The sequence below is a fragment of the Microlunatus panaciterrae genome (genome assembly GCF_016907535.1).
GTDB lineage: Bacteria > Actinomycetota > Actinomycetes > Propionibacteriales > Propionibacteriaceae > Microlunatus > Microlunatus panaciterrae.
In genome coordinates this window covers 2,059,441-2,117,111 of the sequence record NZ_JAFBCF010000001.1, presented here as the reverse complement: position 1 = coordinate 2,117,111, position 57,671 = coordinate 2,059,441, and the positions used below count along the sequence as shown (strand labels likewise).

The window sequence follows — 57,671 nt, the reverse complement described above, 5'->3', positions numbered from 1 at the left end:
TCGACTGGGTCACTCGGCGTCCTTGATCGGGCCACCGTAGCCGTGGCCGTGGTAGAAGTCCTCGGTCTCGTAACGCAGCAGAGTGGGGATCGCGCGCTCCGGCAGGTCGGAGCGTACCCAGGCGACCCCGTTCGCGATCACCCGACGTACGTCCCGATGGTGGTAGACCGGGAAGTCCTGGTCGCCCGGGGAGAAGTAGAAGATCTTGCCGTGGCCGCGCCGGAAGGTGCAGCCGCTGCGGAAGACCTCGCCGCCGGTGAAGGAGCTGATGAAGATCAGCTCGTCGGGTGCGGGGATGTCGAACGTCTCGCCGTACATCTCCTGCTGGGCGATGATGATCGGGTTGGGCACCCCCTGCGCGATCGGGTGGGTCGGGTTCACCGTCCAGACCAGCTCCCGGTCCTGCTCGCTGCGCCAGCGCAGGGTGCAGGTGGTGCCCATCAACCGGGTGAAGATCTTCGACCAGTGGCCGGAGTGCAGCACGACCAGGCCCATCCCGGACAGCACGTGCTGGTGCACCCGCTCGACCACCTCGTCGCTGACCTCTCCGTGAGCCGCGTGCCCCCACCAGACGAGCACGTCGGTCCTGGCCAGTCGCTCCTCGGTCAGGCCGTGCTCGGGGTCGTCCAGGGTGACGGTCTCGGTCGTGACGGTGGAACCGAGGTTCTCCTCGATCCCCTGCTGGATGGTGGTGTGCATCCCGTCCGGGTAGATCGCGGCGACGTGCTCCTCGATCTGCTCGTGGCGGTTCTCGCCCCAGATCAGGACGCGGATCGGTTCAGGGCTGCTCATGACTCTCCTGTTGCGTGGGGCTGCTGGGAATGCAGATCGGCCGACCGGCGCGATCGGACGTCCCGGCCGCGGCAGATCCGTCGCTGTGCTCGATACGCAGCCTAGCGGCGTCGTTGGGCCCGCGTCTCAGCCGTCGTACGTGATAACGCACTGTGTGAGACAGCTGATGCCCCGGCGACCGCCCGGTCGTGCCCTTTGACAGGGTGAGGTGTGGCCCAGATCCGGATCGCCAGCACCGAACTGCGGGAGTGGCTGGCCGCCGACTTCGGCGTACGCGTCCAACGGATCGAGCGGGTGGCGGGGGGCGCCGACAGCTCGGCGTCGGTCTGGCGGGCGGCGACGGCCACCGGCGACGCGTTCGCCGTCAAGATCAGCGAGGCCGACCTGTCGGCCGGGCTCCGGGCAAGCGCGTTGCTCGCCCGGCACGGGGTGCCGGCCGTCCTCGACCCGGTCCGGACCGTCGACGGCCAACTGTGGTCCACGCACCATGACGCCCAGCTCTCCCTCACCCCCTGGAGAGCGGGCTGCCGTGGGATCGAGCGGGCCCTTTCCGCTGCCGAGTGGCGCGCCTTCGGTTCGGCTCTCGCCCGCGTGCACGCCGTGGAGCTGGACGTGCAGCGATCGGTCCCGGTCGAGGGATACGCGTCGACGGCGGTCGACGCTGTCCGCCGCGTCGACCAGACGCTGGCCGGTCGCGACGCGGACCACTGGTCCGCCCATGCCGACTCCTTCCGGCGACTGGCCGAGGCGACCGACGACCTCGGCCGTGTCCTCCATGATCGCCCGGTTCCGCGGGTGCTGACCCATGGCGACTGCCATCTCGGCAATCTGATCATCGGCGCCGAGGCGCAGCTGTGGATCCTCGACTGGGATGCGGCGGCGATGGCCGCACCCGAACGCGATCTGATGTTCGTGCTGGGTGGTGGCGTGCTGACCGATCATCCGGTGACCGAGGAGCAGCAGGCGTGGTTCTTCGAGGGCTACGGCTCCCCGACGGTCGAGCGGGACCGGCTGACCTACTTCACCTGCGCTAGGGCCGTGGAGGATGTCACCGGCTGGGCCATGACAATGTTTAACCCAGCGCGTCCGTCACAGGAGCGCCGCGACGCCTTGGCCATCTTCGGCGGCCTGACGGCACCGACCGGCATTGTGACCATCGCCCAGAAGCTGCTGAGAGAGCTCGGCTGACCTACCGACGGCGCCGGTCGGGTCGCCGCTGGGTCGAACACCGTGCCGGCGGCGTACCTGGAGGCGAGGCGAACGGGTGGAAGATGGTCTGCCGCCAAGCCGCTCTCCCGGGTTTGGTGAGGATCGGGGCGATGACGTTGACCAGCTGAGCCTGACAGGCCAGAGGCACCCAGTCGGTGTGCCGCATGAAAGTGATCAACAGGCTGCCGACCACGACCGCGTCCTGCACGTCGTAGACATCCTCGATCAGCGCACCCGCCTCGCGAATCTGCAGACTCTCCTGGCCGGCGAACCGGGTCTGGACCAGACGTTCCACTCGTCGAAGCTGATCATGATCTTCTTGTCGGACTTGTGCACGGCGGCAACATGATCAGCGGTGGCAACCACTGAGGAGATGTGCATAACCCTCGCTGCCCGCCGTCGGATGTCCCGGCTCATTGAGCTGAGTCCTGCGTTGATACGGCACCGGTGGACTGTGAGGTCATGGCGCCTCGACTCTCCACGCTTCGCAACGGATGACTCTGTGCGACCCGAGGACATTTTCACCAAGCTCAGCGGCCCTGTAAAGAGGGTAGTGTTCAAGCGTGGGAGGGACGAACGCCGTCGGGCCGCAGGCCTCGGGCCGGTGCCGCGCACCGAGTGCACCTGGTCACCATGGCTGCCCGACTTAGAGATGTCGCCGCACTGGCGGGCGTCTCGGTCAAGACCGCCTCCAACGTGCTGAACAACCATCCGCACATCAAGGCGAGCACCAGAGCCAAGGTCGAGGCCGCCATCGCCGAGCTGCACTATCGGCCCAACATCAGTGCGCGCAAGCTCAAGTATGGGAGAGCGGGCTTCCTCGCCCTGGCCGTGCCGCGGATGCAGTCGCCCTACTTCGCCGAGCTGGCCGCCGAGATCAGCGCCGAGGCGAGCGAGCTGGGCTACATCGTGTTGCTCGATGTGACCGGCGCCACCGCCGAGGCGGAGCGGATCGTTCTCGACGGCATGCGGTCCCATGTGATCGACGGCGTGATCTTCTCCCCGTTGGCTTTGTCCGCAGACGAGATCGCCCGACGAGCCGACCCGCTGCCGATGGTCCTGCTGGGTGAGCGCGCCATCCCGCCCGGGTTCGATCATGTCTCGGTGGACTCCGTCACGGCTGCCGCGGCGATGACTGAACATCTCCTCTCGCTCGGCCGTAGGCGGGTGGCCGCCATCGGCCGGGAGTCGGTGCAGGGCACCGCATCGGTACGCCTGCAGGGATATCGGCAGGCGCTGACGAAGGCCGGGGTCGCCTTTGATGCCGAGATCGTGGTCGGAGTCGCGCACTATGAGCGCCAGGACGGCTATCAGGCCATGCAACAGCTGCTGGCCCTCCCCGAGCGTCCGGACGCGGTCTTCTGCTTCAACGACCTGATGGCCATCGGGGCATTGCGGGCCTGCGCCGAGGCTGGCGTCCGGGTGCCGCAGGATGTGGCCGTCGCCGGCTTCGACGACATCGCTGAGGGCCGCTTCTCCAACCCCACCCTGACGACGGTCTCAGTCGACCTGCAGGAGCTCAGTCGCCAGGCACTCAGGTTGTTGATCTCGCGCATCGACGGCTCCACCACGCCGGCCGAGTCGATCATCATCCCCTACCGGCTGGAGCTCCGGGAGAGCACGGTGGGAGCCGCCTCCACAAGGGTCACCCCCTCCCAACCAACGTGCCCTGAGCCTGCCCACGTGCCCTGAGCCTGCCCACGTGCCCTGAGCCTGCTCACGTGCCCTGAGCCTGTCGAAGGGCTCTCCCTCAACCCGCTCTTCGACAAGCTCAGAGCGCGCACCGGGAAGGCTCAGAGCGCGTAACCGGGACTCGGGTCAGCCCTCGGCGGGGGCGAAGAGATCGGCCCGGCCGAACATCTCGGCCGCGGCTCGGGCGGTGGGCGTGCCCAGATCGGGGTCGGCGCCGGCGGCAACCAGGGTGGCGACCACAGCGTCCTCACCCTTGAAGACGGCACCGGCCAACGGGCTCTGGTAGCGGTCGTTCAGCCGGTTCACATCGGCACCGTGCCCGGCCAGCATTGCGACCGTTTCGGCGTGCCCGTGATAGGCGGCCAGCATCACCAGGGTGTTCCCGGACCAGTCGGTCAGGTCGACAGGCAAACCGCGCTCGATCGCCAGCCGCAGCTGCTCCTCTTTGCCGGCCCGGGCGAGGTCAAAGGCTAGGGCCGCCAGCTCGGCCAGCCGGTCCTGGAGCTCGTCGTTCTCGTCCGCCATGGCTGTCATTCTTCCAGCCGGTCGCAGGTGGCGCGGTCCACTCATCGTCTCGCTATGGACAATTCCGACCCGAACCACGCGGACACCCCTGCCGGCCCGTAGATTGGCCTGGTGCGGAGAGCGGCGTAGACGATGGACGTGCAACCTCGCGACTGGTTGTTGACGAAGTCCGAGCGCGACAACGGGCGCACCGTCCTCGACGCCCAGCATCCCGACGATGAGGCCTGGTCCTCGGGCAACCACGTACGGCCGCTGGTCCACGGTTCCACCTACTTCGCCGAGCTGAGGCAGCGGATCGAGGAGACCAGCGAGGGTGACCTGATCTACTTCACCGACTGGCGAGGCGACCCGGACGAGCGGCTCACCGGTGAACCCGGCTCGGAAGTGGAGGAGCTGCTCGGCGCGGCCGACCGCAGGGGTGTCGATGTGCGGGGCCTCATCTGGCGCTCGCATTGGGACAAGCTCTCCTTCTCGGCCGAGGAGAACCGCCAGCTGGGCGAGCAGCTGCAGGCGCAGGGGGCGGAGGTGCTGCTGGACATGCGCGTCCGTACCGGTGGATCGCACCACCAGAAGCTCGTGGTGATCCGCTACCGCGGCCGACCCGAGCGTGATGTCGCGTACGTCGGCGGTATCGACCTGTGCCACTCGCGTCGCGACGACGCCCGCCATCTCGGTGACCCGCAACCGCAGTCCATGGCCGCGGTCTACGGGGAGCATCCGGCCTGGCACGACGTCCAGGCCGCCATCTCCGGTCCCGCCGTGCACGATGTGGAGACGGTTTTCCGGGAACGGTGGCTCGACCCAACCCCGCTCAGCCAGAACCCCTTGTTCTGGCTGCATGACAAGCTGCAGCGGGTCGACCGTAGCCCGGATCCGCTGCCGGATCAGGCGCCGCCGCCTCCTCCGGTTCCGGGGGGCACCCACATCGTCCAGCTCTTGCGGACCTACCCCAATCTGCGGCATGGCCGGGACTACCCGTTCGCCCGTGGCGGCGAACGGAGCGTGGCGCGCGGCTACAGCAAGGCGCTGGCCCGAGCCGACCAGCTGGTCTACATCGAGGACCAGTACCTGTGGTCGACCGATATCGCCACCACCTTCGTCGAGTCACTGACGACCAATCGGGACCTCCGGGTCATCGCGGTGCTTCCGCACGTGCCGGACCAGTCCACTCCCCTCTCCCGCCTGCCGCAGGAGCTGGGACGGCTGGAGGCGCTGGCGATGCTGAGGAAGGCCGGCGGTGACCGGGTCGCGTTCTACGGCGTCGAGAACCACCAGGGGCGCCCGGTCTACGTCCACGCCAAGGTGTGCGTGATGGACGACGTCTGGGCCACGATCGGCTCGGACAACTTCAACCGGCGGTCGTGGACCCACGACTCCGAGCTGTCCGCCGTCGTCATCGACGAGGCGGGCGGGGACCACTCGGCCTATGCTCGCCGACTCCGGCTCACTTTGGCCGCCGAGCATCTCGACCGCAAGGTCGGCCCAGCCGAGTTCCCCGGCGACATCTCCAAGATCGAAACCGGCACCGGACCAGAGGATCTCAATGACAGCACTCTGCTGTCGGTGATGGCGGACTGCGTCAGCGCCGAGGGGATGTTCCACGCTTTCGCCGAATCCGCTGACCGGTTGCAGGCCTGGTACGACGGCGGGAAGCGCGGCGAACGGCCACCCGGTCGGCTGCGGCCGCTGGATCACCCCCGGCTGTCCCGGCTGACGAGGCTCTGGGCCGCCCCGCTCTACCGGGCCATGCTCGATCCCGATGGCCGCCCGCGGGCGCTCCGTCGCCGCTCGGCGTTCTGAGCCAGGCTGCGTCAAGTGTCACCGGGGGCCCCGTGAAGTTCAGGATCAACTCGTGAAGTTCGGGATCAACCTGTGCACCTTGGGTGAATATGCGGACCCTCGACGGGTGGTCGAGCTGGCGCTCGTCGCGGAGCACGCCGGCTGGGAGGGGCTGTTCGTGTGGGATCACCTGGGCTTCGTCTGGGGCGCTCCCGCAGCGGATCCGTGGGTGACGCTGGCCGCCGTCGCCCAGGCCACCTCGCGGCTGACGATCGGTACTGCGGTCACCCCGTTGGCCCGACGCCGACCGCAGGTCGTTGCCCAGTCGGTCTCGTCCCTGGACCTGCTGAGCGGCGGGCGGGTGGTGTTCGGGGCCGGGCTGGGTGGCGTTCCGGCCGAGTTCAGCGCATTCGGAGATGTGGACGATGCCCGCGTGCGAGCCGAGCGGCTCGACGAGTCACTGGAGGTGGTGGCCGCTCTCTGGTCGGGCGAACGCGTGGATCATCACGGTCGGCACCTGACCGTCGACGGGGTCACCTTGGCCCCGGTGCCGGTCCAACGACCACGGGTACCGATCTGGATCGGCGGCGAGAGCGCTCCGGCCCGGCGCCGGGCCCGCCGCTGGGACGGCTGGATCGTCGGTGGCGATGACACCGAGGGCCGGATGACGGTCACTCCCGAACAGATGGCGACCAGGATCCATGGGCTCCGGCCGCCGACGGAAGCCTATGACGTCGCGCTGACCGGTGTCTCGCAGGAAGGCGACACCGACCTGGCGAGACGATACGCCGACGCCGGTGTCACCTGGTGGCTGGAGTCCATCCATGGTCTGCGCGGGTCGCCAGCTCAGCTGCTGGAGCGCATCGGCGCCGGCCCACCCAAGGGTGCTTGACCAGGCTTCCCCGCCCGCCTCCGGTGGGATCTTTGGCAGCGAACTGCTCGGCCCAAGCCATCCCGACCCTAAAAGCTGGATCCCGTGAGGATCGCGGGTTTGTTGTCAGGCGTGGAGGCACGGGCCAGGGACAACGCGCACCAGGTTTTCAGAGTCGACAGTCCCCAATCCGCGTCAGGCGGCCGTGAGGGCCCGATAGATGACGAAGGCGGCCACAGCAAAGACCAAGTAGGCGAACCAGCGGCGCAGCTTGCTGGCGGGCAACCGACTGGCGAACCGTCCTGCGCCGAGGGAGCCGGCGATGGCGGCCAGGGTGAAGGGGATCGCCACCGCGGCTTCGAGGTGAGCGTCACCGAGGTGGGCGATGAAACCGGAGGCGGAGTTGACCACGATGATGATCAGTGAGGTGGCCACGGCTTGGGGCATGGCGAGGCCGAGCAGCAGGACCAGGGCGGGAATGATCAGGAATCCGCCTCCGACGCCGAACAGGCCGGTGAGGAAGCCCACGACCAGGCCGGCGCCGATCGCCTTGGGCAGACAACTCTGCCAGTGGACACCGCCAGTCGGCAGTGCGCAGGAACCGCCGCCCTCGCTCTGGTTGGTGAGCATCCGGACGCCGGCGGCGATCATCAGTACGGCGAAGCCGACGAGCACGACGGTGGGGTCGAGCAGCCGGTTGACGGCGGCGCCACCGAAGGCCGCTATCGCGCCGCTGCCCCCGAACACGGCAGCAAGGCGCCATTGGACCTGCCGCAGCCGGGGGATGACGGCGGTGGCCGACGAGATCCCGACCACGAGCAACGAGGTGGGGACGGCCGCAGAGAGCGGCAGCCCGGCCCCGTAGACGAGCGCAGGGACGGCCAGAATGGAGCCGCCCCCGCCCAGTAGGCCCAGCAGAACCCCGATGGCCAGCCCCAGCAGGACCGACACCAGCAGGGTGCCGGTCACGATGACGAGACGCTGATGGGCAGCTCGTCGACCAGCGTCTGCCCACTCTTGGCTCGCGGGCCCCGGTTGTATGGAAGGGCGGACAGGACCCGGCCCATGGTGCAGGTGTCGGTGAGAGCCGAGATGGTCAGGCCGGCGCCGATCCCGCCGGCGACGGCGACGAGCTTCGGAGCCCAGCGGCTGGCGACGACGCCGGCGACCACGAGGGAGCCCGCGACGAAGCGGACTTGACGTTCCAGCGCCCACCGCGCCCGCCCTCGGACCACAGGCCCGCCCGCGGCGGCGAAACCGGGGACGCCCTTGTCGAGGACGTGGAGGTTGTCCATGCCGACCGCGGCGAGGCGCTGGCGGGCCTGGCCAGCGCGGACGCCGGACTGGCAGACGAGGACCACCTTGTGGTCCAACCGGGTCGCCAGCTGGGGTGCGTGTTCGGCGAGGAGGTCGAGCGGCATGTTGTAGGAGCCGGTGATGTGGACGGTATCGAACTCCGCTGGGCTGCGTACGTCGATGACGGTGACCGCATCAGGGTCGGCCATCCAGCCGAGCACGGTTTCGGTGTCAACGGTGTCAGGCAGGTGCGTATTGGGTGAGGTCATGGTGGTCTCCTTGCGGGGCATAGACAGTCAGATGATCTGGCCGGGTTTGTTCCGTGCGGTGATGACGGGTAAGCCGGCGGCGGCCCAGGCATTCATGCCGCCGGTGAGGTTGGCAACCTCGTAGCCGCGCCGGATGAGCACATTCGCGGCCGCGGCCGAGCGTCGGCCGGACCGGCAGACTGTGACAATCGGCCGCCCGGTCGGGATCTCCTCTAGTCGGGTCTCGAGCGTGCTGAGGGTGATGTGCAGGGCCTGAGGCGCGTGGCCCGCTCGCCATTCGTTGGTCTCTCGGACATCGAGCAGCACCGCCCGGTCATCCTCGACGGATTGGTGGGCCTCGGTTGCCGTCAGGGACGGGGGGCGGCCGAGCAGGGCCTGGAGTTTGCGCATCATCACGCCTCCTCCTCGTCGGTGATGAGGTGCAGGCCGGTGACCTTGGCGTTGTCGAAGGTGTCGTCGATGGCGACCAGCCGCCGGCCGGCCGCAGACAGGAACGACGCGGCGACCGAGGCCCGATAGCCGCCGGCGCAGTGCACCCACACCTCGGCGTCGGGCACCTCGGCGACCCTCTTGGGCAGCTCGTGCAGCGGAATGTTCAGCGCACCCTCGATGCGTGCAGCGGCGTACTCGGCGATCCGGCGTACATCGAGGATGACGACCTCGCGGTGGTGCCGGACGTGCGCCAGATCAGCGAAGGTCGCCCGCGGGAACGATGCGAGTGGTCGGTCTGACCAGTCCTCGGGACCTCCGGTCGCGGCCGCGGCGGGTCGGTCGATGCCGATCCGCACCAGCTCACGCTGGGCGTTGCTGACGTCCTCCTCTGTCTCGCCGAGCAGGGTCAGTGGCGTACCCCACTCGATCAGCCAGCCGAGGTACGTGGCGAAGCCGCCGTCGAGACCGAAGTTCAGGGTCCCGGGAACGTGTCCCGCAGCGAAGAGTGTCCGCGATCGCAGATCGACGACCCACTCACCCTCCTCGATCCGGCGGCGCAGCTCGGCCGGCTGGGCGAGTTCTGGCAGCGACAGGTCAGGCGCGGACGGTCCCGCGGCGTTGGCCGGGGCCATATGGACGTAGTAGGCCGGGTAGGCGTCCAGACCTCCGAGCAGCGCTTCGACGTAGGCCTCCTCGGACTCGGTCAGGACCGGGTTGGACAGCTTCTCCTGGCCGATGGTGGAGTCGGTGGCCTCGGACTGCGTCGCCGAGCAGAAGCTGCCAAACCCGTGCGTCGGAAACACCTCGGTGGCGTCGGGGAGTTCAGTGGCGAGCCGTTGCGCCGAGGCGTACTGGGCATGAACCAGGTCGTGGGTGTGTTCGTGACCCAACAGGTCCGGCCGGCCGGTCGCGCCGAACAGCAGGGACCCACCGGTGAACACCGCTACCGGCTCACCGGCGTCAGTAAGCGCATAGGACAGGTGCGTGAAGGTGTGTCCGGGCGTCGCCAGCGCCCGCATCACCATCGAGTCGCCGATGCGGATCTCGTCGCCGTCGGCGATCGGGGTGCGGTCGTAGGCGACCTCGTCGGCACCGTTGACGAGATAGAGCGCTCCGGTCGCCTCGGCCAGTGCCAGTCCCCCGGTGACGTAGTCGTTGTGGATGTGGGTCTCGAAGACATGGGAGATCGACACGCCTTCGCGGCTGGCAAGGTCGAGGACGCGGTCGATGTCACGCTGCGGGTCGACGACAAAACCCACCTGGCCGTCGTGCACGAGATAGCTGCGGTCCCCCAACGTCGGGGTCTCGATCGGGATGATGGTCGCTGTCTTGGTGATATTGGTCATGAGGCTCAATGTCCTTCCGGGGTGCCGTAGTCGATTACACGGCCAGCTGCCATCCAGGCGCTGGTGCCGCCGGCCACAGAGCGGGCGTCGAAGCCGTGGTGGCGCAGCACATCGGTCATGGCCGAGCTGCGTCCGCCGGTGGCGCAGATCACGTAGACCGGCTGAGTCCTGTCGATCTCGGCCAGCCGGTTGGTCAACTGGCCCATCGGGATCCACCTGGCGCCGGGTACGTGTCCGGAGGCGAACTCCTCGCGCTCGCGAACATCGACAACCTGGGATCGGCCGTCACAGTGGGTGCGAGCGAAGTCGGTCTGGTTGATCTCTGACACGGGCGGCTCCTTGGCAGTATTCGTATACCCAGGGGGGTATCTCTATCTCCTAGGTTAGCGGCAGCCGTCAGCTCTTCCAAACTCCGCCGCCCATGCTCGCCCTGAGCCTGTCGAAGGGCGCTGCCCTGAGCCTGTCGAAGGGCGCTGCCCTGAGCCTGTCGATGGGCGCTGCCCTGAGCCTGTCGAAGGGACTTAGTGAGAAAGCCCGCCGAAGCCCGCGCCTGCGAGTCCCCCAAAGCCGACGGGCATCATGGCGTCTGGTGGACGTTCACATGGGGGCCAAGGTCCTTGGCACCTTGGGAACTCCGGAGCCCTTCGACAGGCTCAGGGCGCGTACTCAGGCTCAGGGCGCGTACTCAGGCTCAGGGCGCGTACTCAGGCTCGGGTGCAGCAGTATGGCCAGAGCCGGGCGGTGGGCCTCATCACTGTCGACCCGACCCGGAACCCGGGGCCGCAGAGATGTCGTGGGAGTAGACCGACGCGCAGTTGTATAATGACGAGATGTTCTCGTGCTCTGAAACCGAAGGCGGCGGTCATTGATAAGCCCTTGAATGGCGTCCAGACGGTCTCGCGTGCTTTCGAACTTCTGGACCTGATCGCTGACCACGGTTCCTCAGTAACCATCAGCGAGTTGTCGACCACTTCCGGACTCCCCCTCCCGACCGTACACAGACTGCTCAAGGCCCTGGTCGCGTTGGGTCATGTCCGCCAAACGCCCTCACGACGCTACGCCCTCGGCCCACGGCTGATCCGGCTGGGCGAGGTTGCCAGTCAGACGCTGGGGGCGACGGCCAAGCCATTCCTGACCGAACTGGTCAATTTCACCGAAGAGACGTCGAACTTCGCCATTCGGGAAGGCGATCTCGTCGTCTATGTGGCACAGGTCCCGTCCCGGCATTCGATGCGGATGTTCACCGAGATCGGGCGCCGCGTACTGCCGCACTGCACGGGAGTAGGCAAGGCTCTATTGGCACAGCTGCCAGACTCGTCCGTGAAGGAGATCCTCCAGCGCAACGGAATGCCGGCCATGACCACGCAGACCATCACCACCGCCGACGAGCTGATGAAGGACCTGGAGCGGATCCGTCAGCGCGGCTGGGCCGAAGACAACGGCGAACAGGAGATCGGGGTGCGCTGTATCGCGGCACCCGTCCTGGGCACTGGCATCCAAGCCGCGATCTCCGTGTCTGGTCCTTCAGCCCGGCTGACGCCGGAGGTTGCCGAAAGTGTTGGCCCATACCTGCTGAAGGTCGCTGCCGAACTGGCCACGGCGATCAACAGCACCGGGGACTGATTCCATGCTGACTGTGGTCCCCAGACGCTGAGGATCAGGGGCTAGTGATGCTCACGTCGTCCGCTAGCTCCGGTTCAACGGCTGGGGCGAGCTCGAGCTTCTCACTGTAGTGGCACGCAGCCGAATGTCCGTCCGCCCCGACGCTGCGCAGCTCGGGACGCCGGTTGACGCAGTCCTGATCGTCGGCGTACCGGCAGCGGGTGTGAAAGAAGCAGCCCGAGGGTGGGCTCGCCGGGTCGGGGAAGTCGTCCGACAGCCTGATCCGGCGACCTGCACCGCGCAGCCGCGGATCGGGCTTGGGCACCGCCGACAAGAGGGCTTCCGTGTAGGGATGTTGTGGTTCCGCGTAAAGCTCCGCCGTGTCAGCGAGCTCCACGATCTTTCCTAGATACATCACCGCCACCCGATCGCAGATGTTCTCGACCACCGACATGTCGTGGGAGATGAACAGATAGGTCAGGTCGAACTCGTCCTGCAGATCACGGAGCAGGTTGAGCACCTGGGCCCGCACCGACACGTCGAGAGCCGACACAGCTTCGTCGGCGATGACCAGCCGCGGTTCCATGATCAACGCTCGGGCGATGTTGACCCGCTGCCGCTCTCCACCGGAGAAGGCGTGCGGATAGCGGTGCATGTGACCCGGCGAAAGCCCCACGCGACGAAGCATCGCTGCTACTCGGTCCTCCAGCTCTGACCCGCCCGACAACCCGCTGGCCTTCAACGGGTCGCCCACGATCTGCCTGATCGTCATCCGTGGGTTCAACGAGGAGAACGGATCCTGGAAGATGACCCGGATCTGCCGCTGCAGCGGCCGCAGGTCACTAGTTCCCAAGGTGGCGAGGTCGGCCGTCTCGCCGTTGGGCTGCCGGTAGTACAGATGTCCTTCGCTGGGCTTCAGACTGCGCACGATGCACCGGCCCAAGGTCGTCTTACCGCATCCGGACTCCCCCACAAGGCCGAGGACCTCACCCTTCTTGACCTCTAGGCTGACGCCATTGACGGCATGCACCCAGCCGGTCGTCCGTGAGAACAGCCCTCGGCCACGGACCGGGAACCTCATGGCCAGTTCCTCGACCTTCAGCAAGGTCTGACTGTCGCTCACCTGATTGGGACCCTCCCCGCTCATGCGTCTTCCTTCTGCTCGGTAGCTGACACACCATGGCTGGCCATCAAGGCTCGATCGTGCAGAACGCAGCGTGAGACTCGCCGCGGTCCCAGTTTCACCAGCGGCGGCTCCACCTGGTCACACAGACCCGGCATCGCATAGTCGCAGCGCGGATGAAACGGGCACCCCGCCGGCCGGTTCTGGGGGTGCGGCACCTGACCTCGGATGGTCGCCAGGGCCTCGCGCCTCCCGCTGCCCATCTTGGGGATCGAGCGCAGCAAGGCCTTGGTGTACGGGTGCTGGGGATCGTGGAACAGGTCGTCGACGTTGCCTTGCTCGACAACCGTGCCGAGATACATGACGACGACCTCATCCGCCACCTCCGCAACCACCCCGAGGTCGTGGGTGATGAACATCATGGCCATTCCGGTCTCGTCCTGCAGGTCGCGCAGCAGATCGATGATCCTGGCCTGCGTGGTCACGTCCAGAGCAGTCGTCGGCTCATCTGCGATCAGCAATTGCGGCCCGCAGGACAGGGCAATGGCGATCATGACGCGTTGGCACATCCCGCCGGAGAGCTGGAACGGGTAGCTCTCCATGATCCGGGAAGCACGCGGGATGCCCACATGCTCCAGCAACTGGAGACCCCGCTGCCGAGCCTCTCTCGGGCTCATCGGGAGATGCAGCCGGATCGCCTCGGTGAGCTGGTTGCCCACCGTGTACATGGGAGAAAGGGATGCCATCGGCTCCTGAAAGACCATGGCTATCTGGGCACCCCGGATGTTTCTGAGCTCCTCGCTGCTCGCGTCCAGGGTCGCCAGGTCGACAGTGCCCGGCCGCTTCGCCCCCTGGTCGTCCGGGTTCCGCTGTTCGACGGTGCCACCGCCACGACTCTGTCCCGACCACAGCAGCTCACCGCCGACGATGCGTCCCGGCCGTTCGATCAGCCGCAGAATCGACCGCGCCATGATGCTCTTCCCGCAGCCGGACTCGCCCACGACACAGATCGTCTTCCCCGCCGGGACGGTCAGGTTCACACCGTCAACAGCACGCACGATTCCCTCGTGCAGGAAGAAGTGGGTCTTGAGGTCCTTGATCTCGAGCAGAATTTCTGGCTGTGACATGGCGTCTCCTACTGCTTGTAGGGGTCGGCGGCATCGCGCAACCCATCTCCGACGAAATTCAACGCCAGCACAGCGACCACAACAGCCAGACCCGGCAACATCAACCACGGTGCCGTCGCCACCGTGCGGATGTTCTGCGACTCCTGCAGCAGGACGCCCCAGCTGACCACCGGCGGTTGCAGACCCAGCCCCAGGAACGACAGGGCCGTCTCGGCCAAGATCATGGACGGGATCGACAAGGTCAGCGAGGCGATCAGGTGACTGGTGAACAGTGGCAACAGGTGCCGAAAGATGATTCGGTGCGGGCGGTTGCCGTCGAGTCGCGCTGAGGTGATGAACTCCTCCTCGCGTAAGGACATGAAACGGCCACGAGTCACCCTGGCGAGATCGGTCCAGGCGAAGATGGCCAAGATCGAGGTAATGGCGAAATACCGCTGGAGTGCTCCCCAACCCGAGGGAACGGCGGCGGCCAACCCGAGCCAGAGCGGCAGCGACGGGACGGACATGAAGAACTCGACGATGCGCTGGATGACCGTGTCGATCTTGCCGCCCAGATAGCCGGACACACCGCCCAGCACTACCCCGAGGACGAAGGCCATCGTCACCCCAACCAGACCAATCGTCATCGACACGCGAGTCCCGTATGTGACCCGCGAGAGCATGTCCCGACCGTTGCGGTCCGATCCCAGCAGGTACATCGGCTGCTTGTTGTCGACCGGGCCGATGAGGTGCACGTTCCCCTCGAAGAGCCCCCACATGCGGTAGGGCTCCGCGGACCGGTCGAACAACTGGAGGGGTATCTTGACCGACTTGTCCGTCTGGTACTGCACTGCCAGAGTCTCGGGATTCACCTTGGCGGTGTAGCCGTTCACGTACAGCCCGAAGTCCACCCCGTCGGAGGTGTCCAGAAAGTGGATCCGTTGCGGAGGCGCGTAGGCATAGTTCTGGTCGAAGTTGTCGGTGTTGAACGGAGCCAGGAACTCGGCGAACAATGCGATCAGGTAGAAGAGGATGACGACAACGGCGCCGACCATGGCCAGTTTGTGCTTCTTGAACGCCCGCCAGACCAGTTCGGACTGACTGGCGGTGTAGATCGCCTCCTCGGCCGCCGGGGCTTCCTTGATCAGCAGCGGCTCTGACCGCGAAGTCGGCTCTGCGGGAGGATCGAGCGCGGGATCGACGCCGACGTTGGACGGATGTTCAGTCATGGCGCTCCCTACCCCGAGAACCCGCGCAGCCGGACCCGAGGGTCGAGCCAGGCCAGAGCGAAATCGGACAGAAGCGTGCCGATGACGGTGAGCACGCTCATGATCAAGATGATCGATCCTGCGAGATACATGTCCTGACTCAACAACGAGCTGAGCAGAACGGGTCCCGTCGTGGGCAGCGACAGCACCTGGGCCACGATCACCTCCCCGGAGACCAGCACCGGCAAGATCCAGCCCACAGTCGAGATGAACGGATTCATGGCGACCCGCAGTGGATACTTCATGATCAGCCGACGCTCGGGAACGCCTCTCGCGCGGGCGGCGACGACATAGGGCTTGCGCAACTCATCCAGCAGGTTCGCGCGCAGGATCCTGATCAGGCCAGCGGTTCCTGCCATACCAAGCACCACGACGGGCACCCAGATGTGGCTCAACATGTCCACGAGCTTGCCCAGATTCCAACCGGCGTCAATGTACTCCGGGGAGAAGAGCCCGCCGACGCTCAGGCCGAAGTAGCGATAGCCAATGAACATGAGCACCAAGGCGATCAGGAAGTTGGGCACCGCCAGCCCGAGGAATCCGATCGTCGTCGCGACGTAGTCACCCAACGTGTACTGCTTGACGGCCGAGTACACCCCGACCGGAAAGGCGACCACCCAGGTGAAGAGCAGGGTGAAGACGGCAATGGTGACGGTCAACGGGAGGCGCTGCGCCAGCACCGAACTGACCGGCCGATTGAGCTGGAAGGACTGGCCAAAGTCCCCGTGCATGATGATGGACGAGATCCACTTCAGGTACTGGGCGTACACCGGCTCGTTCAATCCGTACCGGACCTCGAGCGCCGCGATCCGTGCCGGATCCACGTCGCCGCCCTGGGCCCGCATCTGGGCGATCAGTGTGGTCAGGTAGTCGCCCGGCGGCAAGGCGATGATGGCGAAGGCCACGATCGAGATCAGGAACAACGTCGGGATCATGTAGAGGATCCTCCGCACCATGAACCCGAGCATCAGATCACCAAACCCTTCAATGAGAACATTGCGACGCCCATGGGTGCTGGCAGCGGCATCACGTCACTGGATGTAGTACTGGGTCATATTGGTCACCGCCGGATAGGGAGCCTTGAAGGACAGCCACATCTGGTCGTCCCCAGGCACGTTATGCATGCGGTTGCTCACCACCGCAAACGGTTGCCCCGGCAGACTGATCCCCATCGTCCAGAACTCGTCGCGGGCGATCTCGATGATCTCGCGGATGCCGGCGTACTGGACATCCTTGTCAGTGGAGGCGAAGACCTTCTGCCGGTAGATCGCCATCTGGCGCTTCATCGCCTCAGGTGGCTCCTCGTTGGGCGTACCGCCCTCATACCAACGAGACCAGAGTGGCGCATACGACGACCCGCCGGTCGCGAACAGCCACCGCGGATCTCCGAGAAGGTCCAGGTAGCCGACCTCGCCCTTGTCCAGGGTGCAGTCGTAGTCGTTGGCGTCCATCCGGGTCGACACCAGCTCCGAGCTCACGGTGTCGATTCTCAGCTCCACACCGACCTGAGACCAGGTGCGCTTGATGAACTCCATGGCATCGATCATGTCGGGATAGCGCGACTGGCAGAGAACGGTGATCACCAGTGGCTTCCCGTCGGCGCCGAGACGTCGTTTCCTCTCATCCAACTTGCCGTAACCCGCCTTCTCCAGGTGCTGCTTGGCCAAGTCCAGGTTGAACTCGGTGTACTGCTTCCCAAAGTCGTCGGAGTCGTAGAACGGGACGTCCGGCCGCGGCGCCGTCTGCCAGATCTCCCCCTGGCGTAGGTAGACCAGGTTGATGATCTCTTGACGGTTGATGGCATGTGACAGCCCGATGCGGAAGTCCTTGTTCTGGTACATCCGGCGCTTCGTCGCGTCCTTGTGGGTCAGGTTGAAGCAGATGCCGATGGTGTTGTGGTTCGGGTCCTTGAGCTTGACCAGCTTGTAGTCGCCCGCCTTCTGGCCTTCGCTCAGCACCGGCTGGTTCTTGGGCACCGTGATTTCCGCCCGCTGGTAGAAGTCGATGTCACCGTTGGCGAGGCGCAGCAGGAAGGGCCCCTCCTCCAAGAAGGTGAAAACGACCTCGTCAATGTAGGGCAGTTGACTGCCGTCGGCGTCGACCTTCCAGTAGAAGGGGTTTCGTTGCCACACCTGACGGCCACCGTCGCCGTGCGGGTTCTTGGGGATCCAGGCGCTGAGCACTGGCAGGTCGACGTTCTCCAGCTCATCCATCTTCTGCAGGAACGTCTCAGCCCAGTCATCGGGCAGCGACTTGTTGAAGTTCTTGTGGAACTTCTCCAGGTAGTGCCGGGGCATCAGCCTGAAAGGCGGACCGTGCGGAGCAAGCTGCTCCAAGAACAGCGCGCTCGGCGAAGGGAAGGAGAACTTCACCTGGTATTCGCCCAGCTTCTCCACCGTCAAGGGTTTGTCGCCCACCTTCAGCTGGCTGGGGACAACGGGGGTGAGACTCTTGTTGAGCAGGATCTCCTTGTACCAGAACAGCAGGTCGTCGGCGTTGAAGGGCTCACCGTCGGACCACTTCATTCCCTCGCGAAGGGTGAAGACGTACTCCTTCCCATTGTCGACGATCTCGAAGCTTTCGGCGACGTTGGGAATGATCTTGCTGTAGCCCGGGTCCCAGGTGACCAGATGGTCGTGGGTGACGGTCATCCACATCCAGCTGGGGTCAGTGCTCACGTCCCCGGTCTGCAGGGTCCCACCGTAGATCCCGGCCTGCTGGAGCGGCTGGATGACCCGGGGCTTGGTGGGCAACCGCTGCTCGACGGGCGGAAGGGCGCCGGACTTGACTCGGTCGTCCAGAATCGGGGACTGGAGTCCCTTCTTGCCGGCTCCTCCGCTGCTCTCCTTCTTCGGGTCCATGGAGAAGAGTCCGCAGCCGCCCAGGAGGGAAGCCCCGGCCAGACTCCCTCCCAGGGCCAGGAACTGTCTGCGTGGCATGAAGTGCGTCATTGCGTCTGCCTTTCACGAGCGTCGCTGTGAGTGTGCTACTGACGGAAGTACCGACCTCGCGCCCTGGCGACGGCGCTGAAGGCGTCAATCTGATGCTGAAGTGGTGGGAATGCGGGAATGTGACCGGCTGGGCGATCACGAACCTGCGGTGCAGATCAGGTGGAATCTCCATTAAGCGGCAGAACGACTCCACCATGCGGAATCGCTTGCCATGACTCTACGGCTCCCACCGGTCCAGGTCAATGCCTCGTGACGATCTCGTGACAGTCGCTTCGGTGCCCATCGCCTCAGCAGATGATGGCCGCGGTACAGGACCATCAAGGTCGTCGGTCTTCACTGAAGATGACGTGGTAGGGCTGGTTGGACAGGGCCGCGTTGAAGCGCGGATGCAGACTGCGGGTCTCGCCCAGGTCGACGTCGAAGAAGTACATCAGGGGATAGCTTGAGCCGGTGTGGGCGGCCGGTATCACCGCTTCGAAAGAGTCGCCGCTGCGCTGCATCGTGGCAGTCTGATAGTGCTCAGCCTGATTGACATGCCGATAGCAGAGCGTCACCCCACGCACCGTCGCATCGTGGGAGTCCAGGCTGATCGCTAGATCCTCACCGCGCCGGAACGCCTCCGGCGGCGTGTGTCTGATGCCGCTGGTGGCCGCTCGTAAGGGGTGGGCGGGCGCCGGCACGTCCGAAGGCGCCTGCAGTGCGTCCAGTTCCGCCTTCATCGCCTGGAGATCCCGTTCGACAGCGGGAAGGCGAAGCGCCCAGTGCCCGTGCTCGGAGGCGCCGTCGCCGAACTTCAGGTCCTCCTGGTAGATGCCCTCGACCCGATCGAGAATCGTGGCAAAGGCGTCACGCGCCTTGACGTTCTCCGCCACAGCGGAGCGCAGCGCCGCCCCGCTGCCGCACTGCTGGTAGACCCCGTACTGGGTCGCGGACCGGAACTTGGCCGCGAAGAACCGACCCAGGCAGCTGAGCACCTCGAGGTCGATCACGGTACGGCGAAACTGGGCTTCCTGGCTGGTCACCAGCCGTAGTGCGCTCAGGTGCTCCTCGGCCTCAGCGACGAACCCCTCCAACCATTGCGCCACTTCCCACGGTGTATATCGTGCTCCCACCGTGCCGTCGACAAGGTCCTTGGCGTATTCGTTGATGATGTAGAACGTCGTTGGGTCGAATGGGCTCACGGTGCCCCACACCGGAGGCGAATCGGTGTCACTGCCATAGTGGCCGGGGTCCACGCCGCTCGTGATCGGAAGGTTGGTGTAGATCTCCGGCCAGTATCCGTTGTTGGATCCGCCGACCCCATGCACGACGGTCACCAGTGGCAGGATTCTGCTGAGCGGTGACAGGGCACGTTCCACGCTGTCGGCATGGTCGCCGTACGTCTCGGTGAGAAACGCTCGCCACTCGTCGGCCGGCGCGTCCGGGTTGAACAGCATCCTGCCCCACACCAGGTAGGTGTAGCGGTACTTCGTCCAGTCCGCCAGGCCCAGTTGGAGATCGGGGGCGATGTAGGGGTCGCGGCCACCCGGGACACCAGAGCCCTTGCGGCCTTTGAAGAAGAGCGGCTCACACACATCTACGCCCTGAGAGCCGCCGAACGTCGCCAGCCGCCCGTAACCCGCGGCCTGCTCGGGGTCGCCCCAGAGGAGCAGCTTCTGAGTTCCGGGCCAGACCCGAAACATCAGCTCCGCCTCGCGGTCTTCGCTCAGAAAGTCTGCGTACCCGTACCGGGTGAACCGGCGCGAGAATTCGGTGACCCCGGTCATCTCGTGGCCGGGTGGGATCGGCTTGGCCTCCTCCCGACGCCGGATGGACGCCTGGTGATAGGGAAGACCTTGGTGCTCAGCCCAGTACTTCGCCGACAGGACCGGCCGCAGATTGGGCTTGGCTGCGGCATCGAGCAAAGCCTTGTCCACACCCTTGGCGTGCATGTCGATTTCAAGGCTCCGGCCGGATCCGGACGCTCCAGCGAAGACCTTCTCCCAGAAGATCTCGTGATCCTGGTCGTGGATGCCACCTTCGTAGTGCACGCGGAAGGTCAGCCCGTCGATATCGGGGCACTCCGCCAGCAACTGAGCCAGTGCGGCCGCGGAGTAGTCACCGTGAGTCTCGGGGGTCAGGCCCAGGATCTCGTAGCGGTGCCGCGAGTCCCGTCCGTAGTCGTAGGCGTGGTTCCACAGCCCAAGCTGGAAAGACATGCCGCGGCGCTTGGTCTCAGCCGAGATGAACCGCAGCATCTGCAGGTTCTCGTCCCGCTCCTCCGGCGTCACGCCGTCCGCTGTGACGTCCCAACCGTCCACCTCGAGTAGGAACGGGTAGGCGAAGCACAGGTAGTTGTCGGTCGCACCATGACGGTCGGCCCCGTAGTTGTACTGCATTCCGAGGGCCAGGTGGAACCGGTTGAACCGCGACTCGGCCATCCAGTCGAGATACTCGGTCCAGAAAGTGTGGTCGCGAAACCAGGGAAGGTCCTCATCGACGCTCGAGAACGAGCGCACGATTCCGCGGACCGGGACCGCGGGGCTGCCACCTGCAGCGCCGATACCGTCCAACGCCGCCTCCCACGAGCCTCGCAGCGAAACGCGGTCACCGAGGCCGATCAGCCCATAGGCCGCTCCGATCGCCCCACCCGCGGCGATCGTGATCGACCCATCCGGCTCGGGGACGTAGTCGAAGGCCTCGACCCCACCACTGGCGGCATGCGGCGTGGCGTCTTCGGCCACCTCGACCGCGGGCGAGATCCGCAGCAGAGGCCCGTCACCGTCCTCGCCGTCGGACCTGTGCAGACCACGGCTCTGCAGTCGGCTGTCGAGTCGGCCGAGGGCCCACTCCACCGTCGGTCCGCTCAGCGAGCGGCTCACAGTTGTTCTCAGGGTGGACACGGGATCCGAAGGCATCGTTGCTCTTTTCGCATGGTGAATGGTCAAGACCGCATGTTGGACAGATTGGCATGAAGGTCTCGATCCGGCAATATCCCCGGCCAAACTTTCTTCGCGGCGACATTCCACAAGCCGGAAGATTGACTTCAATTGGTGGACACCCTAGCCTCGGTTGTCACGGACACACTGCAGCCGGAAGGGGTTGAGTTTCCGCGTGACTCGGTCCCGGAGGGTATTCGTCGGTTGGGAGCGACCGGTCCCCGTGCACGCCTCCACAGCCTGGGCCATCGACTTCCTCCGGGCGACGGCTCGAAACCGGGGGCTGACCCTCACCGACCACCCTCACGAGGCCGGGCAACGCGTGCTTCTGGCTGCTCCGGGCGGAGCGCTGGCCGCCCAGGTTATGCAGGCGGCAGCCGCCCCCGAACAGCTGCCGGCGGAGTCCTTCGCCATGGCCCGGACCCCAGCCGAGAGCCAGACCCTGGCAATCGTGGTGGCCGACGAAGCGGGCGCCGTCTACGCGTTGACGGAGCTCAGTGACATTCTGCGCTGCAGCGACACACCTGCTACCGCGCTGTCGACCCTGCCGGCGCGCTACGAGCACCCGCATGTCGCGGTCCGCAGTGTCAGCCGCATGTTCTCCTGCCACGCAACGGATTCCGCCTGGTTCCATGACCGCGGGTTCTGGGACGAATATCTCACCGAGCTGGCCGTGCAGCGGTTCAACCGCTTCAGCCTCGGGTTCGGGCTGGCCTACGACTACCTGATCGACAAGCGCGTGACCGACAACTATCTCTGCTTTGTCTACCCCTTCCTTTTCTCGGTGCCCGGGTACGACGTGGCAGTGGCGGGACTCACCGAGGACGAGCGGCAGCGGAACCTGGAGTCTCTGCAGTACATCGCGTCAGCGGCCTCCCTACGTGGTCTCGAGTTCGGCCTCGGTCTGTGGAACCACGCCTACCGACTCGACCCCGTGATCCCGTCGGAGAGGTGGCTGATCTCTGGCCTCGACGCGTCCAACCATGCGACCTACTGCGGCGAGGCGTTGGAGATGCTGTTGCGAGCCTGTCCTGAGATCAGCGCCCTCACCTTCCGGGTGCACTTCGAGGGTGGGGTGCCCGAGCCCACGCACGACTTCTGGCGCGTCGTCACCGCAGCCCTGGACAGGGTGGCACGCCCCATCCGGCTCGACGCGCACGCCAAGGGGGTGAACGACGAACTGCTGGAGGTGTTGGGCAGCCATGATGCGCCGTTCACGCTGTCCACGAAGTACTGGGGAGAGCATATGGGCCTGCCCTATCACCAGGCGTCGATCCGGTCCCGCGAGTTCGGAGTCGGAGGCTCCGCAGCTGAGCACTCCGCCGACGGCCGCGATGGCGCAGCGACCACCCGGCGGCGGAGCTTCACCCGCTACGGGTACGCGGACTACGCCCGCGACGACGCCGAATACCAACTCCTGCACCGAGTTTGGCCGGGCACCCAGCGAGTACTCCTGTGGGGCGACCCAGCCATGGCGGCCGGCATCGGCCGACAGGCCACCTTCGCGGGTTCCCAGGGAATCGAGTGGTTCGAACCTCTCACGTTCCTTGGCCGCAAGGACTCAGCCAGCCGCCCCTTGGAGCAGCAGACGCCCCGAACAGACCGGGACCTCTACCGTGACCCTGAGCTCTCCGGGCCCGGGTCTAGCGGGTGGCAGAAGTATCTCTACACCCTCCGGCTCTGGGGCCGCCTGAGCTATGATCCGGGCGCGGACCCCGAGTCGTGGCGTCGCTACCTCCGCAGCCGGTTCGGAGCCGGCACCGCCGACTGCGAGGCGGCGCTGGGCTTCGCCAGCCGCATCTTGCCGTTGGTCCTGACGGCGCACGCGCCATCAGTGGCGGGGAACGCGTACTGGCCCGAGATGTACACGAACATCCCCCTGGTGGCAGACGAGCACACGGCAGAGAACCCGTTCGCGCCGTTTGGTTGGCAGCCGGACTCACGCTTCGACATGACCCCTCCATATACCTTCGGCAACACCAGCACCCTGGACCCGGAGCTCTTCGCCACCGTCGACGAGTACGTCGACTCGCTGCTGGGTGACGAAGCCACAGCCAAGTACTCGCCGATGGAGGTGGCTGACTGGTTGCAGTTTCTGGCCCAGTCCGCTCTGGACCACCTCAGCTCGGCACGTCAGCTCACCGACCTGAGCGAAGCCTTCCGACGGCTGGCGATCGATGTCGAGATCCTCGCCCACCTCGGCCAGTTCTTCGCCCACAAGTTCCGGGCCGCCGTGGCCTGGCGGTGGCACGAACGGACCGCCCAGGTGGCCGTGCTCGACTCGGCCCTGGCCGAATACCGCTCAGCGCGGGATGCGTGGCAGCAGGCAGCCGACTCGGCGGACGCGTACCAACGCGACCTCCCGTTCGGCCGAGCGCCTTACCAACGTGGTCATTGGGTCGACCGGTTACCAGGCATTGACAGGGATATCGCCGCCTTGACCAGCCATGCCGCAGGTAACGACTGCCTCCGGCACGCCGACCGTCCTGGAGTGGCCACCCGCACTGCGCCCAGGCTCCAGCCTCAGCTGGGCCACGTCCCGCCGCCGGCCTTCAAGAAGGGTGAACGGCTTCAGCTCTCCTTCGCGGCTCCCGCAGGTTCTGACGTGTCCATCCGGGTGCACTACCGGCCGGTGAACCAGGCCGCGTCATGGCTCGTGGCATCGACGGTCGCGGACGGGGACCGGTTCAGCTTGGATATCCCTGCCGACTGCACATCAGGTCCGTACTCCCTTCAATACTTCGTCGAGGTCCGCAGTCCCCACGGGACCGCTCTCTATCCCCGCCTCGACCCGGTTCACCTCTCCAACCAGCCGTACTTCGTGGTGCACGCCGATCCGGCCCTCCGCTGGGGACGCGTGTCACCGCAATGACCTGCGGCTGCCCCACCGGCAGATCGCATCCGGCTCACCACTGACGTCAAGCTAGGAGCACACCATGGCAACAGCGAACACTCCACCGGGCCCGCTCACCCTCGCCCAAGCGAGCCTGATCATCGAGCAAGCCGCCGCGCACGCCATCGAGGAGGCAGTGCCGCCGCTGACCGTGGTGGTGGTGGACCCGTCCGGCCACCTCATCGCCGCCCAGCGACAGGACGGAGCCAGCATGTTCCGGTTCGATGTGGCACTTGGCAAGGCCTGGGCTGCGGTAGCCATGGGTACGTCGAGCCGCGTCCTTGCCGCTCGTGCTGAGGACAACCCCAACTTCTTCGTCTCGTTGGCCGCGACCGGCAGGGGTCGGTTCCTGCCACAACCCGGTGCTGTACTCATCCGCGACCAGGACGGAGCCGTCCTCGGAGCAGCAGGGGCCAGTGGCGGCACCGGCGACCAGGATGAGATGTGCTGTGCCTTCGGCGTGAGCAGGGCGGGGCTGGTCCTCGACCCCTCGGATTGATCGGCTGGCGGGATGCCCGCAGCACCGCAGCATCTCTCGTCCGCCGGAGACGCTCGAGTCGACTGGCCCAAGAACTTGGTGAGCACGCTGGAAGGGAAAGGAAAGAGATGACGGATCGAGTCTCAGTCGGAGGTCTACAGGTGGCCAGGAGCGTGTTCGACTTCCTGACCGAGGAGGTGTTGCCGGACTCGGCCGTGGACGCGGAGGGTTTCTGGGATGACTTCGGGCAGTTGATCGCCGACTTCGCCCCCAGGAACCGGGCGTTGCTCGACCGGCGCGACGAACTGCAGACAAGGATCGACCAGTGGCACCGAGACCACCGGACTGACCTCGATCCACCGGCCTACGTTGCGTTCCTGCGGGAGATCGGCTATCTGGTCCCCGACCCGGGCCCGTTCACGGTCAGCACGGCGAACGTCGATCCCGAGATCAGTGACATCGCCGGGCCGCAGCTGGTGGTCCCGGTCCTGAACGCTCGCTTCACGCTCAACGCAGCGAATGCTCGGTGGGGATCGTTGTACGACGCCCTCTACGGTACCGACGCCATCCCCGCCGAGGACGGATCGAGGCCGCGCAGCGGATACGACCAGGCGCGCGGCGCCAAGGTCGTTGCCGCGGCCCGGGCCTACCTCGACCAGTTCTTCCCTCTGTCAGGCGGCTCCCACGCTGACGCCCAGGCGTACCGGGTAGAGGCAGCACAACTCGTGGTCACACTCGCGGACGGTCGGACCACCGGTTTGGTGGACCAGGCGAAGTTCCGCGGCTACACCGGAGAGCCTGACGCGCCCAGCAGCATCCTGCTGCGCAACCACGGCCTTCACGTCGTTATCCAGATCGACCCTGGGCACTCCATCGGCGCCCGCGACCGTGCCGGCGTGAAGGATATCGTCGTCGAGGCCGCCGTCACCACGATCGTGGACTTCGAGGACTCGGTCGCCGCGGTCGATGCTGAAGACAAGGTGCTGGCCTACCGGAACTGGCTCCGGCTGAACCAAGGAACCCTCAGCGAGGAGGTCACCAAGTCGGGAACCACCTTCATCCGCCGGCTGGCCCCCGATCGCAAATTCACCGCAGGAGACGGCAGCGAGATCAGTCTTCCGGGACGGGCCCTGCTCCTCGTCCGCAACGTGGGGCTGCTGATGACCAGCGACGCCGTCCTTGACGGGGACGGCGCCGAGGTCCCCGAGGGCATCCTGGACGCAGTGATCACGAGCCTCGCGGCCCTGCCGGGACTGAGCGGGGCCAACGAGCTGCGCAACAGCCGCACCGGCTCCATCTACATCGTCAAGCCCAAGATGCACGGCCCCGATGAGGTTGCCTTCGCCAACGAGCTGTTCGGCGCGGTTGAGCGGCTTCTCCGCCTCCAGCCGAACACGATCAAGATGGGCATCATGGACGAGGAGCGGCGCACCAGCGTCAATCTTCGCGCCGCGATCCATGCCGCACGGGAGCGGGTTGCCTTCATCAACACCGGTTTCCTCGACCGCACCGGGGATGAGATTCACACCTCGATGGAAGCCGGGGCGATGGTTCGCAAGGCCGACATGAAGAAACAGGTCTGGATCACGGCTTACGAGGACGCTAACGTCGACGCCGGTCTCTCCACCGGGATGCAGGGCAGAGCACAGATCGGCAAGGGGATGTGGGCCATGCCTGACCTGATGGCCGACATGCTGGAACAGAAGATCGCCCAACCGCAGGCGGGCGCGAACACCGCCTGGGTGCCCTCGCCAACGGCGGCCACTCTGCACGCGCTGCATTATCACCAGGTGGACGTGGCTCAGCGGCAACGTGAGCTTGCCGGACAGAACAGGGCATCGCTTGGTGACCTGCTGACCATCCCGCTGGCTACCGACACCGGCTGGACCGACCACGAGAAGGCCGAGGAGGTCGACAACAACGTCCAGTCGATCCTCGGCTACGTGGTGCGCTGGATCGATCAGGGCATCGGTTGTTCAAAGGTTCCTGACATCCACGAGGTGTCACTGATGGAGGACCGGGCCACCTTGCGGATCTCCAGCCAGCTGCTGGCCAACTGGTTGCGGCACAAGGTGATCACCCCCGAGAGGGTGAGACAGAGTCTGGAGCGGATGGCCGCGGTCGTCGACCGGCAGAACAGTACGGATCCGGCCTATCGGCCGATGGCTCCCGCCTTCGAGTCGAGCATTGCCTTCCAGACCGCCCTCGAGCTGATCATGGCGGGAGCCCGCCAACCGAGCGGGTACACCGAGCCGATCCTGCATCGCCGGCGCCGGGAAGCCAAAGCGGCGATGCGTAGCCTCAGCAGCACCAGCGTTTCTTGACCGTCGGTCCGAGGAGGATGCCCGCGGCTAGACCACCCGGCCCCTCTATCCCCGCCCCATCACGTCGAGGCGGGCCTGCGCACGCGAAGTCGGCGTCTCCCACTCCTGGGACTGGGGCGATCGTCCCCAGGCCTCGAGATCGAGCAGTCCCAGCCCCCGGCCGAAGCCGGCCTCGTCGGCCCGCAGACCGACCATGAATGCCAGCCAACGGCCATCGGGGCTGACGTTGGAGTTGGTCGCCTTCCAGGTGTGGTCGGCCGGCATCGACGTCATCCGGACCCGCTGCTGGGAGCCGTCCAGCTTCAGCTTCCACAGGTCCCGTGGCGGGTAGTACGGAAAGTCGGTGTCGCAGGCGGACTCCAGACAGATGTATTCCCCGTCGGGGAAGATGCCCTCCGGCTCGTTGTGGACCAGTGACTCGGTGATGTAGGTCGTGAACTCGCCGTTGTCCAGCCGGTAGCCCTTGACGACGCAGTTCGGATCGGGTGTGACGCCCATGACGCGCCCCTGCGAGTACTCGGCGAAGATCACCTCGGTGTCGTCGTGTCGGAAGTCCTGCGGTTCGGGGGCCATCCCGCCCCGGGTGCGGTAGAAGACGGTGTCTTGCCCGAGTTCGGGGCCGTCGTCGCCATACACGATCTCGGTGACGTGGCACTCGTGGACGTCGGGTGTACCGATGTTGGGATCGTTGCGCCCGGTCACCGCGTAGGTGATCTTGGGTTCCAAGGTGGACACGCCAGCCCCCTCGGCGATCCTGCGTCCCAGCGGCTTGGGTGGTCGGCGCAGGTTCTTGCCCAGCACCCACAGCTCGGACTCCACGTGCCGGCTGACATCGCGGTCCTTGAACTCGGCCGGACCGATCAGGAGGTAGTCACCGTTGGACAGGATCAACACACGCAGGAAGGAGTGATGGTCGCCGAGATCCCTGGTCAGGTTCCGGACCTGACGGGTGGCCAGGTCGATCTCGCAGACGTCCCCGTAGTTCTGCTCGATGAAGGCGATGCGGCTGCCGTCAGCTGACCAGTACGGCCGCTCCCCGTAGTCCAGCAGCATCTCGTGGAACGGCGGCGGGTCGTCCAAGACGTGGGGGACGTTGGCGCGTTCATTGGGCATGCGAGGTCTCCTTCGGGTCGGGCACGGGGACGGTTATGCGTCCGTCGCTCGCTGGCGGACGACGTGATAGGGCTGGTTGGAAAGGGTCCGGTCCAACCCGGGAACGAGCCAGGCATCGCCAGTCCGGTGATGGACGGTGAAGAAGTACGTGAGGGGATACGCCGAGTCGGTGTAGCAAGCGGGAATGCTCGCAGCTTGGCGCTCCCCGTCGCCGACCATCTCAGTGACGACCCAATCCTCACCCTGGTTGAGATGGCGGTAGTGCAGGGATACGCCGCCTTCAAGAGGCGTCTCGAGCGATACCTCCAGCGGCACCTCTGCGCCGCGGGAGAACGAGTTCGGAGGGCGGTGGTTGACGCCGGGCCGGCTGCTGCGGGGCGGTTGCGGAGGGTAGATGGCTGCAGTTCCCGCGCCGGCACCCGCCTGCTCGGCCTCTGCCTTCAAGGCGTCGAGGTCACTGTCGACTCCAGGAAGCCGGTCAGCCCAGTGACCATGCTCGGAGAGCCGGTTCCCGAACGTGACATCGGACCGATAGACGCCGGTTGTGGTGTCCACGATCCGGGCGAAGGCATCCCGCGCCACCTGGTAGACCGCGACGGCCGCGACCAGGTGTCCCGGCTCCCGCGTGCGCTCATAGAGCGCGTAGGACAAGCCTGCCCGGTTCTTGGCGGCGAAGAAGCGTGCGAGGTTCAGCTGCACCTTGACGTCGACGGCTAGTCGGCGATAGCGGGGATCGTTCTCGTCGGTGATCTTCGCGTCCGCCTCCTCCAGGCTGTCCGCCGCCTCGTCAGCCAGCCTCTCCAGCCACTGCGCGGTCTCCACTGGGGTATAGCGGCCCGAGCACCGACCGGCCAGCAGATCGTCGGCGTGGTCATTGATCCGGTCGAACAGGGTGGGGTCGAACGAGCTGACTCCGCCGAAGGTGGTGGGCTCAGCCGTGTCGAAGGTGTAATGGTCGGAGTGCGCTCCGCCGGCGATCGGCATGTTGACGTACATCTCGGGCCAGTAGCCGTTGTTGGAAGCACCGAGGCCGTGGATCACGGTGACGAGCGGGAGCACTCGGCTGGCGGCGCCCAGTGCGCCCTCGACCGCTGCCGCGGCGTCGCCGAACTCGTGGCGCAGGAACCGGCGCCACGACGACGGGTCAGCATCCGGGTCGTACAGCAGACGACCCCACAGGCGGTAGGTGTAGGAGTACTTCTTCCAGTCGTCCAGGCCCAGCTGCAGAGCAGGGTCGGCGTAGGGATCCCGTTCCCCAGGCTTACCTGAGTTCTTGCGGCCCTTGAAGAACAGCGGTTCACAGAGCTCGACGCCGAGCGCCCCTCCGATCGTGCCGAGGCGCCCATAGCCTGCGGCCAGGACCGGATCGCCCCACAGCAGCAGGCGCTGGGTGCCCGGCCAGATGCGGAAGATCAGATCGAAGTCGCGATCTTCGCGCAGGAAGTCGCCGAACCCGTAACGGGTGAAACGTCGAAGGTGCGCCGTAATCGACCGCAGCCCCGACCCCGGCCCGGGCGTCGCCTTCTCCTTCTCCCGCACGGAGGCCTGATGGTATGGCAGGCCCTGGTGCTCAGCCCAGTACTTGGCGGAGATCACCACGGGGGACCCGGTCTGGCGGGCGACGTCCACCAGACCCTCGTCGACTCCCTTCGCATGCATGTCCAGCTCTACGGGTCGATCGATCGCCGTGACGGCGCTCATCACCGTCCGCCAGAACTCGTGTCCGGGCTCGGGCACCCCGCCCTCGTAGTGAACTCGCAAGGTCAGCCCGTCGATCGAAGGGCAGCTGCGGAGCAGCAGCTCCAAAGCGGCGGCGCTGTACTGAGCGTGGTTCTCCTGCGTCACACCAGAGATCGGGTAGCGAATCTCCGGGCTGTCCATCATCTCGTAGGCGTGATTCCACAGGCCCAACTGGAAGTGGATACCGCGGAGCTTCGCCTCGTCACTGATGTACTTCAGCGTCGCCAGGTTCTGGTCACGTTCCTCGTCCGAGACGCCACCGGCGCGGACGTCGTAGCCCGGGACATCAATCAGGAAAGGGTAGGCGAAACAGAAGTAGTTGTCGATCGAGTCCGGGTCGTGCGAATAGTTGTATTGCATCCCCAGCGCGAGCTGCAGCCGGTTGATCCGGTGGGTAGCCAGTTCGGTGAGGTACTCCTGCCAGAAGTCGTGATCGTAGAACCACGGCTTGTCCTCGACGTCGCTGACAAAGCCCCGCGAAATGCTGCGGATGGGCGTGGCAGGGCTCTGTTCACTGTCGCTCGCCTCCCGCAGGGCCGCCATCGGCTCCTCGGACAGAGCGACGATGTCGGCGAGCTCGAGCAACCCGTACGCCAGGCCACGACCATCGGCGCCGCCTACGGTCAGGACGTCCTGGCCGTCATTCCACCGGTGGATCACGAAGGACTCCGCCGCACTCGGGATAGGGGCGCCGTGCGCCGACAGCTGCTCAGCCACCCGGCTGCCCGGCAGTGCCGCCACGATCCGTAGCGCCGTGCCGGAGCTCTCCTGCTGTGGACCGACGCGCAGACCCGCGGCGGCCAGGACCTCGGCCAGGCGGCCGACCGCCCAGGTGGCGGTCGCGTCTGCGTCGATGTAGTCGTCGGCATTCACCACCACGTCGACGGACCCCGATTCGGCCCGCATCTCTGCGCTCATTGCTTCATCCGTCCCGGCCGCAAGGCCCTTGAATGTCGGTGCTGTCTGGATAGGAACCTGGGAACTCGAGCTGAGCAGAGTCGCGCAGAGCACAATCGATTGGGCCCTTCGCACGCCTGTGCAAAGTCCACGACTGTGAGTCCTGGCGAGTCACCTACCGCCTGCACAGACCCAATATTTCCGTAATCTGGAATATGCGAACCGATATGCGAAACAATAGACTCATGACGGGGCGGAAATCAAGGGGGCAGCTCCCCTGATCGCTGATCATGACGAATGGACCTGAGCGGCGTGGTAACGCCGACCGGGCCTGGGCCTTGACGCCAACGAAGCAATGCGGTTGAGTTTTCACATTAGGGAATAACCTTTCCACCCGGCCTCGTGGGCGACTTGGACTGACCACACCACCAGGTGGCCGACGCCAGAGCGGACGGACCATCGATGAGCGGCACACACGGGACCACCACGACCTCCGGTTCGCGGGTCGAACGGACGCCGCCCGAGCAGACCGCAGTCACCGGCTCCTCCGACTCGCGACCTTGGGCGGTCGCCGCCGTCGCTGCGACGGTGCGTTCCTTACTGCCGCACGACGGGGTGATCACCGACCACGCTCGCTTGCGGACTTACGAGTGCGACGGGCTCGCCCACTACCGCGTCGTCCCGGCGCTCGTCGTATTGCCGGAGACCGCCGAGCAGTTGGCCGCTGTCGTTGGCGCGTGTGCCCGCGAGCGGGTGCCGTTCGTCGCACGCGGATCAGGCACCGGACTTTCGGGCGGTGCGCTCCCCCGAGCCGACGGTGTGCTCGTGGTGACCTCCCGGATGCGGACGGTTCAGCAGGTCCGCTGGCGCGACCAACGCGCGGTCGTGCAGCCCGGTGTCATCAACCTCGAGGTCACCCGGGTGGCGGCGCCGCACGGGTACTACTACGCACCGGATCCATCGAGCCAGCAGATCTGCTCGATCGGCGGGAACGTGGCGGAGAACTCCGGCGGGGCGCACTGCCTGAAGTACGGGTTCACGACCAACCATGTCCTCGGGGTCGAGTTGGTGACGCCGGGCGGTGAGCGCGTGGAAGTCGGTGGGCTGGCTCCGGACGCGCCGGGGTATGACCTGCTCGGCACGATCGTGGGCTCAGAAGGCACACTGGGCGTCGCGACCGCGGTCACCGTCCGGCTGGTTCGGGCACCAGAGGAGGTCCGAACGGTGCTGGCAGGCTTCGCCTCCACCGACGACGCCGGTGCCGCCACATCGGCGATCATTGGAGCCGGTGTGCTCCCCGCCGCCATCGAGATGATGGACGCACTGGCCATCGAGGCCGCCGAGGCCGCGGTGCACTGCGACTACCCGGCGGGCGCTGGCGCCATCCTGCTGGTCGAGCTGGACGGTCCAGCCAGTGAGGTGGCCCACGAATTCGAGGCCGTGACCCAACACTGCCGGGCCCACGGCGCGTTCGAGGTACGGGTCGCGACCGACGCGGTCGAGCGGTCCCTGATCTGGAAGGGCCGGAAGTCCGCCTTTGCCGCCGTGGGTCGGATCAGCCCCGACTACATCGTCCAGGACGGTGTGATCCCGCGAACGTCACTGCCTGAGGTGTTGCGTGCCATCGCCGACCTCTCCGCCACCTCGGGCGTCCGGGTGGCCAACGTCTTCCATGCCGGCGACGGCAACCTGCACCCGCTTGTGCTGTTCGACGAGTCGTTGCCTGGCCAGGGTGAGGAGGCGGAGAAGGTCAGTGGCGCCATCCTCGACCTGTGCATCGCCGCCGGCGGCTCGATCACGGGCGAACACGGCGTGGGCATCGACAAGTCGGCCTACATGCCCAGGATGTTCAACGACGACGACCTCGACACCATGCAGATGGTCCGCTGTGCCTTCGATCCCGACAACATCTCCAACCCGGGCAAGATCTTCCCCACGCCTCGGTTGTGCGGTGAAGTCCCCGGCAAGCACAAGGGGGCTCATCCCCTGAGCGACGCCGGCGTCGCGGAGGTGTTCTGATGGGGAGCAGCTCGGTGACCGGCCCGTCGGCATCGGCGCTGAGCGCCGTCCGCAGTGCCTGCGCGACGGTGCGTGACGCCGACGAGCAAGACGAGGTGGACGGCGTCCGGCCCGCGCTCGTGGCGTACCCGACCTCGACTGAGGAGACCGGCCAGGTGCTGCGGGCGGCCGCAGCGCAGGCCCTGGCCGTCGTACCCCGGGGACGGGGCACGAAGCTGACTTGGGGTCAGCCGCCTTCGCGGGTCGACCTGGTGGTGGATCTCAGCCGGCTGGACCAGGTCATCGACCACGCCCCGGGCGACCTGGTCCTGGTGACCCAGGCCGGTACCCGCCTGGACTCCCTCCAACGGACCGTCGCCGCCGCGGGCCAGCGCCTCGCGCTGGACGAGATGGTGCCGGGTGCCAGCGTCGGGGGAGCGGTCGCGACCTCCACCAGTGGTCCGCACCGTGTCCTCGCCGGTACCGTCCGCGATCTGCTCATCGGCGTCACCCTGGTGCGGGCCGACGGCGTGGTCGCCAGAGCGGGCGGGCGAGTGGTCAAGAACGTTGCGGGCTACGACCTCGGTAAGCTCGTCACCGGCTCCTTCGGCACCCTCGCAGTCGTCACCGAGGCGGTATTCCGCCTGCATCCCCTGCCCTCTGCTCGGCGCTTCGTCACCCTATCCGTCCGCGATGCTGACCAGGCGCACCTTGTGGTGCAGGCGGTCGTCCACGGACAGGTCGTGCCGAGCGCGGTCGAGGTGGACTGGCCGGCCGAGGGCGCAGGCACGATCGCGGTGCTGCTGGAGGGCACCGAGGGCGGCGTCGCGGCCAGGACGAAGTCCATACTCGCCTCCCTCGACAGCTCACCCACCGAAGTTGCCGATCAACCGCCTGGGTGGTGGGCGACCTACCCCTGGTCCGCCGGCGAGGTTGCGCTCAAACTGACGTTCGCGCTCACCGGTCTGCCCGCGGTTCTGTCCGAGCTGCGCGCGGTGGCCCTCGAGGAGGAGGTCCGGGTAACCCTGCGTGGATCCGCCGGCGCGGGAGTCCTGTACGGCGCCATGCCCAGCGAGACAACCCCCGCCGCTGTTGTGCGCGTGGTGCAACGGCTGCGGGCCGCCTGCAGGAGCTGGGGCGGCGCTGTCGTCATCCTCGATGGGCCGGCCGCGGTCAAGCAGGCCATCGACCTCTGGGGGCCCATTGCCGCGATCGACCTGATGCGCCGAGTCAAGGACCAGTTCGATCCCCAGCACCGGCTCTCGCCGGGCCGTTTCGTAGGAGGCATCTGATGGGAGCGACGGAAAGCGGATCGCGGCCTGGATCGGTGGACCTGCCGCCGCCAGTGGTTCGTGGAGCCTTCGACGACCATCACCCGCCAGCTGCGGCCCTGGTCGGCGACTGCGTGCACTGCGGGTTCTGCCTGACGACCTGCCCGACGTTCTCCCTGTGGGGGGAGGAGATGGACTCCCCCAGGGGACGCATCCACCTGATGAAGCAGGGCCTCGAGGGTGAGCCGATGTCGGACTCGATGGTGCAGCACTGGGACGCCTGCCTCGGCTGCATGGCCTGCGTGACCGCTTGTCCTTCCGGCGTGCAGTACGACAAGTTGATCGAGGCGACCCGTTCGCAGGTCGAGCGTAACTATGAGCGGACCCCTGCTGACCGGTTGCTGCGGGCCGTCATCTTCTCGGTGTTCCCCCACCCACGCCGGCTTCGGTCACTGCGAGGGCCGCTCAGGCTGTATCAGCGTCTCGGCCTCGACCGGCTGGTGCGCCGTAGCGGCCTTCTCAACCGCCTGGCGCCCCGGCTCGCTGCGATGGAGGCGCTGACCCCGCGGCTGAGCAAGCCCGAGCGGCTACCCGAGCGGGTGCCCGCGAGTGGTGCCCCTCGGGCGGTGGTGGGCTTGCTCACCGGATGTGTGCAGGGACAGTTCTTCCCAGCTGTCAACGCTGCCACGGCACGTGTGCTGGCGGCGGAGGGCTGCGAGGTCGTTGTGCCCCGGGGCCAGGGATGCTGCGGTGCCCTATCCATCCACAACGGCCGGGAGACCGAAGCGCAGGCTTATGCCCGGAGGACCATAGATCAGTTCGAAGCCGCCGGTGTCACGTTCATCATCGTCAACGCGGCGGGATGCGGGTCCACAATGAAGGAGTACGCCGACCTGCTCGCCGACGACGCCGCGTACGCCCATCGGGCCGCAGTGTTTGCGGCCGCCGTGCGGGACGTCTCGGAGATCCTCTCCGAGCTGGGCCCAGTCGCGCCGCGGCATCCGCTGGAGCTGAGCGTCGCCTACCACGATGCCTGCCACCTGGCGCACGCCCAAGGGATCCGGACCCAGCCTCGGGCGCTCTTGCAGGATGTCCCCGGTCTAGAGCTGCGGGAGATCGCCGACGCCGATCTGTGCTGTGGATCAGCCGGGATCTACAACATCCTCCACCCCGAGCCGGCACGTGAACTCGGTGACCGCAAGGCCGCCAACATCGTGGCCACCGGTGCGTCCCTTCTGGTGACCGCCAACCCCGGCTGCCTCATGCAGGTGGCGGGGAGTCTCGAGCGCGCCGGGTCGCGCCTGGCGATGGCGCACACGATAGAAGTGCTCGACGCCTCCATTCGGGGCCTCCCGACCAGCGCGCTGACAGGCAAGGGCGATCCGGAGCTGTCCACACATGAGCGGAGTCGTTCTGCCTGGCGGTCGCGGCGACGGGGACGACCGACCTCATCACCACCGGCTGGGACCGCATGAAGTGCGCCAGGGTCAAGCTGGCCCCTGGGTTACGTTCAGCCGACAGGCCGTGCTCCCGGACCGAGAAGGGCAGCAGATGGTAGTGGCGAAGCCGGAGGGCGGGGTCCAGTCCGTCGGACGCGCTTTCCATCTACTCGAGCTGATCGCCGAGTCCTCAAGCGACCTGTCGCTGAGCGAGCTGGCGGCCCTGGTCGCCCTGCCAACCCCGACCACCCACCGCTTGCTGAAGACCTTGGTCGCCCTGGGCTATGCGCGCCAACTCTCCACTCGGCGGTACGGCCTGGGCATGGGTTTGGTGCGACTGGGTGAACAGGCGAATATGCAGTTCGCGCCCATGGCCAGGCCTCACCTCGAGAAACTGGCCGAGCGGACGGGCGAGTCGGCCAACATAGCCGTGCTTGAGGGTGACATGGTCGTCTACATCGCCCAGGCACCCTCCCCGCACCCCATGCGCATGTTCACCGAGGTAGGCCACCGTGCTCACACCCACTCCACCGGAGTTGGCAAAGCCATCTTGGCCGAACTCGATCCGGAACGGGTCCGCAAGATTATGGCCAAGACCGGTATGCCGGTCGCGACGGAGCACACCATCACCGACCTGGGCCGCCTTGAGGAGGAACTACGCCGCATCAAGCAGCAGGGTTACGCGATCGATGAGGGAGAGCAGGCCATTGGAGTGCGGTGCTATGCCGTGCCGGTGCTGGGAGTCCCCATCCCGATGGCGCTGTCCATCTCAGGTCCCGAGTTCCGGGTGACGGCCGAGCTCGGCGAGCAGGCGGTACCGCTGTTGAAGAGTGAGGCGCTCGAGCTGGCCGCGAAGTTGAACGGATGAACGTGCTGGACGGTCGGCGGTTCGCTGAGTCGAGAGTCCGAGTGCACCGATGCGGATCCACGGGTCGCTCCGTCGCCGCGACCCTCGAGGTCCACCCGGCCTCACCAGAGCCAACGCAGCGCGGATCCGTCGAACACGGAGTAGCGTCGATGGAGTCGCCGGTGCGGGGAGGAAGAGATGAGCCACAAGGCAACCCAATCGCCGAAGATGCCGCCGCGATGGTTCGTGCACTTCTTCTGGCGCGCTCATCGGTTGCTGTACCGGCTCAGTGGTGGTCGCTTCCTGTGGACCACGTCCAACAAGCGTGGCTGGGGCGCGCTGCGCCTCACGACCATCGGGCGGAAGTCGGGGCAGGAGCGCACCGTCATCCTCGGCTATCTCGAAGACGGGCCCAACCTGATGACGCTGGCGATGAACGGCTGGGACGAGGGTCATCCCGCCTGGTGGCTCAACCTCGAGGCGCACCCGGACGCCGTCGTTCAACTGTCGGGCCAGCACCCGCGCCCGGTGCATGCACGCCAGTCCACAGGGGAGGAACGCGAACGGCTGTGGCGGCGCTGGGCGGCGGTCGATCCGAACCTCGACACCTTCGCTGGCCGGCGGTCGACCACGACGCCGGTGGTCGTCCTCGAACCCCGTGACTGATCCGACGCGGCAGCGCACGACAGGTATGAGAGGTGTGACGGCGAGCAGCGCTCGGACTCAGCTGATCTTGTGACGGTAGATGGCCATCGCGAAGGCGTAGGCGACGACGAGAATGCCGACGAGCCATCCGAGGGCGATCCAGATGTCACTGCCGACGGGGTCCTGGGCGAACAGGGCCCGGATGGTGTTCACGATGGAGGTCACGGGCTGGTGCTCGGCGAACCAGGCGACCGGCCCGGGCATCGAGTCGGTGGGCACGAACGCCGAGCTGATGAACGGCAGGAAGATCAGCGGGTAGCTGAACGCGCTCGCATCGTCAACGGTCTTCGCCGAGAGTCCGGCGATCGCGGCGATCCACGTCAGCGCAAGGGTGAACAGGATCAGAATGCCGGCGACCGCGAGCCAGGCGGCCACGGATGCGCCGGTGCGGAACCCCATGATCATCGCGACGCCGATCACGATGGCGACCGAGACCAGGTTCGCGGCCAGGGAGGTGAGCACGTGTGCCCAGAGCACGCTCGACCGTGCGATCGGCATGGACTGAAAGCGTTCGAAGATGCCGCCCTGCAGGTCCAGGAACAGCCGGTACGCCGTGTAGGCAACGCCGGACGCGATCGTGATCAGCAGGATGCCGGCGAGCATGTAGTTGACGTACGAATCGTCGGATCCGGTGTTGATGGCGCCGCCGAACACGAACACGAACAGCAGCATCAGTGCGATCGGGGTAACCGCGGTGGTGATGATCGTGTCGGGGCTACGGACGATGTGACGCAGCGAGCGACCGGTCAGGACGCCGGTGTCGCTGAGAGCGTGGGCGGTCATCGAGATTCCTTTCGTGCCGGGACCGTGCTGGCACGGACCAGGGCGAGGAACACGTCCTCGAGGGAAGGCTGCTTCTCGACATATTCGACCTTGGCGGGTGGCAGGAGTTGCTTGAGTTCGGTAAGGGTCCCGTTCTGGATGATCATGCCCTGGTGCAGGATCGCGATGCGGTCGGCGAGCTGTTCGGCCTCGTCCAGATACTGCGTCGTCAGCAGCACCGTCGCGCCCTCACTGGCGAGTTGCCTGACGGTCTGCCACACCTCAATGCGCGCCTGGGGATCGAGTCCCGTCGTCGGTTCGTCGAGGAAGATGACCGGCGGGTTCCCGATCAGGCTCATCGCGATGTCGAGTCGGCGTCGCAGGCCGCCCGAGTACGTCGACGCCTTACGGTTGCCGGCTTCGGTGAGCGAGAAGCGGGCGAGCAGCTCGTCGGCGATGGGACCTGGGCTCTTCAGGTGACGCAACCTGGCGACCAGCTCGAGGTTCTCCCGGCCGGTGAGCACTCCATCGACTGCGGCGAACTGGCCGGTCAGGCTGATCGACTCGCGCACGTCGCCGGGCCTCGCTGCGACGTCGAAGCCCTGGATGGTGGCCGTGCCGGCGTCGGCCTTCAGCAGCGTTGACAGGATCCGCACCAGCGTCGTCTTGCCCGCACCGTTCGAACCGAGCAGCGCGAAGATGCTCCCAGCGCTCACATCGAAGTCGACGCCCCGCAGCACCTGCAGGTCTTCGAACGACTTCTCGATCCCCTGCACCCGGATCGCGGGTTGGACGGCCTGGTCGGTGGTCATCTCCGGTTGTCCGTTCTCGGCGTTTCACGCACCGTCGTTGCCGGCTTGATCGATGGCGTCGGTCAGGCGCTTGCGCTCCTTGTTGAGCCACTGGCCGTCCGTGTAGTTCTGGAGGAAGGTGTCTGCGAACTCCACCGGCTCGTCCCCCACGATGTCGCGGATCGGGGTGCCGTCGGCTGCGGCCCGCTCGATCAGGTCGGCGAGGTCCTCGAGCATCTGCATCAGGACATCCCCTTTCACGATCCCTCCCGCGTACATGAAGTAGCGCTCGAGCCCGTCGATCGCCGTTCGGTAACTCGCGGGGAACTGTTCCTTGCGGGCCTTGTACTGGCGCCAGCGCTTCTTGTCCTCGAACGAGCCCGTGATCAACTCGATCCATCGTGTGGCCATGATTACTCTCCCTCTTCCTTCGGGGGTTCGATGTGGTGGTGGAGCTGCTCGATCCGCTCTGCGAGGAACGTCCAGGTCTTCCAGAACTCTTCGAGGTGGTCGCCGCCCAGTGCGTTCAGCGAGTAGACCTTGCGCGGCGGCCCCTTCTCCGACGGGACCTTCGCCACGTCCACGAAGCCGCGCTGCTCGATCCGGACCAGCAGCGCATAGACAGTGCCCTCGACGATGTCGGAGAAGCCCTGTTCGCGCAGCCGCGCAGTGATCTCGTAGCCGTATGCCGGCTGCCCGGCCAGGATCGCGAGGACGATGCCCTCGAGCGTGCCCTTCAGCATCTCGGTCATCTGCTTGCCCATGCACGCCCTACCCTCAACTACTCAGTGTTGCTGACTACCACTAGATAGTAACACTGATTAGTGATCCCGCAAGAGGTTCGCCCGGGGTCGGCTGTCTGGCCCGGGCACGGGGTGCGACCTGGGGCTACGCAGCCCAGAAGATGCCATCTCAGCACGACGAGGTCCTCGACAAGCGACGCCCTGGCGCCTCAGATTCCTTTCGTGGCGAGTCGCTTCGATCGCCGACGGATGACGAATGCACCCGCCGCGCCGACCAGGGCGCCGGTGACCCACGGACGAGGATTGCGGACGTCCGGCCGCTTGACGAGCGACATCCCGTTCAACAGGAGACGGGGCTTCTGACCCCGATCGTCGTGACTACCGGTGAAGACCAGTGGCAGTGTCCCCAGGCCGAGTCCCGAGAGATCGACCCGGAACATCCGCGGATCGTCCGGGTCGTCGGGGTACAGCCGCAGGCCCCGGCGGATCGCGGGGATAGGGTTCAGCGGTTTCAGGGTCAGCTGCCCGCCCCCTGCAGTGACCTCCGCTCCGGCACCGATGAACGCTCTCGTGAACAGGTTGGTGACCGGCCCCGGGTCCGGGCCGTACCAGCCGCAGACCTCGCCCCAGACCTCGGGATGCGTCGGCACGTCGGAGCGGATCGCGTTGTCCGGGAGATCGAGCAGTCGGCGCAGCAGAGCGGTCCCCAGCGGCACCGGGGTCCCGCGGCCGTCCAGGCCGCCCGTGTTGGCGAGGACGACGACCCCGACGTCGTGCTCCGGGGCCAGCGTCATCTGGGAGAGAAACCCGGACACGATCCCGTCATGGCCGATCGTGCGGTGGGCGCCCTCTTGGCCACGCAGGAAGGCCAGGCCCATACCCGGCACCCGTGGGTCGGGCTGGTAGTGCGGGTCGAACATGTACGCCAGCGTCTCGGGTTTCAGGATCCTCCCGTGCTCGTTGGCCCCACCTCGCAGCAGCGCGGCGACGTACCGCGCCAGGTCCGCCGTGCTGGAGTTGGCGGCTCCTCCGCCGATGGCCAACACCTCACGGTCGGCCACCGGCTTGAGCCCGCGCGCCCGGAGCACGTATCCGGTGGCCAGCTGGGAGCGGACCCGGTCGGAGCGGGAGAGGTCGGTGTGCTCCATACCCAGGGGCGCGAACACCTGGTCGCGGAGGTAGTGATCGAGCGGCTGCCCACTGACGTCCTCGACGATCTGGCCCAGGACGGCGAAGCCGTGATTGCTGTACATCCACTTGGTGCCGGGCTCGACCTCGACCGGCAGTCCCCGGTGGTAGTACTCGGCGAGCGAGGGTAAGGACCGCCCGGCCCGGATCCCGGACCCGATGCCGGGCTGGAGCAGATCAGTGAGGCGTCGCCAGTAACCGATCCCGGCGGTGTGCGTGAGCAGGTGACGCAGGGTGACCGGCGAGAGGTTCGCCTTGGTGGGCACCAGGCGAAAGGCACGCAGATACTCGTTGGCGGGCACATCGAGGTCAAGAAGTCCCTGTTCCCACAGCTGCATGACCGCGATCGCGGTGAACGTCTTCGTGATGGACCCGATCCGAAACACCGTGTCTTCGGTGACCGGGGTTCTCGAGAAGACCTCCGCGACTCCGTGCCCGTGGAACCAGGCGAGCCCGTTGCGGTCGACGACACCGACGGCCAGGCCAGCAGAGGGCCATCGGTTCAGCGCCTCCGCAACCATCGGAAGCAGTTCGGCGCCGCCGATTCGACGTGATGCTGGTGCCTCGGTGCTCGGCTTTGACTCCGTATCGAACGCGTCCATCTCTCCCCCTCCTTGGTGCCCTGTGTCAGTGCGGATCGATCGGGGTCAGCACTCCGACCAGGGCCTTGAGCCCCTGGGTGGTCGGCGTTCCGGCGACGTCGATGTTGGCCTTGACCGTGAATGGAACTCCGTGGAACGGCGGCAGTTCGTCGCCGGCCGCGACTGCCCGATCAGCCACCGCCGCGGCTGCCAACGCCTGCTCGGCGAGCCCACCGGCACCGCGTTCACGGTCGGGTTCACCTCAGCGATCCGCTGCAGGTGAACCGCGATGACCTCGTTGCTGGACACCTGACCAGCCCGAATCGCGGCAGCGAGCTCCCCCGCGCCCCAGCGCCACAGTGGCGCCGACTCCATGACGCTCATCCGCTGCCTCCCACGCGTCGTCCGTCTCGCCTCACTGCGGACAAGAGCAGTCCGTCCAGGTGGACCCCGGTCGCCATCCCCCCGGCGTCGCGGCTGAACACCACTCGGGCCGTGCCCAGGCCGTAGCGCGCCAGGTCGAGCCGGAACACGTCCGGGTCCTCGGCGTCGTCGGGGTGCAGCGGCAAACCGCGGAAGAGCGCAGGGATGGGGCTGAGAGCCCGAATGGTGAGTCGGCCGCGCCGGACCCAGACCTCGACGCCCGCGCCGAGCATGGCCCACGCCTGCATGTCAGTCGGTTGGGCACGCGGCTGGTACCAACCGCAGAGGCCGCTCCAGGTCTCCGCTTGAGGGGGGATGTCGTTGCGGATGCCGTCGAGCTCTGCCCCGAGAAGATCCCCGAGCAGGCGCAGCGACTCGGTTGTCAGCCAGGTGGCAGCATTCCTGCCCCCGTTGGTCAGGGCGACCACCCCGACCCCGTCGCCGGGAGCCAGAGCGATCTGCGAATTGAACCCTGGCAGAACTCCCTGGTGCTCGACCACGGGATGCCCGCCGACGTTCGCACGGAGAAACCCGAGCCCGATGCCCGGGATCCGCGGGTCGTTCTGGTGGTGCGCCTCGAACATCATGGCCAGCGTCTCCGGCTTGAGGATTGCTCCACCTGCCGCCGAACCCCCTCCGAGCAGCGCCGCGAGATACCTGACCATGTCTCGCGGGGTGGAGTAGATCGACGACGCCGCTGCGGTGACCCAGGCCCGGTCGGTCACGTGTCGAGGGCCCTTCGATCGCAGTCGGTAGCCGGTGGCGAGGTGCGCTTGGACCCGTTCGGATCGGAGCAGGTCGCTGTCCGCCATGCCGAGCGGTTCGAAGATGAACTGGCGCAGATACAGGTGCAACGGCAGTCCGCTGACGTCTTCGACCACCTGTCCGAGGGTGGCGAACCCGTGGTCGGAATAGGTCCAGATCGTGCCCGGCTCGACCGCAAGGCGCAGCCCTCCCGAGTAGTAGTCGGCGAGGGTGGGCAGCCGTTGATCGACCGCGAAGCTCTCCCCGAACCAACCACTGCTGACCATGCGTGACGGACGCACCCATTCAGGCACCCCCGCTGTGTGGGTCAGCAGGTGTCGCAGAGTCGCTGGCCGCCAGCCGCGATGCCCCGAGACGAGCTGGAAGGATCGAAGGTAGGCGTTGGCCGGACGGTCCAGGTCGAGTAGACCCTGCTCCCACAGCTGCATGACGGCCACCGCAGTGAACGTCTTCGAGATCGAAGCAATCCTGAAGACGGTGTCCTCGGTCACCGGCTGCTTGGAGGCGATGTCTGCATACCCCTGGGCCTGGAAGGCGTTGGCGACTCCAGGCCCCGTCACTGCGACAGCCAGCCCGACGGCGGGGCACCGGTTGAGGATCCGGTCAACCCTTTCCTGCACCCTGAGCTGAGTGTCGTCGACCATGCGAGCCTCTCGAGAACCACCGCTGGCGGCCTTCGGCCTCCGCTGAAGCCAGTGCCTGACTCGACCCTCCTGCCTGCCGGGTGGTCGACGCAGGAGGCTTTGTGCCTCACCGCCCCGGGTCAGAAGACCCTAGCCGGCCCTCCGTCGGACGGCGACGCTGACGAGGGAGGTGGCGATCATGGACAGACTCAGTGCCGATGACCGGCTCGTCCTCTGGTCCGATCACACCTGGCCGCAGGACATCGGCGCCCTCGTATTCCTCGAAGGCGGCCAACTCGTCGACACCGACGGGCGACTGCGCATCGAGGCGTTGCGGGAGGCGCTCGAGCGCCGACTGCACCTGCTGCCACGCCTTCGTCAGGTGCTGTACGTCCCCGGTCGCGGGCTCGGTCGGCCGCTGTGGTTGGACGCCCCCGCGTTCGACCTGGCCCAGCATGTCCACGCCCTCGCGGTGCCGTCGCCGGGTGATGACGAGCAGGTGCTGCGTACGGTCGCCGAGGTGCGACGGTCCCGCCTGGACCCCTCACGGCCGCTGTGGGCGATGTGGTTCCTCACCGGGCTGACACATGGACGGGTCGGCCTCTTCATCCGCCTGCACCACGTCATGGGAGACGGCATGGCCGGGGTGGCCAGCCTGGCCGTACTGCTGGACACGACTACCGAGGTTGGGCCGCCACCGCCGGCCCCCAGATGGGCTCCGTCGCCATGGCCGTCCAGATCCGCGCTGCTGATCGACAACCTGGTCCACGTCGGCCATGAGGCGGTTCAGGTGCTGGTCTCCATCAGGCATCTGGTCAGGACGGTTCGGCGAGTTCTCGCCGCCTGGCCCACGTTGCACCAACTTCTCGCCGCCGAGCCGGGACCGAACACCAGCCTCAACCGGTTGATCGGTCCGGACCGCAGCCTGGACCTGCTGAGCAGTCGCCTGCCCCCGCTGATTCAGGTCGCGCACAGGCACGGCGCCACGGTCAACGACGTGCTGCTCACGGTGATCGCCGGCGGGCTACGAGGGTTGTTGGCCGGCCGTGGGGAGCTGGCTGAAGGTATGTCGATGCCGATCTACGTCCCCGTGTCGCTTCGCGGAACCGGCCCGGACGCGAGCGATCACCCGGGCGGAAACCTCATCGCCCAGATCGTTGTACCGGTTCCGTTGGCGGACGTGAACCCTGCAACCAGGCTGAGGCTGATCGCGGAGCAGACCAGAAGGTGCAAGTCTCAGCCCCATCCTGCGCTGGGCTCGATGTTTCGCAGTCGGCTCCTCAGTGGTGTGATGCTCAAGTCAGTCGCTCGACGTCGCGTCAACGTCCTCAGCGCAGACCTGCCCGGGCCCAGGGATCCTCTGTTCTTCTGCGGCGCGCGGGTCCTCGGGGTGTTCCCCCTGCTGAACCTCATCGGGAACGTCTCGCTCGGCGTGGGAGCGATGTCCTACGCCGGACGGCTGTGCCTGCTGGTGACCGCCGACGCGGACGCCTACCCCGATCTACATGTCTTCACCGACAGCGCTCGCCGCGAGCTCGATGCACTCCTCCAGGGAGTCAGCACGGTCTCCTCGGAGATGCACCATCCCACCGCGGACGTCTGAGCCACCCTGTGCATCGCTCTTCGACAGGCTCAGAGCGCGTGGGGGGCTGAGCTCGTTGACCAGGTACGTGCCCTTCGTCTCGCCATCCCTCTCGGCCGAAGCGCGACGCCGGAGTCACCACCCGGCGAAGGACCCCGCTGCGCGGGACAGGACGGCAGCCGGCAGACCGTTGATGAAACCATCACGCTGGGCCTTGGCCCCCGGCCCGGGGAAGTGCCGCACGACCTGGTACCGCGAGGCCAGGGCAACCACCCACGGGTCGCGCAGATTGCCTGCGGCGTCGAAGGCGGCCTGGCCCGACACGGCCGTGGTGGTGTTTACGGCGTCAGTGATGTCCCCGGTGACCAGCCCCGGCGCATTGATGTGGTGGTCCAGCACCAGTGCCGCCCCGTACTGGGTGGTGAAGAGGTCGGCGGCCGTGTAGCGCGGCAGCGGGCCGCCACCCAGCGGGGCAGGCGTGCCGGGAATGAGAAAGTCCCCGGTGTCGCGCAGGATGCGGTCGAAGCGCTTGTTCGCAGTCTGCATCTCGGCGACGCAATAGGCGACCGAGGTACGTGCCGCGAGTCGCGCCCTCGCCCCCCATTCCGCGGTGAAGACCCGCGCCCCCGCCGGACCGCTGCCTTTGAAGAACGCGAACCGGGGTCCGATGTTGGCCGCCGTCGACTGGTGCATCCTGACCCTGCCATTCAGGACAAGCTCATAGAGCGTGGCATACAGAGGGAAATGATCAACCGGGGCGGCAGGCAGCGCGAGCGGATCGGCGGTCACGGCCGGATCCGCCCACGGGTTCGCGGCCGCCAACGCGGCGGCCGATGGCACCGGAGTGGCTGCAGCCTCCAGCGCGCCCCAGATCTGGGGATACAGCCGGTACAGCCCGAAGTGCAGGTCGTACTGATCCGGGGCCAGTCCACGGAAGTGCTCCCAGAGCACGTTGGCCTCGGTGTTGACGTGTTCGGTCCACTGCTGCAGGCCGGTGGAGAGCATGCCCCGGTCCCGGAGCCGTGCGGCATCCAGCCGGCCCTCGTTGGGGGCGATCGCGACCACGATCTGCGACCGGGCATCGAGCCGCGGGTCCCCCGCGGGATTGATCTCGACCTGATGGGCGGCGACGAAGGCCGCCGGCAACACCCGGCCGATGTGGGCCGGGCCGGTGTAGCCGTCATACACGCCGGTGTTCCCGGCACTCAACTGGCGACCGAGCACCACCTGCTGGTTGTTACCGGCGGCCTCGATCGCCGTCTCGGACCCGGCGGGCGCGTTGGCCGCGGCGAAGTTGACGTTGGCCGCCGGCAACGGAGCCTCCCGCGGCGTGATCGACGGGCCGGCGACCAGCGGGCTCTGCCAGGTGTCGAGGACCGGCGGCACGGTCGCGGCCAGCCCGAGGGCTGTGGCCAACAACCGGCGGCCGCGAAGCAGGCTGTCCCGCGGGTCGCCCACCAGGGTTGCGGCATCGACCGACTCGACGGCGAACCACAGCCGCCGCAGCACCGCGTTGCCAGCCGTGGTGCTGGCCAACAGCTGGGCCTGATGGTTGACCAGCGAGTCGACCAGTTCCAGCGCCAGCGGCACCTCCTCGGCGGCCCGCAGGCGCCGCACCTGGTCGAACAGTTCGTAGGCGAAGAACACCGGCTCGTAGGGGTTCCGCAGCGCACGCGCGGCCAGCGCGATCCCGAGATCACTGGCGTCGGCAACGGCCGCCAGGTCGGCGGCGACCTCGGCGCGCAGCGCATCCGGGTCAGGAATCAGCAGTGGCCCGACCACCCCGGCCGGCAGCACGATCGTTGGCGGCACCTGAGCCCAGTCCCGGATCGTCTCCAGGTTGGTGACCCACTCCCCGGTGTCCTCGTCGATCTCGATCGGCAGCGGCATCCGGAAGCCGACCTTCAGCACGTCGGTCGGGGTGTTGGTCAGGTGCGTGGCGCTGTAGGTCTGCAGTGCCGCCCCGACCGTGCCTCGATCGGGGATCGGGGCTGCGGTCGTACGGGTGGTGATCGTGGCCAGCAGATCGGTCAGCTCGGCGACGACACCGCCGAGTGTCGCACCCGGGCCGAGGATGAAGCTGACCCGGGGACGCAAACTGGAGTCGGTGGTGAGGTCGCCCCGGAGGTGGGCCAGCACACCCTCGACCAACGGCGGTCTTGGCGCCGGTGGGGTGGGCGGCACTGGCCATCGCAACAGATTACGGGCGGTCCCCGGCACTTTGGCGAGGCCCAGCGCGGCCAGGATGTCGTCGACGATGGTCACGAGCACCTCCTCGATCAACCTGCCGACCAGTATGTACCCGACCGGGCCACACCGACAGAGCCCAGCACCGAGCAAGCGTGCATGGATCGATGACGAGTGCCCGGAGCAGCGGAACTCGACGATCAAGCCTCTGTTGCGGTGAATCAGCCGTCGCTAGGCTGACCCGCATGGCGCCCTTCGGGCGGGCACCACGACGTTGACCTCTTCCTGATCACGGCGCCGGCAGGCGTGGTCATCCTGGCGACAACGCTCTGGCACTTTCGGCATGGGGGATGGTGATGACTCTCGACCTTGGGGTCGATCCACAGACCACCTCGTTGCTCACTGCCATCGGCGTCACCGATGACGACGGGCAGCTGGTCGCGAGCTGGTTCGATGATCCACTGTCCGCCATCCGACGGGTGCTCTCCAACCCCAGTCAGCGGGCCGCGCTGCTGCGGCTGCTGGACGAGTTGCTGCCGCCCGACCCGGGGCTCCCCGGCTGGTACCCGCTGCTGGACACCGAGGTGGGCAACCTCTATCTGACCGTCGAAGGCGACATCATCGGCGTCGCCGCGGGCCTGCACAGCGGCGTCCTCGGCTCCGGCGTCGGCCAGGTGCAGGGCACCGTCCGGCTTCCGCTGGTCAGCGTCGCCGGTGATCTTGAGGCGATCGCCGGCACCGCCGATGGGCCGATGCTGGTCGGCGTCGACATCGGCTTCACGTCCGCCGACATCCCGATGAGCAGGATCGGTGCCGCGGTCAGCATCCATCTCGACGAGGCTGCGCCGCTGGGCGTCCAGGCCGGGGTCCGGGTCACCGTCGACGACTTCATCCTCGGCGGCGCTGAGCCTGTGGATCTGGTGATCGACTCCGCCACCGTGGGTACGGATCTGGTCAAGGCGCTGAGACTGCTGCTCCAGAAGGTGGTCGACCTGCTGGTCGCCGACGCCGGCGGCAACCAACAACTGGCCCGGCTCGCTGAGCACCTCTTCGAGCTCCTGGGCATCAGCACCGACGACACCTCGGAGATCCCACCGCTGCCCCTGGAGGATCTTCTCTCCCACCCGGAAGCGGTACTGGACTGGCTCGTCGACATCGTCGACTCCCCGGCCAGCCTGACGTCCTGGGCAACCCACCTGAGCGGCCTCATCGGTGACGATCTGCCGGTCGGCGGCACGGGCACCGAAGACGACCCCTTCCGGGCACGACTGTTGGACTCCGACATCGTCGACCTCTCCCTGCTGCTCGAGGTTACCCCGAACCGAGAGCTGGAGATCGGCCTGGAGGTCCGGGTGGATGCCGGTCCGGTCGCCCTGTCCGGGGCGGTGACTGTTCTGCGGATCCCCTTGCCTGCAGTGCCGGGGGTGTCTGCGGACCCCGGAGCGCCTGTTCGCCGCACGCAGTTCGTCGCGGAGGCGACCGTCGGCCTGATCGCGCCCACCACCGGCAACCTGATCTCCAACGTCCCCGATCTTCAGATCGGCCAGCTCGGCGCCGGCTTCCGGCTCGCCGACGGCAACCTGCAACCGTGGTTGGCGATCACCGATGTCATCATCAGCGGCGAGGACCATGGGATGGTCGACCTGACCGACGCAGACGCGGTGATCGGGGTGGCGGCCGATGCAGCCCTGCACATCCTCCAGGACGCCTTCGGGGACAGCCCGATCGCCCACGCGCTGCTCACCCTGCTGGGCCTGCGCCGCCCGGACTCAGACCCGACCACGCCACACCTGCTGGACCCGGCGGCCTTGGGCCGGGGGCCGACGATCGCACTGGGCGCGCTGCACCGGACGGTTCTTGCCGATGCCGCGCATCCGTGGTCGCACATGTTCGAGCAGGTGGCGATCCTGGTCGGGCTGACACCGGTCGTCACCGGCGCCGGCAGCACCGAGGATCCCTGGGTCACCCCGATCGCCACGGCCGGCCCGGTCGGGCTGTCACTGGCGGCCTGGGACGCCCGGACCGATACCGACCCCGACGGACTGCAGCGGCTCCGGCTGGGCCTCATGTTGAGCGCCGGCCAGGGCGTCTTCGAGGGCGGACTGCTGGTCGAGCTGCTGGCCCTGGACCTGCCGGCCAGCGGGGCCGGTTCGGTGGCTCTGGTCGGCCGTTCGCAACTGGCGGTCGAGATCACCCCCACTGGTCCGCTGGACCTCTCCGGTCTGCAGTTGACGTCCGGCCGCGCCGCCGCACTGGTCACCTGGCGGCCCGGCGACCAGCCGCTCTGGCAGGTGGGAATCACGGGGGTCACGATCACCCTCGAGGAGCAGGTCTTCGGTCCGTACGACCTCGTGCTGCCCGGCCTGCAACCCGACCTCGGGCTCGGCGCGGACGCCATCCGGCTGCTCGGTCAGCTGATCAGCTCGGCACTGCGCTCCTGGGCCGGGGAACCCGCCTACGTCCTCGCCGCCCTGCTGGGCCTGCACCGGGACCTGCCGGAACTGCCTGACGACTGGCCGCTGCTCGGTGACCTGCTCGGCGGTGTCGATCAACTGCAGCTGTTCCTCGACGACCCGCCGACCGTGCTGCGTGCCCACCTGGAGCGACTGCTCACTGGCATCTCGGCCGACGGTGTCACGTTTGTCGGCAACGGCCTGCAGTTGCTCGGCCGACTGCTGCCGGGCGGCTTCAGGCTCGGCGGCTTCGATGCTCCATCGCTGCGGTCGATCACCGGCAACGGCCGCTACGACGACCCGTGGGTCATCCCGATCGTCGACGACACCACCGACGCGTCCCGGGGCGTGACGAAGGTCGACGGGCTGGTGTGGCTGGAGCCGGCCGGGCCGCCGGCCGAATGGATCTCCGCCATCGCCCAGCTTGCCGACCAGGTGACCGACGGTGACTTCCTGGTCAGCTTCTTAGCCGATGCCTCCGCGTTGCGGCCCCAGCTCGGCACTCTTCTCCGCGGCCGCAATCTGGACGCCCTGGCACACGGTTTCGATGATCTTGCCAGCTGGCTGGGCGACGGCGACGGGCTGGTGCCGCTGGCCTCGCAACTGCCGGACGGCTGGACCCTGGGCACCACCGTCAGCACTCCGCACGGCCTGCTGCCGAAGGATCCAGCGGTGATCAGCCAGGTCGTGGCCAGGCTGGCCGCCGGCAGCGGGCCGATACTGATGGTCGCGCCTCCGTTCGCCGATCGCATGATCTTCGACGAGCTGATCACCGCCGTCACGGGGGCGGCAACGCTGCCCGGCCGGCACTTCGATCTGCGTGCGCTGCCCGATCCATCCGAGGTCGATCTCGGCCAGATCGTCGCTGTGGCAGCGATCTACACCGCGGACCTGCTCGCCGACCACGCCGTCAGCGAGGTCGAACAACTGCGATCGGTGGCCCAGCGCGTGCGGGCGCTGACCGGGCAGCCGGTTCGGCTGGTCGGCCATTCCACTGCCGGCGTGGTGGCCCGAAACCTGGCCGCGGCCCATCCGGAGCTGGTCAGCGGGTTGATCACCCTTGGCAGCCCGCATCATGGTTCCGAGCTGTCCCCGCTCGTCGACGCCCTCACAGCCGACGCGGTCCGGGTGGCCGCCTCGGTGTCGGGGTCGATCGCCGAGAGCGCCCTGGGCGGCACGGTCGGCTGGCTGGACGGGCTGCTGGACGGCACCGGGGGAGCGCTGGGCGGGCCGGTCAAACTCGGCTGGTTCGCCGGGGTCGCGGATGGTCTTGTTGACACGGTGCCTGGGTTCGCCGTCGGCTCCCGGCTCAGCGGGGACCTGCTCGGGCTGTTGACGGGCTCGACGATCACCGGACTGACCGCCGCCGAGCCGCCGAGCCACCTCTCCTTCGGCGTCCGCCTCGGTCTGACCACCCCGCACGGTGACGACGGTGGTGTCGACGCCGAGGGGCCGCGGGAGATCGCGCTCGCGGCCGACGCGCGGGTCGACCTGGCCCGGTTGCGGCTCGTCCCGGGTGCTGCGGAACCACCGCGACCCGCCACTGCGCTCAGCCTCAGCACGACCACCTTCCGGCCCGACGGTTGGCTCGTCGGCGCGGGTGCCCTTCCGGACGGACCGGTCACCGCACGGGTGCGACAGGTCGAGGCGGGCGTGATGGTCCACCCGGCCGGTGGCGGAGGCTCCACCGGTGGCCTGGGCATCCGGCCCTGGCTGCGGCTGGTCGACGCGTCGATCGACGCCTCCCCGGTCCGGGAGGTGGTCGAGCTCGCCGATGACGGTCTGCGGGAGGTGATCGACGCCGTACTGGCCGAACTGCACGCCGCGGCCGCCAACCCGGCAGCCCACGCCGCCCTCGACCTGCTCGAGGCCGCGGGGGCGGTCATCACCACCACCGAAGGACCGCGCGCCTCCATCCAGGGCCTCATCGACCTGGCCACCGTACCGATCCGGACACTGAGCGAGCGTCGGACCGATCTGCTGACAGTGCTGCGCGACATCCTGGGCGATCCTGACACCACCGGTCTGGACCTGGGCGATCTCGACCCGGGCGCACTGTCGATCACGCTGCCCGAGCTGCCGCTCCGGCTCAGTCTGGATGACGCCACGATGGTGGTGCGGCTGGAGACCACAGCCGACATCATCGTGGCGGAGCCGTTCAGGATCTGCGGCCAGCTCGACCTCGCCACCCGCACGCTCGCGCCCACCCTCGACGTCTCGGTGATCGCCGGACCGGCACTGCTGCGCCGGCCCGCCGACGGCACGATCAACGTCAGCGCCGACCCGTGGTTGGCGGCACCCCTGGTGCTGCGGCCGTTCGACGCGGCAGCGCTGCAGTCCCGGCTGGTCGACCTGATCCCCGAACTGGCGGTGTCGGCAGTGGCGAGCGCGGTGCTCGGTGACCTGACCGGCGGTGCGACCACGGTGCCTCCGATCAGCGCACTGGTCCGCGACCCGGTCAGCTGGCTGCGGAGCCCGGCCGCGCTCGGCACCGCCGCCGGGCTGCTGGACGGCGACAAGATCAACGACCTGCTCCGCACGATCGCTGGTGCCCTCGCCCTCGACAGCGATCAGGGTCTCGCGCTGCCCGGCGGCTTCCTGATCACCGCCTCTGGCAGCGAGCCGCTCCTCGTGCAGCTCACGGGCACGTTCGGCGAGGACTCGGACGTCGTGAGCGCCACCGTCGCGCTCAGCCTGGCTCTGCGTACCACCGGAACGCAGCCGACGGACGTGCAGGTGACACCGGCCGGTGCCATCACCCTGGACCTGAAGCTGCCTGGTGACTGGGGCGACCTGACGATCGCGTTCAGCGTCGACGCGGGCGGTGTCCGGCTGGTGATCACCCCGGACACTGTCGGCCCGATCCAGTTGCTGCCGACCGTCTCGGGGCTCGGTGAGCTGCTCGGCGACACTGTCACCGCCCTGGTGCCAAAGGTGCTGCAGGAGATCGTCGACGCGCTCGCACCCAACCCGCCGCACCCGGTACTGGACGTCGCTCTGCAGATCGCCGAGGCGCTTGGCCTCTACGACCCGTCCGCTGACGGCTTCACCGGCAGCACGCAGGTCGAACTGCTGCGGGACATGCTCGACCCCGGCTGGCTGCAGGACCAGGTCACCGACCCGGCGTTGATCATCGACCACATCCGGAGCCTCTTCCCCAGCGGCGGCAACCCCGGCGTCATCCCGCTGCCCGCAGGTCACCGAATCGTTCGAGTGGAGGACCGGCTGCGCTGGGAGATGGATCTGCTGCCCGGCTGCGAGCTCGGCGCCGAACTGGGCTGGGCAGCCGACGGCCACCCGCAGGTGCTGATCACCCTCACCGGCCTGGATACCGGCCCGGTCAGCATCCTCGAAGCCAGGCTGGGCTACCTGAACGACTTCGAGGGCCTGCTGCGGGCCCGGGTGGAGGTCGGAGATCCGCTGGACTGGTTCACCCCCGAGATTGAGTTCAGCCTCGCAGGCGACCGGCTCGGCCTACGCATCGTGCCGCTCGGCGAGGCCGCCGCCGGCGAGGTGGAGATCGTCGTGTTGCCCACGCCGGACGTCGTCCTCACCGCAGAGGGCGGGCTGCGGCTGGCCGGCTCCTGGCTGCTTCCGCTGATCACCCGCTACGTCATCCCGCAGGTCGAGACGCTGCTCAACCAGCCGCTGTGGCCCAGTGGGCCGAGCTCACGGGCCATCCTGCGCGGTGCCGGGTTGGTCACCAGCGACACCGGGGCGGTTCAGATCGTCGACCAGTTCCCTGAGCCGTCAGTGATAGGGCTGGGAGCCCTGAAGCGGGCGCTGTCGTCAGTCTCCGTCAAGATCTCCGACGACCTGGACCTCGGCTTCGCCGAGGATGCCGGTCGACTCGGCATCCGGTTGCAGGGCTCGGTGAACTTCCCGGGCGACGTGTCGGTGACCCTGCTCTTCGGCGAGCATGACTGGATCGGCGCCGGCGCCGGGGTCACTGCCTGGGTCGTCGGACCTTCAGCTGATCCGGCCCTGCCGGTTGCCCCGGCGCCGGGCCTGGACGTGGTCGGTGTCGGCTTGCAGATCGCCGGTGCGGATGATGAGCATCCGCTGTTCGGTGGCGACGACGACAGCGTGGTCCAGCTCGGTGGTGTGGCCGCGATTCTCTTCGCCAACTTCGCCTTCTGGGACGCCACCACCAGCCGAGCCACCTTCGCCGTCGACAGCCTGGGCGGAGCGGTCGAGCTGATCAACACCGCGATCCGGGTGAACGGCTCCGACGGCGACTCCTTCGTCGCCAAGCTGATCCCGCAGGAGCTCGGCGCCGGCTTCACCACTGCCATCGCCTACCGCAACGACCAGCTCGAGGTGCACGGCGGACCTGGTGATCTGGACAACGGGATCGAACTGACGTTCCCGCTCAACCTCAACCTCTTCGACGTGATCTTCCTCCGCGAGCTCTACCTGGCCGCGGTCTTCGGGCAACAGAGCGACCTGGTCGCTGCCCTCTCCGGCAACGCGGAGTTGGGACCGATTGCGGTCACGGTGGACCGGGTCGGGCTGCGGGTCACGATCACCGGTTCGGGTGCAGTGCTGTCGTTCAAGCCACCCGACGGTTTCGGGTTCTCGCTGGATGCTTCCACGATCCGGCTCGGCGGCTTCCTGCTCGTTGACGAGGCTCGCGGCCGCTACGTCGGCGCTCTGGAGATCGCGGTTCTGGAGAAGTTCGCGCTCACCGCGATAGGGATCATCACCACCAAGAAGCCCGACGGCTCTCCCGGGTTCTCGCTGCTGATGTTGATCACGGTCACGCTGCCGGTGCCGATCCCACTCGGCTACGGGTTCTTCTTCGCCGGCGCCGGTGGCCTGCTCGGCCTCAACCGCGGCATGGACGTCGACCGGATTAGAGACGGGTTGCGCACCGGCACCGCCGACTCGATCCTCTTCCCCACCGACATCATCAACCGCATCGACGTGATCGTCCGCGATCTGGAGGAGTCCTTCCCGGCCCAGGAGGGCCATTTCCTGATCGCGCCGATGGCCATGATCACCTGGATGAACCCGGCGCTCGTGACGCTCAAGATCGGGATTGTGCTGGAGATCGCCCCGCAGCCCAACATCGCGTTGCTGGGCGTGCTGCGGCTGGCACTGCCCACCCCGGACGAAGCCGTCGTGGACCTCAAGGTGGCCTTCATCGGCGGCATCGACGTCGGTGCCAGCCTGCTCTATTTCGATGCTGCGATCTACGACTCCTTCATCGGCTACGCCGATTTCAAGCTCAGCCTCGAGGGCGACATCGCCATCAGGCTCTGCTGGGGGGCCCAGCCCGACCTGGTGGTCTCGATCGGCGGCTTCCACCCCAGCTATACCCCGGCTGCGCACCTCAAACTGCCGGTGATGCGGCGGCTCAGCCTGTCGCTGCTCAAGGACAACCCACGGCTGACGCTGAGGCTCTACTTCGCGGTGACCAGCAACACCATCCAGTTCGGCGCCCAGCTGGAGTTCTTCGTCGGTGTCAGCGGCTTCTCGATCAGCGGCGATCTCGGCTTCGACGTGCTGGTGCAGTTCGTGCCGTTCCTGATCGACGCGCACATGTGGGGCAAGCTCGCCGTCACTGCCGGCGGAACCGACGTCTGCTCGATCAGCCTGGACCTGCAGCTGCGCGGCCCGACCCCGTGGTACGCGCACGGCACGGCCAGCATCAGGATCCTCTTCTTCAAGATCAGCGTAGAGGTGGAGGCGACCTTCGGCGAGGCCCACGAGACCAGCATCCCGGCCGAGCCCGTACTGCCGAAGCTGCTCGACCAGTTCCGGGATCCGCTGAACTGGACCGCCGAACTGACCGCCTCCGCCTCCGCCGGGGTGACGCTGCTGCCGCTGCCCGGTGACGAGCTGGTGGTCGACGCCGGCGGATTGCTGTCCGCAAGGGAGAACCTGATTCCGCTCGAGACCGACATCGGCCTGGTCGGCAAGACCCCGCCGAGTGATGTCCAGCGGGTCACCATCACCGGTCTCTCGTTCGGCACCGACGCGGCCGACTTCGACGACGTCACCGCTCCGTTCTCCCCCTCCACCTTCGCCGGGCTCTCCAGCACCAGCTCCGACCTGCTGAAGGCGCCGGCGTTCGAGGACCGGCCGAACGGCGTTCGGGCCAGTTCAGGACAAACCCTGGAGGCCGACTTCGTGCTGCACCACCCGCAGACCTACGAAATGATCGTCATCGACGACCCCGACCCGGAGGCCCCGACTCCCGCCGCCGTGCCGGCCAACCCGCAGTTGACCTTCTCCAGGCTGGTCGTTGGCGGTGCGATCGGCTCCTCAGCCCCGTCCAGACTGCAGGCCAAGCGTGCCGAGCGCGGCAAGGTGCGGTCGGCGACCGCCGCCGAGCCGCTGTACGCCGTCACGGCCAAGGATTCACTCGTGCCACTGGGCGCCGACGGTCAGCCCGCGGCCGGGGGCACCATGTTGCTCTCCCGCACCGACGCCGAGCAGCGGCTGGCCGGCTTGCCGGCTGACGGGCGGCGCTTCCAGATCGTCCCGGGGGTGCAGGTTGTCCACTGAGTTGCCGGAGTACAGCTTCCTCCCGTGGTCCCGGCGCGGCATCGCCACTCGTGTAGACCAGGTCGACCACCTGGGAACCACTCCCAACGCCGGTACGAAGGACCGTGCGACGCTGACTGCCTCGATCACCCTGGAGTCTGTGCCGGTCCCAGGGGCGTCGGCCGTGGGTCCCGCGGTGGTCAGCCAGCAGGTGTCCCTGGTCGGGCCGGGCGACATCAAGAGCCTCAAGCCCGACACGGTGCTGCGCGCGATGCCGGTCCCCGGCAGCGTGAACGCCAGCCCCGGCGAGCTGGCCTACGTCGAGTTCTACGACGAGGACTTCCCCTGGCGGTACAGCCCGGCGCGGGCCACCGCCGCCCATAAGCTGCGGCCCTGGCTGGTGCTGCTGGTGTTCGCCGACGGCGAGTACACACTGACCCCGATCCCCGGCGAGGTCGCCATCCTCACGATCACTGACGCAGCCCCGCTGCCACCGGTCACCGAAACGTGGGCGTGGGCCCACGTTCAGACCCAAGGCGACCTGGGTGCCGGCGACCCCGGCGACCTGCTGGACGACTACGTGAGGTCCGCCCCCGATCGGGCGCTGTCCCGGCTGCTGAGCCCTCGCCGGCTCGACCTGAACACGGGTTATCGGGCCGTCGTCGTGCCCGCCTTCGAGGTCGGCCGGCTGGCCGGACTGGGCACCCCGGCCGAGCCGGGCACCGTGCCGGCCCAGCAGCCGTCCTGGGGGCAGGGCCAGCCGCGGGTCTTCCCGGTGCTGTATGACTGGACCTTCCGGACCGGCGAACTGGCCGACTTCGAGGTGCTCGCGCGGCGGCCGAAGGCGTACCGCATCGAGGCCGAGGGCTTCGGCACCCGTGACCTGGACATCTCCGATCCGGGCGCAGGCGTGGAGGCGACGCCGGGGACCACAGTCGCCTTCGAGGGCGCTTTGGCGCCGGTCGACTTCGCCACCCGTGTCGGCTACCCCACGTCTCCCGGTGCACCGATCATCAACCAGTTGCGTGAGGTCGTCGACCTGGCCGTGGACTTCCGCGAGACCGGCGCGGGCGCCGACGAGGACCCGATCGTCACCCCGCCCGCGTACGCCCGCAAGCACGCCGCACTGGAGCGGGTCGCCGATGCCACCACGGCGACCTTGCGCTGGCTGGCCGAACTCAACCTCGACCCGCGCAACCGCGCCGCTGCCGGGCTGGGCGCGGAGATCGTCCGCCAGCGCGACGAGGAGTACATGGAGCGGGCGTGGGCGCAGGTCGAGGAGCTGGATGCTGTCAACCAGCGGCTCCGGGAGGCTGACCTGGCGCTGACCACCAACGAACGTGTCTTCGCCAAGCACATCTCGCACTCCGGTCCCGACCGGCTGCTCGGCATGACCGCGGGCGCCCAGTCTGGGCTGCGGACCGCGGATGCGACCGACACGAGCATCCGTGGGGTGGTGGATGCCAGCCGGGTACCCGTGGCGGCGCAGGCGCCGGCCTTCCGGCGCATCACCCGGCCGCGCCGACCGCTCATCCGATCCCTCACCACCATCACGACCGGCCTGCCGGGCGAACTGCAGTCCGGGCTGTTGAACCGGCTGAACGAGGACCCCGCGACCGCGGTCTCCACCGCGCCACCGGCGCCTGAGCCGGCGCTGAGTGTCGCGCCGACGCTGGTGCAGACGGCCGCCCAAGCGGTCGCCGCCCAACTCCCCCGCGGCCGGGACGTGCTCCCGGTGCTCGCCGGCGACGAAGTGGAGGCACGCCGGCTGGCCGGCACCCTGGCCGCCATCACCATCGACCAGCTGCACACCGCGATTCGGGGGCGGCTGGACACCACCTACCCGGCGACGACCGCGGGCAACGCGGAGCTGCGCGCCGAAGTGATCGCCCTCAACGACGCCCTCACCACCGTGGACGTGGGCGCCGACGACGAGGCGACCGTCCTGCGGATGCCCGAGGCGATCTTCACCGAACACTACGGCTCCGCCATCGATGGCAAGAACTACCTCTCGGTGGTGATTGCGCCGAGCACCGCCACCACGCTCACGACACTGGCGCCGACGGCAGGGCTGACCAACGCTGTCGACTTCGCGGCTGCGCTGGCTGATTTCTCCGCGCTGTCGGCCTCCCGGCCGATACCCGCCCCGGCGGCTGCGCTGGCCGCCCCGGCGACGTTGGCCACGCGGGTGTCGCTG

41 protein-coding genes (2 of these 41 only partly in view) are annotated in these 57,671 nt (G+C 67.4%); 16 read left to right on the top strand and 25 right to left on the bottom strand.

The features are described from left to right. Both JOE57_RS09535 and JOE57_RS09530 read right to left on the bottom strand, forming a co-directional pair. On the bottom strand, window positions 1-13 hold the beginning of the coding sequence (locus tag JOE57_RS09535) for a Gfo/Idh/MocA family protein (RefSeq protein WP_338041240.1). 1,124 nt of this gene lie to the left of the window's left edge; 13 of the gene's 1,137 nt are visible here — the first part of the coding sequence; its start codon is at window positions 11-13; the stop codon falls past the left edge of the window. Beyond that, complete coding sequence (locus JOE57_RS09530) at window positions 10-792, bottom strand: ThuA domain-containing protein (RefSeq protein ID WP_204917470.1); 783 nt, start codon at window positions 790-792, stop codon at window positions 10-12. Before JOE57_RS09530 ends, JOE57_RS09535 begins: the two co-directional genes overlap by 4 nt. A gap of 210 nt (window positions 793-1,002) precedes the next feature. On the opposite strand from JOE57_RS09530, the gene JOE57_RS18635 reads away from it, so the two are divergent. Next, the gene (locus JOE57_RS18635; RefSeq protein ID WP_338041239.1) at window positions 1,003-1,980 is read left to right on the top strand and encodes a phosphotransferase enzyme family protein; all 978 of its coding nucleotides are present in this window, start codon (window positions 1,003-1,005) and stop codon (window positions 1,978-1,980) included. 1 nt (window position 1,981) lies between these two features. Here JOE57_RS18635 and JOE57_RS18630 read toward each other — a convergent pair whose 3' ends face one another. After that, complete coding sequence (locus JOE57_RS18630; protein WP_338041238.1) at window positions 1,982-2,296, bottom strand: alpha-L-arabinofuranosidase C-terminal domain-containing protein; 315 nt, start codon at window positions 2,294-2,296, stop codon at window positions 1,982-1,984. A gap of 338 nt (window positions 2,297-2,634) precedes the next feature. Here JOE57_RS18630 and JOE57_RS09520 point away from each other — a divergent pair, with 338 nt between their 5' ends. Next, window positions 2,635-3,693, top strand: coding sequence for a LacI family DNA-binding transcriptional regulator (locus JOE57_RS09520; RefSeq protein ID WP_204917469.1), 1,059 nt, complete (start codon window positions 2,635-2,637; stop codon window positions 3,691-3,693). A 126-nt stretch (window positions 3,694-3,819) separates the two neighbouring features. On the opposite strand, the gene JOE57_RS09515 is transcribed toward JOE57_RS09520, so the two are convergent. Beyond that, window positions 3,820-4,218: an ankyrin repeat domain-containing protein gene (locus JOE57_RS09515; RefSeq protein WP_204917468.1), complete on the bottom strand. Its 399-nt coding sequence runs from the start codon at window positions 4,216-4,218 to the stop codon at window positions 3,820-3,822. Window positions 4,219-4,350: 132 nt separating this feature from the next. Between JOE57_RS09515 and JOE57_RS09510 the strand changes: the two genes are divergently transcribed. Both JOE57_RS09510 and JOE57_RS09505 read left to right on the top strand, forming a co-directional pair. Next, a complete protein-coding gene (locus tag JOE57_RS09510) occupies window positions 4,351-6,018 on the top strand; it encodes a phospholipase D family protein (RefSeq protein ID WP_204917467.1) in 1,668 nt (555 codons plus the stop codon). A 52-nt stretch (window positions 6,019-6,070) separates the two neighbouring features. Then, window positions 6,071-6,889 carry an LLM class flavin-dependent oxidoreductase gene (locus JOE57_RS09505; protein ID WP_204917466.1) on the top strand — a complete coding sequence of 273 codons (819 nt, stop codon included), beginning with the start codon at window positions 6,071-6,073 and terminating at the stop codon, window positions 6,887-6,889. 174 nt (window positions 6,890-7,063) lie between these two features. Here JOE57_RS09505 and JOE57_RS09500 read toward each other — a convergent pair whose 3' ends face one another. From JOE57_RS09500 to JOE57_RS09480, 5 genes are read right to left on the bottom strand one after another with little or no spacing between them, the layout of a single operon-like run. Next, a complete protein-coding gene (locus JOE57_RS09500) occupies window positions 7,064-7,837 on the bottom strand; it encodes a TSUP family transporter (RefSeq protein WP_204917465.1) in 774 nt (257 codons plus the stop codon). Beyond that, a complete protein-coding gene (locus tag JOE57_RS09495; protein ID WP_204917464.1) occupies window positions 7,834-8,433 on the bottom strand; it encodes a rhodanese-like domain-containing protein in 600 nt (199 codons plus the stop codon). Before JOE57_RS09495 ends, JOE57_RS09500 begins: the two co-directional genes overlap by 4 nt. Before the next feature lie 27 nt (window positions 8,434-8,460). Beyond that, window positions 8,461-8,826, bottom strand: a complete 366-nt coding sequence (locus tag JOE57_RS09490; protein ID WP_239578904.1) for a rhodanese-like domain-containing protein — start codon at window positions 8,824-8,826, stop codon at window positions 8,461-8,463. Further along, a complete protein-coding gene (locus JOE57_RS09485; RefSeq protein ID WP_204917463.1) occupies window positions 8,826-10,211 on the bottom strand; it encodes an MBL fold metallo-hydrolase in 1,386 nt (461 codons plus the stop codon). The genes JOE57_RS09490 and JOE57_RS09485 overlap by 1 nt, the downstream gene beginning before the upstream one ends. Window positions 10,212-10,216: 5 nt before the next feature. Continuing rightward, window positions 10,217-10,540: a rhodanese-like domain-containing protein gene (locus JOE57_RS09480; RefSeq protein WP_338041237.1), complete on the bottom strand. Its 324-nt coding sequence runs from the start codon at window positions 10,538-10,540 to the stop codon at window positions 10,217-10,219. 547 nt (window positions 10,541-11,087) lie between these two features. Here JOE57_RS09480 and JOE57_RS09475 point away from each other — a divergent pair. Beyond that, window positions 11,088-11,834 carry an IclR family transcriptional regulator gene (locus JOE57_RS09475; RefSeq protein WP_239578903.1) on the top strand — a complete coding sequence of 249 codons (747 nt, stop codon included), beginning with the start codon at window positions 11,088-11,090 and terminating at the stop codon, window positions 11,832-11,834. Window positions 11,835-11,868: 34 nt separating this feature from the next. On the opposite strand, the gene JOE57_RS09470 is transcribed toward JOE57_RS09475, so the two are convergent. The 6 genes from JOE57_RS09470 to JOE57_RS09445 form a co-directional block, all read right to left on the bottom strand. Beyond that, the gene (locus JOE57_RS09470; protein ID WP_338041236.1) at window positions 11,869-12,936 is read right to left on the bottom strand and encodes an ABC transporter ATP-binding protein; all 1,068 of its coding nucleotides are present in this window, start codon (window positions 12,934-12,936) and stop codon (window positions 11,869-11,871) included. 20 nt (window positions 12,937-12,956) lie between these two features. Further along, a complete protein-coding gene (locus tag JOE57_RS09465) occupies window positions 12,957-14,063 on the bottom strand; it encodes an ABC transporter ATP-binding protein (RefSeq protein ID WP_204917460.1) in 1,107 nt (368 codons plus the stop codon). An 8-nt stretch (window positions 14,064-14,071) separates the two neighbouring features. Further along, on the bottom strand, window positions 14,072-15,271 hold the full coding sequence (locus tag JOE57_RS09460; protein WP_204917459.1) for an ABC transporter permease: 1,200 nt from the start codon (window positions 15,269-15,271) through the stop codon (window positions 14,072-14,074). A gap of 8 nt (window positions 15,272-15,279) precedes the next feature. Continuing rightward, a complete protein-coding gene (locus JOE57_RS09455) occupies window positions 15,280-16,266 on the bottom strand; it encodes an ABC transporter permease (protein ID WP_239578902.1) in 987 nt (328 codons plus the stop codon). Between the two features lie 75 nt (window positions 16,267-16,341). Next, window positions 16,342-18,249, bottom strand: a complete 1,908-nt coding sequence (locus JOE57_RS09450; RefSeq protein WP_204917457.1) for an ABC transporter substrate-binding protein — start codon at window positions 18,247-18,249, stop codon at window positions 16,342-16,344. 329 nt (window positions 18,250-18,578) lie between these two features. Further along, window positions 18,579-21,122, bottom strand: a complete 2,544-nt coding sequence (locus JOE57_RS09445; RefSeq protein WP_204917456.1) for a hypothetical protein — start codon at window positions 21,120-21,122, stop codon at window positions 18,579-18,581. 232 nt (window positions 21,123-21,354) lie between these two features. Between JOE57_RS09445 and JOE57_RS09440 the strand changes: the two genes are divergently transcribed. The 3 genes from JOE57_RS09440 to JOE57_RS09430 all read left to right on the top strand — a co-directional run bounded on the left by JOE57_RS09440 (window position 21,355) and on the right by JOE57_RS09430 (window position 26,874). After that, complete coding sequence (locus JOE57_RS09440) at window positions 21,355-24,051, top strand: hypothetical protein (protein WP_204917455.1); 2,697 nt, start codon at window positions 21,355-21,357, stop codon at window positions 24,049-24,051. Window positions 24,052-24,115: 64 nt separating this feature from the next. Beyond that, on the top strand, window positions 24,116-24,571 hold the full coding sequence (locus JOE57_RS09435; protein WP_204917454.1) for a GlcG/HbpS family heme-binding protein: 456 nt from the start codon (window positions 24,116-24,118) through the stop codon (window positions 24,569-24,571). A gap of 107 nt (window positions 24,572-24,678) precedes the next feature. Further along, entirely contained in the window at window positions 24,679-26,874 is a 2,196-nt protein-coding gene (locus JOE57_RS09430) for a malate synthase G (RefSeq protein ID WP_204917453.1), read from the top strand. Window positions 26,875-26,919: 45 nt separating this feature from the next. On the opposite strand, the gene JOE57_RS09425 is transcribed toward JOE57_RS09430, so the two are convergent. Continuing rightward, window positions 26,920-27,987 (bottom strand): TolB-like translocation protein, encoded by a 1,068-nt coding sequence (locus JOE57_RS09425; protein ID WP_204917452.1) that lies wholly within the window; start codon window positions 27,985-27,987, stop codon window positions 26,920-26,922. Window positions 27,988-28,020: 33 nt separating this feature from the next. Beyond that, entirely contained in the window at window positions 28,021-30,645 is a 2,625-nt protein-coding gene (locus tag JOE57_RS09420) for a hypothetical protein (protein WP_204917451.1), read from the bottom strand. 441 nt (window positions 30,646-31,086) lie between these two features. Between JOE57_RS09420 and JOE57_RS09415 the strand changes: the two genes are divergently transcribed. From JOE57_RS09415 to JOE57_RS09395, 5 genes are all read left to right on the top strand, one after another. After that, window positions 31,087-32,643, top strand: a complete 1,557-nt coding sequence (locus JOE57_RS09415; protein WP_204917450.1) for an FAD-linked oxidase C-terminal domain-containing protein — start codon at window positions 31,087-31,089, stop codon at window positions 32,641-32,643. Further along, window positions 32,643-33,914, top strand: a complete 1,272-nt coding sequence (locus JOE57_RS09410; protein ID WP_204917449.1) for an FAD-binding oxidoreductase — start codon at window positions 32,643-32,645, stop codon at window positions 33,912-33,914. The genes JOE57_RS09415 and JOE57_RS09410 overlap by 1 nt, the downstream gene beginning before the upstream one ends. Beyond that, window positions 33,914-35,368: a glycolate oxidase subunit GlcF gene (gene glcF / locus JOE57_RS09405; RefSeq protein ID WP_204917448.1), complete on the top strand. Its 1,455-nt coding sequence runs from the start codon at window positions 33,914-33,916 to the stop codon at window positions 35,366-35,368. Before JOE57_RS09410 ends, glcF begins: the two co-directional genes overlap by 1 nt. An 82-nt stretch (window positions 35,369-35,450) precedes the next feature. After that, the gene (locus JOE57_RS09400; RefSeq protein ID WP_338041235.1) at window positions 35,451-36,200 is read left to right on the top strand and encodes an IclR family transcriptional regulator; all 750 of its coding nucleotides are present in this window, start codon (window positions 35,451-35,453) and stop codon (window positions 36,198-36,200) included. 177 nt (window positions 36,201-36,377) lie between these two features. Next, window positions 36,378-36,845: a nitroreductase/quinone reductase family protein gene (locus tag JOE57_RS09395; protein WP_204917446.1), complete on the top strand. Its 468-nt coding sequence runs from the start codon at window positions 36,378-36,380 to the stop codon at window positions 36,843-36,845. A 57-nt stretch (window positions 36,846-36,902) separates the two neighbouring features. On the opposite strand, the gene JOE57_RS09390 is transcribed toward JOE57_RS09395, so the two are convergent. From JOE57_RS09390 to JOE57_RS09360, 7 genes are all read right to left on the bottom strand, one after another. After that, window positions 36,903-37,667, bottom strand: coding sequence for an ABC transporter permease (locus JOE57_RS09390; RefSeq protein ID WP_204917445.1), 765 nt, complete (start codon window positions 37,665-37,667; stop codon window positions 36,903-36,905). After that, window positions 37,664-38,458 (bottom strand): ABC transporter ATP-binding protein, encoded by a 795-nt coding sequence (locus JOE57_RS09385; RefSeq protein WP_204917444.1) that lies wholly within the window; start codon window positions 38,456-38,458, stop codon window positions 37,664-37,666. Before JOE57_RS09385 ends, JOE57_RS09390 begins: the two co-directional genes overlap by 4 nt. Before the next feature lie 24 nt (window positions 38,459-38,482). Continuing rightward, a complete protein-coding gene (locus JOE57_RS09380; protein WP_204917443.1) occupies window positions 38,483-38,848 on the bottom strand; it encodes a DUF1048 domain-containing protein in 366 nt (121 codons plus the stop codon). 2 nt (window positions 38,849-38,850) lie between these two features. Further along, a complete protein-coding gene (locus tag JOE57_RS09375) occupies window positions 38,851-39,201 on the bottom strand; it encodes a PadR family transcriptional regulator (protein WP_204917442.1) in 351 nt (116 codons plus the stop codon). A gap of 188 nt (window positions 39,202-39,389) precedes the next feature. After that, entirely contained in the window at window positions 39,390-40,970 is a 1,581-nt protein-coding gene (locus tag JOE57_RS09370) for a serine hydrolase domain-containing protein (protein WP_204917441.1), read from the bottom strand. Between the two features lie 25 nt (window positions 40,971-40,995). Next, window positions 40,996-41,163, bottom strand: a complete 168-nt coding sequence (locus JOE57_RS09365) for an amidase family protein (RefSeq protein ID WP_239578901.1) — start codon at window positions 41,161-41,163, stop codon at window positions 40,996-40,998. A 166-nt stretch (window positions 41,164-41,329) separates the two neighbouring features. After that, window positions 41,330-42,781: a serine hydrolase domain-containing protein gene (locus JOE57_RS09360; RefSeq protein ID WP_204917439.1), complete on the bottom strand. Its 1,452-nt coding sequence runs from the start codon at window positions 42,779-42,781 to the stop codon at window positions 41,330-41,332. A 178-nt stretch (window positions 42,782-42,959) separates the two neighbouring features. Between JOE57_RS09360 and JOE57_RS09355 the strand changes: the two genes are divergently transcribed. Next, on the top strand, window positions 42,960-44,363 hold the full coding sequence (locus JOE57_RS09355; protein WP_204917438.1) for a wax ester/triacylglycerol synthase domain-containing protein: 1,404 nt from the start codon (window positions 42,960-42,962) through the stop codon (window positions 44,361-44,363). Between the two features lie 114 nt (window positions 44,364-44,477). Here the strand turns inward: JOE57_RS09355 and JOE57_RS09350 are convergent, their stop codons facing one another. Beyond that, on the bottom strand, window positions 44,478-46,607 hold the full coding sequence (locus JOE57_RS09350; RefSeq protein ID WP_204917437.1) for a hypothetical protein: 2,130 nt from the start codon (window positions 46,605-46,607) through the stop codon (window positions 44,478-44,480). 278 nt (window positions 46,608-46,885) lie between these two features. On the opposite strand from JOE57_RS09350, the gene JOE57_RS09345 reads away from it, so the two are divergent. Beyond that, entirely contained in the window at window positions 46,886-55,495 is an 8,610-nt protein-coding gene (locus tag JOE57_RS09345; RefSeq protein ID WP_204917436.1) for a DUF6603 domain-containing protein, read from the top strand. Next, window positions 55,485-57,671: the 5' portion of a hypothetical protein gene (locus JOE57_RS09340; RefSeq protein WP_204917435.1), read on the top strand. It continues 966 nt past the right edge of the window; only the first 2,187 of its 3,153 coding nucleotides appear in the window; it begins with the start codon at window positions 55,485-55,487; the stop codon falls past the right edge of the window. The genes JOE57_RS09345 and JOE57_RS09340 overlap by 11 nt, the downstream gene beginning before the upstream one ends.

Bases quoted from the DNA above. Each gene is read 5' to 3' on its own strand.
- JOE57_RS09360 (WP_204917439.1), bottom strand. From the start codon at position 42,781: ATGGTCGACGACACTCAGCTCAGGGTGCAGGAAAGGGTTGACCGGATC.
- JOE57_RS09370 (WP_204917441.1), bottom strand. From the start codon at position 40,970: ATGGACGCGTTCGATACGGAGTCAAAGCCGAGCACCGAGGCACCAGCA.
- JOE57_RS09435 (WP_204917454.1), top strand. From the start codon at position 24,116: ATGGCAACAGCGAACACTCCACCGGGCCCGCTCACCCTCGCCCAAGCG.
- JOE57_RS09510 (WP_204917467.1), top strand. From the start codon at position 4,351: ATGGACGTGCAACCTCGCGACTGGTTGTTGACGAAGTCCGAGCGCGAC.
- JOE57_RS09380 (WP_204917443.1), bottom strand. From the start codon at position 38,848: ATGGCCACACGATGGATCGAGTTGATCACGGGCTCGTTCGAGGACAAG.
- JOE57_RS09420 (WP_204917451.1), bottom strand. From the start codon at position 30,645: ATGAGCGCAGAGATGCGGGCCGAATCGGGGTCCGTCGACGTGGTGGTG.
- JOE57_RS09395 (WP_204917446.1), top strand. From the start codon at position 36,378: ATGAGCCACAAGGCAACCCAATCGCCGAAGATGCCGCCGCGATGGTTC.
- JOE57_RS09375 (WP_204917442.1), bottom strand. From the start codon at position 39,201: ATGGGCAAGCAGATGACCGAGATGCTGAAGGGCACGCTCGAGGGCATC.
- JOE57_RS09455 (WP_239578902.1), bottom strand. From the start codon at position 16,266: ATGGTGCGGAGGATCCTCTACATGATCCCGACGTTGTTCCTGATCTCG.
- JOE57_RS09515 (WP_204917468.1), bottom strand. From the start codon at position 4,218: ATGGCGGACGAGAACGACGAGCTCCAGGACCGGCTGGCCGAGCTGGCG.
- JOE57_RS09355 (WP_204917438.1), top strand. From the start codon at position 42,960: ATGGACAGACTCAGTGCCGATGACCGGCTCGTCCTCTGGTCCGATCAC.
- JOE57_RS09520 (WP_204917469.1), top strand. From the start codon at position 2,635: ATGGCTGCCCGACTTAGAGATGTCGCCGCACTGGCGGGCGTCTCGGTC.
- JOE57_RS09385 (WP_204917444.1), bottom strand. From the start codon at position 38,458: ATGACCACCGACCAGGCCGTCCAACCCGCGATCCGGGTGCAGGGGATC.
- JOE57_RS09465 (WP_204917460.1), bottom strand. From the start codon at position 14,063: ATGTCACAGCCAGAAATTCTGCTCGAGATCAAGGACCTCAAGACCCAC.
- JOE57_RS09460 (WP_204917459.1), bottom strand. From the start codon at position 15,271: ATGACTGAACATCCGTCCAACGTCGGCGTCGATCCCGCGCTCGATCCT.
- JOE57_RS09425 (WP_204917452.1), bottom strand. From the start codon at position 27,987: ATGCCCAATGAACGCGCCAACGTCCCCCACGTCTTGGACGACCCGCCG.
- JOE57_RS09485 (WP_204917463.1), bottom strand. From the start codon at position 10,211: ATGACCAATATCACCAAGACAGCGACCATCATCCCGATCGAGACCCCG.
- glcF (WP_204917448.1), top strand. From the start codon at position 33,914: ATGGGAGCGACGGAAAGCGGATCGCGGCCTGGATCGGTGGACCTGCCG.
- JOE57_RS09345 (WP_204917436.1), top strand. From the start codon at position 46,886: ATGACTCTCGACCTTGGGGTCGATCCACAGACCACCTCGTTGCTCACT.
- JOE57_RS09530 (WP_204917470.1), bottom strand. From the start codon at position 792: ATGAGCAGCCCTGAACCGATCCGCGTCCTGATCTGGGGCGAGAACCGC.
- JOE57_RS09410 (WP_204917449.1), top strand. From the start codon at position 32,643: ATGGGGAGCAGCTCGGTGACCGGCCCGTCGGCATCGGCGCTGAGCGCC.
- JOE57_RS09415 (WP_204917450.1), top strand. From the start codon at position 31,087: ATGAGCGGCACACACGGGACCACCACGACCTCCGGTTCGCGGGTCGAA.
- JOE57_RS09430 (WP_204917453.1), top strand. From the start codon at position 24,679: ATGACGGATCGAGTCTCAGTCGGAGGTCTACAGGTGGCCAGGAGCGTG.
- JOE57_RS09390 (WP_204917445.1), bottom strand. From the start codon at position 37,667: ATGACCGCCCACGCTCTCAGCGACACCGGCGTCCTGACCGGTCGCTCG.
- JOE57_RS09450 (WP_204917457.1), bottom strand. From the start codon at position 18,249: ATGCCACGCAGACAGTTCCTGGCCCTGGGAGGGAGTCTGGCCGGGGCT.
- JOE57_RS09490 (WP_239578904.1), bottom strand. From the start codon at position 8,826: ATGATGCGCAAACTCCAGGCCCTGCTCGGCCGCCCCCCGTCCCTGACG.
- JOE57_RS09495 (WP_204917464.1), bottom strand. From the start codon at position 8,433: ATGACCTCACCCAATACGCACCTGCCTGACACCGTTGACACCGAAACC.